Below are 51,681 nucleotides of genomic sequence, written 5' to 3' on the forward strand. Positions count from 1 at the left end.
GGCCCACTTCGTTGCCGATATACAGCTCCCCCGCGACGCCGACCGGCACCCGGTTAAGATCCTGATCCAGCACATACAATTTCCTCGGCCCCACAGCGGTACCGATGGGCGCATAGGCGCTGGTCAGGGAGTCCCCTTCATAGGCGGCCCACAGCATCGGGGTGACCACGGTTTCGGTAGGACCGTAACCGTTGAGAATGCGCTGGGGTTTCAGCACCTGCTGCATGCGCTCGAAGGTTTCCCGGGTGAAAGCCTCGCCGCCCAAAGTCCAGGAACGCACCTTCAGTGCCGGTTGCGTTTGTTCGATCCAGTCCAGCAACGGCCCCATGTAGCTGGGCGGAATGCAGGCGATGGTCACCCCTTCTTTTTGCAAGGCATCGCAGGTTTGTTGCGCGCTCCATAATTTTTGGTCACGAATCACCACCCGCGAACCAAAGGCCAACGGCACCGTCCAGCGCTCTACCGCTCCATCGAAACTGATGGAGGCGAACTGCAGCTCCACATCATCCGGGGTCATGCCATAGCGTTCACCGATGGTCTGCACATGCATGGAGAGACCGGCATGGGTCAGCGACACGCCTTTGGGTCTGCCGGTGGAACCGGAGGTATAGATCACATAGGCGAGCTGGTCCGGGTGCGGTTCGTTGCCGAGAGACTGCGCAGAGAAAATATCCAGCGACAATCCATTAACCGCAATCGGTTTAACGGCATCAACACGGGGCAAGGTTTCAATCAAATCTGAAGACGTGAGCAGCAACTTGGCACCGCTGTCTTCCAGCATGTAGTGCAAGCGGTCGGTGGGATAACCCGGATCCAGTGGCAGAAAAGCGCCGCCGGCTTTCATCACGGCAAGGAAGGCTTCGATCATGGTGACACCACGCTCGAAGGACACACCGACCACATCATCCGGTTGCACGCCCTGTTCGATCAGGTAACGGGCCAATTGGTTGGCGCGGGATTCCAGCTGGACAAACGATACGCGGGTGTCACCGTGCACCAGCGCAATGGCCTCGCCCTGCTCGGCTGCCTGTTGTGAAAACAGCGAGAGGAAACTGGTCGCGTGCCACTCGCCTTCGCCCTGGCTCCATTGCTGCAAGCGGGGCTCGTCGTCACCCAACGCATCCAGCGTGGCCAGTGGCACATCATCCACATGAGACAGCGCCAGCAAGGTACGCTTGAATGCACTGGCCATGCGGTCCACCAACGCCACCGGCAAGGCAGCGCTATCGTGGGCAAACAACATTTGCAGATGGTCACCGGGCAGCACCGCCACGGTGAGCGGGTAATGGGTGAACTCGTGGCTGGTGGGCGTGCCCAGCTGCAATTCGCTGTGCTCACTGCCCAGCAGGGATTCATCCAGCGGATAGTTTTCAAAGACCAGCAAGGTATCGAACAAGCCTTCTCCGCCCCAGCCGGTATCCTGCTGCACTTCGAACAGCGGCGCATGACCCTGTTCGCGCAGCGACGCATTATCCGCCTGCAGCTGTCTCAGCCAATCGGCGATGGGTTGCTCACCATTAAGGGGCACCGTCATGGGCAAGGTGTTGATGAACAGGCCCAGCATACTATCGCTACCGGCCAGTTCCGCCGGACGACCGGCCACGGTGTTGCCGAACACCACCCGTTGCTGGCCGGTGAACCGGCCCAGTACTCGCGCCCAGGCCGCTTGCACCAAGGTATTGATGGTCAACCCTTTGTCACGGGCTGCCTGGCACAGAGCCTCGCTGGTCGCAGCATCAAATTCGATCGGGTGACGACGGAATACGCCTGTATCCGGCGTACCGACGGACTCCACAAGACGGGTTGGCATCTGCACCGGCGATAGGTATTGCTGCCAGAATTCCCGGGTCGCGCCGCTATCCTGTTGCTGCAACCAGCCAAGATAATCCGCATAACCCTTTGGCGCCGCCGGCAGTGTCTTGCCGTGGTATAGCGCCATCAATTCGCTGAGCAAGACCCCGGTGCTCCAGCCATCCATGAGGATGTGATGCAGGGTCAACACACACAGGAACGAGTGCTCGCTGGTGCGTAACAGGTCGACCTGCCACAAAGGCGCCGCCTGCAGATCAAACCCTTTTTCCAGCCGATGCTGGCACCAATCATCCAGTGCCGATTCGCCGACTTCACGGAGATCCTTCTCCAGCCAGGGCAAGGCTACCTGCTGCGCAGACCAGACCGCCTGATGGCGAGTATCTGACAGGGTCGCGGGCAACAGACTGGTGCGCAGCACACCATGGCGCACCAACAACGCCTGCCACGCCTGACGCATTCGCGCCGGATCCACCCCGGTGAGCGGCAACACCAATTGGTTCACATAGGTGCTGTTGCTATCACTGAGCTGCGAATGAAACAGCAACCCCGCCTGCAAGGGCGACAGGGGCAGAATCTGTTCCGGACGCTGCGCAAGGGAATCCAGTTGCGCCTGATCCAGTGATGCCAAAGGCACATCGGCCGGCGTCAGTACCGGCGCCCGGGAATCGCAATGCCGGGCCAACCGTTCGCACTGCTGCAGCCATTGATCCACCAGCACCGCACCCTGTTCGCCAGACAGGCTCACCCCATCCACATCCACACGAATCCGCAACTTGCCGTTCTGTTGATCCGCATTGATCACCAGCGGCGCATCCGCCGGCGCATCCGCTTCCTGCCACAGGCCCGCGTCCATCAGCGAGACACCGGGCAAATTATCGTGACGGAACTGGCCAAGATAATTGAACAACACATCCAGGCGATGATCGCCGCCGGTCAGCTTGCCCTGCTGGACCAGCAGCCCATAGCCCAGACCGCCCTGCGCCGATTCGCGCAACTGTTCCTTCTGCTGTTTGATCGTGGTCGTCAGATCATCAGCACAGTCCAGTCGCTGCGGATACAGGCTGGTAAACCAGCCCACGGTCCGGCTTAAATCCAGCGATTCATCGTTGCCACTACGGCCATGGCTTTCACGGTGAATGCGCACCACCCGGCGATCACAATACTCCGCCAGGGCTTGCGACAGGGCGATCAGCAGAAATTCTTCCAGATTCAGGGAGGCGTAACGGTTTGCACTGTGCTGCCAGCGACGCAGGGTCTGCGCATCGGTTTCACGGACGAAGTGGCTCGCCGGATCGGGCTGGGATCCGTTGAACTTTAATCCATTGAACTTTAATCCATTGAATAACGGCGGCATGGCTTCACAAACCGTCTGCCAGTAAGGCAACGCCAGCTCTGCCTGTGGCAGCCACTGCTGATCCAGCGCTTCGCGCCAGTCACGCATGTTATGGGTCTTGCGTGGCAGCGATGCCTTGCCACTCTGCTCGATCTGTTCGCAGGCGGAAAAAAAATCTTCCAGCAGGATTCGCCAGGACACGCCGTCCACCGCCAGATGATGGATGGTGAGCAACAGCTGCGGATTATCTCGTTCGGAAGTGTCACCGGTAACATACAGCGCTCCCAGCAACTTGCCCTGTGCCGGATTCAAACTGCGCTGCACAGCGATCATCTGTGCTTCAATCGCAGCACTGTCGTTGCTGTCCATGGTTTGCAGCAGCGGCGTACCCACGGCGGGCACACACTGCGCCGTCGTGGAATCACTCACGTCGAACTGTAAACGCAGGGCATCGTGCTGAGCGACAAGCCGCTGCAGAGCCTGTTCCAGCACTGCCGCATCAAACGGTTTCTGTATGGAAAAACGCAGATACTGGTTACAGGCAGACAGGCCCCGTTGCTCAATAAAGCGCTGCTGAATCGGCAATAAGGATAACGAACCGGCCAGTGGCTCCTGGCTGGCGGTATTCACCGTCACCGGTTGCGCCACAGCGGCTTGCTGACTCAACACCGGCTGTTCGAATAAATCCCTGGGCGTTAACGCCAGACCCTGCTGGCGGGCGCGGCTGACCACCTGCAAGGCAAGAATGGAGTCGCCGCCCAGGGCAAAGAAATTATCATCGCGGCTGACGGTTTCACGGCCCAGCAGTTGCTGCCAGATCGCCGCCAGCGTCTGTTCATTGTCCGTCTGTGGTGCGTCACCTTCGCTGACGGTTTGCCACTGCGGCGCCGGCAACGCCTTGCGATCGACTTTGCCTGCCGGGGTCAGCGGCAACGCTTCCAACACGACCAACTGGCTGGGCACCATATAGTCGGGTAAGGATTGGGACAAGTCATCGAGGATAGCGGTAACGTCCAGCGATGGGGCCTCGCTGCGCTCGTCTCGCGGCTCAAGCGCCGCTCCTACAGAGGGGCGTGCGACGATGTAGGCTACCAAGCGATCCCCCGTCGGCGATGGCTGCGCCACCACAGCAGCCTCACGGATCTGTTCATTGGCCAGCAGCCGGCTTTCAATTTCGCCCAGCTCAATACGGAAACCGCGGATCTTCACCTGCTGATCCACCCGGCCCAGGTATTCCATCACGCCATCGTCCCGGTACTTCACCAGGTCACCGGTGCGATACATGCGCTCGCCGGGTTCGCCGAACGGGTCTGGCAGGAAACGCTCCGCCGTCAGGTCCGGGCGCTGATGGTAGCCACGGGCCAGGCCCACTTCGTTGCCGATATACAGCTCCCCCGCGACGCCGACCGGCACCCGGTTAAGATCCTGATCCAGCACATACAATTTCCTCGGCCCCACGGCGGTACCGATGGGCGCATAGGCGCTGGTCAGGGTGTCGCCTTCGTAGGCGGCCCACAGCATCGGGGTGACCACGGTTTCCGTGGGGCCGTAACCATTAAGGATACGTTCAGGCTTTAGCACGCTCTGCATGCGCTCGAAGGTTTCCCGGGTAAAGGCTTCGCCACCCAGGGTCCAGGAACGCACTTTCAGTTCGGGTTTTTCCTGTTCGATCCAGTCCAGCAACGGCCCCATGTAGCTGGGCGGGAAACAGGCCACGGTGACGCCTTCGTTTTTCAGCACCTCACAGCATTGTTCCGCGCTCCACAGTTGCTGGTCACGAATCACCACCCGCGAACCAAAGGCCAGCGGCACCGTCCAGCGCTCCACCGCTCCATCGAAACTGATGGAGGCAAACTGCAGCTCCACATCGTCCGGGGTCATGCCATAGCGCTCGCCGATGGTTTGCACATGCATGGTGAGACCGGCATGGGTCAGCGACACGCCTTTGGGTTTGCCGGTGGAACCGGAGGTATAGATCACATAGGCGAGCTGATCCGGGTGCGGTTCGTTGTCGATAGCTTGGGCAGAAAACGCATCCAGTGACAACGTATCCACCGCAATCGCTGTCACCGTTTCCACGCTTGGCAGCGAAGGAACCAGGCCCGATTCAGTGAGCAAAATTTCTGTGCCGCTGTCTTCCAGCATGTAGCGCAAACGGTCGGAGGGATAACCCGGATCCAGCGGCAAAAAGGCGCCGCCCGCTTTCATCACGGCGATAAAGGCTTCCACCATGGTGACGCCACGCTCAAAAGACACACCAACCACGTCGTCTGGCTGCACGCCTTTCTCAATCAGATAACGGGCCAATTGATTGGAACGTGCTTCCAATTCAGCAAACGACACGCGGGTATCCCCGTGCACCAGCGCAATGGCATCGCCCTGTCTCGCAGCCTGCTGTGAAAACAAAGAGACAAAACTATGCGCTTGCCACTGGCCGCCCCCCCGCTCCCAACGCTGCAGCATGGTCTGGTCATCCGGCGCCAGCGCCGTACTCTCGGTGAGTGGCAACGCTGGCGACTGCAACCACTGGTCCAGCACCTGCTCAAACGCCACCACCATTTTCCCGGCAAAGGCACTATCAAGAATGCCGTCCCCGTGGACCAGCCTTAACGTCAGGCCATCGTGCTCATCCGGCCAGGCATCCAGCACCAGATCAAACGGGGTTTCCGTTACGGGCAGGTCTTCCACCCTCGTCATCAGGTTGCCCAGGTTCAGGCTCAGCCCTTTTCCCTGTTGGCGATAATTGAACGCCACCTGAAACAAGGGGTGACTGCCCGAACTGCGGGAATCGCTCAAGGCATCGACAATTTTTTCAAAGGGAAGATCGCGATTTTTTTTGGCATCGTTCAAGGCACTGTGGATCTGTGCAATCCAGTCGCTGACGGACAGCTCAGGGGAAACATGACCCTGCACCACCAGGTTGTTGACAAAAAAACCCACCAGAAACTGATTACTGCCTTTACGGTTGGCACTGGGTACGCCAACGCGAATCTGTGGCTGCCCCGATACCCGAAACAACAGGTACTGCAACACGGCAAGCAATACAGTGAAACGGCTGACGCCCTGCGCCCTGGCAAAATCTTTCAGGGTTTGCGTCTGCTTTGCAGACAGGGAGAAATCCTGAAAACAGGCACGACTGGAGGCACCGGACGGTTGTGACAGACGAGGCAAAGCCAGGGGCTCGCCCTCATGCTGCAGGGTGTCGATCCAGTGATCCCGCTGCGCCTGTGCATCGTCACTGGCAAGCCATTCAGCTTCCGTTTCGACCAGATCCAGATAGCTATTCTGCAGCGGCGGCAGGTTCGGTGGCAGCCCGTCACGCAGGGCACTATAGGCAAACAGAAACTCCTGCATGAACACGCCCAATGACCAGGCGTCGCCGACAATATGATGCAACGAGATCAGCAGCGCATGCCGTTGCTCGCTCAGCCTGACCAGCCGGTAACGCAACAGCGATTCGGTTTCCAGATCAAACGGTTTCGCGTTGTGCTCGCGCCCCAACCGGTAGGCTGCCGCTTCCGGGTCTGCCTCGTTGCTGACATCCTCGACCTGCAAGGCCCTGTCCACGTGCGGCGTAATCCGTTGCCAACCCTGACCATCCCGTTCGACAAATTGCACGCGCACAATATCCTGCCTTGCCACCACGTAATTCATGGTCTGCTCAAGGGCTTCAGGATTCAGCTCACCGTCCAGCCACAGCATGCCACCCAGGTTATAGGCGGTGCTGTGCGGTGAAAGCCGCGTAAATAGCCACAGGCGTTGCTGGGAAGAGGAAAGCGGGGTCCAGCCGGACCCCGTGCGCGCGTTCTCGATGACAGACCCGGTCATGTCAGCTCCTTGCCGTTAATGCAGACGCAAGAGAAAGAATCAGGACGCTTGCGCATCCCGCAGGCGGCGTGGACGCTGGTCTGTCCAGGTCTGATTGATATGCTCAAGGCATTCGCTCTTGTTGCCGGTCACACCGACGGCTTGCCAGCCCGCCGGAACAGGGCGGTAGGTCGGCCAGATGCTGTACTGCTCCTGATCATTGATGACGACAGTGAATTCCGTTTCGGGATTATCAATACTCATGGTTTCCTCGCCGTTGGCAGGATTGAGAGAAAAAATTGAGAGAAAAGCGCGCCGGAGCCCATCGCCCGGGCGCACAAGGCGCGATTAACAGACGCCCTAAACTCCCGCCTCGCGCAATACCTGAACACTCTCTCGAGCGGCCAGATCATCCATTTCTTGCAGCTGGCCACTTTCCATTTTCAACAGGCGATCCGCGCGGTCGAAATAATGATCGTCGTGGGTAATGGCGATGATGGTCTTGCCCGCGGCTTGCAGGCGCGGTAACAGCTCGAGATAAAAGAATTGCCGGAATTGCGGATCCTGGTCTGCCGCCCACTCATCCAGCAACAAGCAGTCCCGGTTTTCCATCACCGCCATCAGCAGGGCCAGACGTTTGCGCTGCCCCTGGGAAAAACGAATATCGCTGAGGCGGCCATCCTGCTGGCGCACCTTGTGTTGCATGCCCAGCGTGGCCAACCAGACATCCACGTCTGCACTCGCCACTTCCGCGCCATCGCCTTTCAGTAATCGGCTGAATAGATGAAAGTCCGTAAACACCGACGAAAAAAGCTGCCGAAATGCCACCCGGTTTGCCTCGGTAACAAGCTCGCCATCCACCCGGATTTCGCCCTGCTGAGGCCGGTAAAGCCCGGTAAGCAAACGGGCAAAGGTGCTTTTGCCACTGCCATTTCCGCCTTGCACGAAAATCAGCTCGCCACGACGAATAGTGAGATCCAGCGGCCCCACTGAAAAACCCGGCGCACCATCCTGATCCGGATAGTGATAACGCACCCCTTGCAGGCTAAGCGTATTGAAACCGGCCAACGTGTCGCCGCCCGCCTGCAGGTCCGCCGTGTCGTCGGCAAGCTCAAGGCCGGTCAGTTTGCGCAGGGACACCCGGGCAGCCAGCAAGGTGGGCAATGCCGCCACCGCGCCAATCAAAGGCGTGCGCAACAGCAAGATGGTCAGTGCAAAAATGGAAGCGGTATTGGCATCTGCCCAGCCACGCCCGGTGGCCAGATAGAACAGCACCCCGATCAGTGCCAGCACCAGGACGTTGGCCAGGTTGCCGGCCAATCCGTTACAAATGTCTGCGCGGGTCACATGGTCACGGTAACCGCGGGCATGGCCATCAAATTCTTCATCGAAAAAACGCGCTGCACGGGGCCGGTTCAGGGCCAGCTCCTTGCGACCATCAATCATGGATTGATAGTCCTGATAAAGATGGTCATCCCCCTCACGGACCTTGCCAACATGGAAGTTGATACGCCCCACCAGCCAGATGCCCATGACCGCCGTCCCCAGCAGCCAGGCCACCGTGACAGCGAACAACCCCGGCGCCAGCCAGGCCAGCCACCCCAGGGCCGCCACGCTGAGCGCGGCGCCGTAGACCAGCTCCGGCAAATGCACAAAGGCGATTGTCAGGTTACGCAGGTCGGTGCTCAGCGCCGCCAGCAGGTGCGGCCCGCCCACCTTTTCCAGTTGCTCGATGTCCGTGGCCAGCACCCGGCGCACCAGATCCCGGCGCAGGCCGTAGACCATCCGGTGCCCCAGCACATGCAGGGTGACCTGGGCGGCCGTGGCAGTGACCAGCAGCGCCACCAGCAACAAGGCAAACTGCAATAGCACCACCGGCAGGTCCGCACCACCGGCCAGCAACCGCTGACTGATAAATGCCAATACCGCCACACTCAATACCGCGCTCAACACACTGAGCACGGCCACCGCCACGAAAGCTTTCTTTCTACGGGAAAATAACAGGCCCATGAGGGTCATGAGAGATGTCCGCCTCCTTGGACAGGGAAAGCAACAAAAGAGAATCGCAATGATATTGATTCTTATTTATTAATCAACCTTGTTTTCGTGCGGTTAGTCCCGTTTTGCCTACGCCCTTACCACTTTGCCTTGTTTATTGATGCCCACCGTCATTGCCGGAAAGTGTCCTGCTCAATACCATTGAGTGACAGCACAGGACTTTCTTCATGACCCAACAGCTCAGCGAGCGCGGCCAGCGTCGCCGACAGGCACTGCTTGATGCCGCCACCCACACCTTCCTGCAGCATGGCTATGAACGCACCACGCTGGACATGATCATTGCGCAAGCAGGTGGTTCGCGCCGCAGCCTGTATGAGTATTTTGGCGACAAACGCGGCCTGTTCAGCGCGGTCATTGCCCACCATGCCCACAAGATGGTGCACGATATCCGCAGCCTGGAACTGGACGGATTAACGGCCCGGGAAGGCCTGGAACTGCTGGGGCACGCTTTTTTCAACGCGCTGACGGATACGGTCAACCTGGAGTTGTATCGGCTGCTGATAGCGGAAGGGTCGGCCTTTGCCCAACTCGGGCAAACCGTTTACGAAGCCGGGCCACACATGTTGCAGGAGCAGTTGCAGCTTTACCTGCAGTGCCTGCACGACCGCGGACTCCTATCAGGAGCCCAGCCCCCATGCCGCCCGGCAGTTTTTCGGGATGATCAAGGCCGATTTCCAGCTCTGCGCCCTGCTGGCTCCCAGCCAGCTTCCCGACGAAACCGCGATCACTGCACATATCCAGAGCTGCGTAACGCTTTTGTTAGACAACCACTAGTCCCACCGTTGGCACCACCTGTCTGCTCGGTATACATTGTAGATATCCGTCACCCTGGCCTTGGGGGCTAAGATGGCAATATTGGAAATGTGACAGGATTCACAATATGCACAAAATTGCACTGGCTTTACTGGCAAGTTTTTTGCCGGTTGCGGCCAGCTACGCCGATGGCATGGACGCACTGTTCCTCAAGCAGGTTTACGCCAACGGAGGCAACACCCTTTATTGTCAGGAGCCCTTCAAGCCCGGTGATCGCATTTCGGTAGAGCAGATTTACGATGAACGCCGACTGGCTCAGCATTTTGGTTGTCGCAGCAGTCGCCTTTGCGAAAACAATCCGCAATTTGCAGACATTTATAAAGACCGTCACGCCCTCTTCCCTGTCACCCGCCGCGCCGAACTGGATCGCCGTCGCACCCTGTTTGGCGACCTGCCTGACACTACGGCAAAAGACAGTAACTGCGGTTACAAACAATCTTTCCAGGTATTCGAGCCACCGGTCAGCGCCAAGGGAGACGTAGCCCGGGCCATGCTCTATCTCCACGAACGTTACGAGCTTCCCCTGCTGGGTACCCTGGATATGTACCAACGCTGGAACCAGGAAGACCCGGTCACCGACGAAGAGCGCCGCCGCAATAACGTGATCGAGCAACTGCAAGGCAACCGTAATCCCTTCATTGACGAGCCCGACCGCGCGCAGAGCCTGCAAGGCAGCTCACCGTTAATTCCGTAGAAGAGTCGCAGCACGCTTCATGCAGCAGGCAACAACACATCGCCTGATAGGCTGCCGTGATGAACCATAAAAAAACCGCACCCTTGAGGGGGTGCGGTTTTTTAATGCGTGCGGCGTGTTGCGTGCCACATGCAGCGGTCTTTAAAACAGATCCGCATCCAGATCCATCATGGTAGCCGCGCCACTGTTCAGCTGGGCCGCCAGGGACTGGGCTTTCGGCAAGACACGCTGGAAGTAATACTGGCCGGTAATGCGCTTCGCTTTGACGAAGTCATCATCACGACCATCCGTGGCCGCCAGCATCTGGGCCCACAGCCATGCGTAGATCACATAGCCAAAGATATCCAGATACTCCACCGCGCCGGCGCTGATGGCATCCGGGTTGTCACCGGCCTGGGCCAGCAACGTATCGGTGGAGGACTTCAGCAATGCCAAAGCCGCTTGCAGGTCGTCTTTTACTGCAGCCAGCTGCGCGTTGTCGCCATTGGCATCAACCCAGGCCTGGGCATCCGCCAGGAAGGCATCCACGGACTTGCCGCCGTTGCGAGCCACTTTGCGGCCAGCCAGGTCCAGCGCCTGAATGCCGTTGGTGCCTTCGTAGATCTGGGAAATACGGCAATCACGAACGAACTGTTCCATGCCCCACTCACGGATATAACCGTGACCACCGAACACCTGCTGACCGGTGATAGTGGTATCCAGACCACGGTCAGTAAAGAAGGCCTTGGCAATCGGGGTCAACAGCGCCACGCGATCTTCCGCTTTTTTCTTGGCGTCTGCGTCTTCGCTGAACTTGGAGGTATCCAGCTGCATGCCCACGTAGGCGGCCAGGGCGCGGCCCCCTTCGTTGATGGCACGCATGTTCATCAGCATGCGGCGCACATCACCGTGCACGATGATCGGATCCGCCGGCCCGTCAGGGTTTTTCGCGCCGGTGGCGCTGCGGCCCTGCAGGCGTTCGCGGGCGTATTCCACCGCGCTCTGGTAGCTGGCTTCACCCAGGCCCAGGCCTTGCAGACCAATGGACAGACGCTCGTAGTTCATCATGGTGAACATGCACGCCAGGCCCTGGTTCGGCTCACCGATAATCCAGCCTTTGGCATCGTCGAAGTTCATCACGCAGGTGGCGGACCCCTTGATGCCCATTTTGTGTTCGATAGAACCACAGGTGGCGCCATTGGCGTCGCCCGGGTTGTTGTCCGCATCGGGCAGGAATTTGGGCACCAGGAACAGGGAAATGCCCTTGGAGCCCGCCGGCGCGTCCGGCAGCTTGGCCAGCACCAGGTGGATATGGTTGCCGGTCAGGTCATGCTCGCCGCCGGTGATGAAAATCTTGGTGCCGGTGATGTTGAAGGAACCATCGTCGTTGGGCACGGCCTTGGTGCGCAGAATGCCCAGGTCAGTACCGGAATGCGGTTCGGTCAGGCACATGGTGCCGCTCCACTCACCACTGTACAGCTTGGGCAGGTACTGGGACTTGAGCTCTTCGGAGGCGTGGGCGTCTACCGCCAGGCAGGCACCGCTGGTCAGCGCCGGGTACAGGGCAAATGAAGAGCAGGCACTGTGCATCATTTCTTCGAACAGTACCGCCAGGGATTTGGGCATGCCCTGGCCACCGAATTCCGGGTTACCGGAAAAAGCGCTCCAGCCATTTTCGGCGAAAGTCTTGAACGCGTCCTTGAAGCCGTCCGGGGTGGTCACTTCCCCGTCGTTCCAGGTACAGCCCTGCTCATCGCTGTTGCGATTCAGCGGAAACAGCAGCCCTTCGGTCATTTTGCCCGCTTCTTCCAGAATGGCATCGGACAAATCCTGAGTCACCTCTGCGGTGGCCGGCATGGAGGCCCAGAGCTGATCCGCTTTGAACACATCGTTGAGAACAAAACGCATGTCCTCGAGGGGGGCTTTATAGGTCGCCATTTGCACATCTCCCGAAAGTTGGCAGGGTGCGAATTTTAGGCAGCCCGGCGGCCGGGTTACAGACTTATTTGTGACCCGGCGTTCATGTCGCACATCCCGCCGTGTCACTGCGCTTCCAGCCGTCCTGCTACCCAGCAGGAGCGAGGCGCGATTCCGGCAGTCAATATCGCAGAGTTTCAAACAGAAACAAGACTCCCGTAACGCATTAATTTGGTGCACTATAGTGCACCAAATTAATGCGACCAATTCTCCTAACGCTCAGGAGCCCCTTATGCCATCAGGGTTACAGAACTTTCTCCAGCACATAAAACAACGAGATCCAGAACAAACCGTTTTCCATCAGGCCAGCGAAGAAGTCTTGCGCTCTCTCTGGCCGTTTCTGGAACAAAACCCCAAATATCGCTCCATGGGGCTGCTGGAAAGGCTCGTGGAGCCTGAACGGGTCATCCAATTCAGGGTGGCATGGCAGGATGATGATGGGCAGGTTCATGTCAATCGCGGCTATCGGGTGCAGATGAACAGCGCTATCGGCCCCTACAAAGGCGGGCTGCGTTTCCACCCGTCGGTCAACCTGGGCATTCTCAAATTTCTCGCCTTCGAGCAGACTTTCAAAAATTCGCTAACTTCCCTGCCCATGGGCTCCGGCAAGGGCGGCGCCGATTTTGACCCCAAAGGCAAATCTGACGCCGAAATCATGCGCTTTTGCCAAGCGTTTATCGCCGAGCTGTTCCGCCACATTGGTCCGAACCTGGATATCCCTGCCGGGGATATCGGCGTCGGCGCCCGGGAAGTGGGCTACATGTTTGGCATGTATAAAAAACTCACCAATGAATTCACCGGCACCTTTACCGGGAAGGGCTTCGCCTTCGGCGGTTCACGAATCCGCCCGGAAGCCACCGGTTATGGCTGCGTGTATTTCGTTGAGGAGATGATGAAAACCCGCCATAGCGGGCTGGAAGGAAAACAGACATTGATTTCCGGCTCCGGCAATGTAGCCCAGTTTGCCGCCAGAAAGGTACTGGATCTGGGAGGCAAGGTGCTCACTCTTTCCGACTCCAGCGGCACCCTGTTTTTCCCACAGGGAATGACAGAAGAAGACCTGCTTTATATTGCCGAGCTGAAGAATGAGCGCCGGGCACGGCTCAGCGAAGCCAGCAAGGATCTGGATGTTGAATATCTGGAAGGCCAGCGCCCATGGCACATCCCCTGCGATATCGCCCTGCCATGCGCGACCCAGAATGAACTGGACGGCGATAACGCCCGCACCCTGATCAAGAATAATTGCCAGGTGGTTGCCGAAGGCGCCAACATGCCTTGCACCCTCGAAGCCATGGATATTTTCCGCGACGCCGACACCCTGTTTGCTCCGGGCAAGGCGGCCAATGCCGGAGGGGTTACGGTATCCGGGCTGGAAATGAGTCAGAACAGCTTGCGCTTGAACTGGACGTCCGGCGAAGTGGACGAGAAACTGCATTCAATCATGCAGCGCATCCACCACTCCTGCCTCGAGTACGGAAAAGTCGACGGCACTACCGACTATGTTCGGGGTGCGAATATCGCCGGTTTTGTCAAAGTGGCTGATGCCATGCTGGCACAAGGTGTGGTGTAGCAGACCCCCAGCAGACACAACCAGGCTCGCCGGCGTTACCGGCCAGCCTGGTTGTCTTTGTGCTCGAGATTCGCGGCTAGCGGCTCCGGCCGCGCCCACAGCCAACTGGCAGTCAGCGCCAATATCGCCGGCACCCCCAACTTCACGGCCAGATGGGCACCGGAAAAAGCAATAATCACCACGCTGAGCAACATCATCGCCGAAGCTGCGCACTTGGCACGGCGCGATACCGCGCCCTGCTCACGCCAATCGCGGATGCTCGGACCGTATTTCGGATGCTCCAGCAGCCAGGCTTCCAGCCGGGGCCAGCCGCGGGTTCCCGCCCAGGCGGCCACCAGCAGAAACGGCACCGTGGGCAGACCGGGAATCACCACACCGACCATGCCCAGGGCCACACACAATACCGCCAGCAATCGCCAGGCAATGATTTTGATCATTGCTCACACTCCTGAATCATTGCTACAGCATGCACCAGCAAGGCCTGCATTGAAAAAGGCGCCAGACGCCAAATGCCTGACGCCTGACGTCAACGAGCGACGACGAAATCTAGTGAGCCTCGGAACCACTGGCTGCGGGCAATTCTCCGTCCTGAGGGGCGGTATGGGCATCCCCGGTAGCGCCAGCCAGTCCACTGGCCGCTTCAAGACGCTGCTTGAGCATCGCAACCGGAATAGTCTCGCCATTGAGCACCACCTCATCACCACTGGCGTTGAGTACACTGCTCCAACGATCACCCTGCTGAACCACCAGCCCCTGGGCAGCCAAACCGGGCAGCCGCATGGCTAACGGCGGCGGAATCACGGCTTGATTCATATCCACCTGCACAGAGACATCCAGCATCTGGTTCATTTGCTGCTCGTTGAGCGCCTGCAGCTCCTGTAACGGCAAATTACGGCCCTCAAGCCCAAGATAACGGGTACGGGCATCCAGACTGAGCTGGCGCTCATCCGCATTGTCCACCAGCAATTGCATGGCCAGGCGGCTGTCACCGGGGTGCAGCAACTGTTCCCCGATCACCGTCATCATTTCGTCAATCAGCGTCTTGATTCTGGCAACCGTTTCCTGCGGATCCGCTGGCTCACTGTTGGCCATGGCTCCCAGCAGCATGTTGGTTTGCAGCTGGTCCAGCTCGTTGTTGAGGGCGTTGACCTTGATTAACGCCTGCTTGTCCAGACCGGCGTAATTCATGCCCAGGTAAGCACTATCCATCGGCAAGGGCACCATGGCACCGATAACGTTATCCACCCACAGGCCACTTTTACCGGCCAGCGTGTCACCGTCATCCTGGCTGCTGCCCTGCAGGGTAAAATCGAACCCCAGCAGCGGCAGGTCATTCTGCGCATATACCAGCCCCTTGCCGTGCAGGTTCATGTCGGTCAGCGGCAGAGCGTCGCCTAGCATATCCACCACATCCACCGAGCCGGTCAGCGATTCAATCGCCATTTGCCCCTGTGGTGCATTGATATTCAGCCCCTTGAGCGTCACAAAGCTGTTCACCGGGTAGCCCTCAATATTCGGGCGATGCACGTCCACCTGCAGCTGCTCCAGCACGACCTTGCCCATGGGCGAATCCAGATCGACCGGGGCAAGCGCGACCCGAATACGGACGCTGCCATCAAAGCCAAAGAAACTGTTTCCGACGAGAGGCTCCTGGCCCTGAAACAGTTGCTCGACCAGCGCCATGCCCTCCGGCGGCAAGGCCGACAGGTCCAGTACTTCCCGGGTGCTGGCCAGGCCCAGCTTTAACCCTTCATCGGTGAAAGCCAGCGGGCCATGATGGATGGTGCTCAACGAACAAACCTGACCGGACAGCGCCGCCGCTTGCGGCATGGTCGCCAGCTCTCCCTGAATGATCAGGCAGGTATGCGCGCTGGAGGAGAACAGACCCCGCTCGTAACGCACCACATCCAGCAAGATATCCTTCTGCCCCGGCAGTATTTCCATCTTCGCGACTTCATCGCGGACCACCTGCTCAACCCGCAAGCCCACATAAAAGGTAGCCGCCAGCCATGCCACTACCGGCAGTACAACCAGCACCACAACCAGTGCGAGTCCTTTTTTCATGGGTCTTCCCCCTTCGTCCTTGTTACCCCGTTTTTTGAAGTGCATCACTATAGCGGAAAAACACAGGGAGTAACGATCAACCCGCCAACCACCTCAAGCGCGTTCCGCGTTGCCCTGAACCCAAAAAAGAAACAAAAAAAAGCCCGCCATGAGAGGCGGGCTTTTTTCTCTACAGGAAAGATCAGAATGCAAAGTGCTCAGCATCCAGATCCATCATGCAATCCAGACCACCTTCGATGGCGCCTTTATGGCCAGCCACGCGCGGCAGGATACGCTTGAAGTAGAAGCGTGCAGTGCTGATCTTGGCCTTGTAGAAGTCCTCGTCACCGGCACCGGATTCCAGTGCGGCGTGGGCCACAGAAGCCATACGGGCCCACAGGTAAGCCAGGGTCACGTAGCCGGAGTACATCAGGTAATCCACAGAGGCGGCACCCACGTATTCCGGGTTCTGCATGGCCTGCATGCCGATGGCCTGAGTCAGCTCGCCCCATTCCTTGTTGTAGCCGGCCAGCGGCTCCAGGAATTCTTTCAGGTCCGCATTGTCGCCATTGGCTTCACAGAACTGGTGCACGATCTTGGTGAAGTTACGCAGGGCCTGACCCTGAGTCATCATCACCTTGCGGCCCAGCAGATCCAGTGCCTGGATGCCGGTGGTGCCTTCGTACAGGGTGGAGATACGGGCATCACGTACGTTCTGCTCCATGCCCCACTCACGGATAAAGCCGTGGCCACCGTAGATCTGTACACCGTGGTTGGCCGCTTCCAGACCGGCTTCGGTAATGAAAGCCTTGGCGATCGGCGTCAGCAGCGCCATCAGATCGTCGGCTTCTTTACGGGCGGCTTCGTCTTTCTCCAGCTTCACCTTGTCACCCAGCTGGGCACACAGGTAAACCAGTGCACGACCGCCTTCAGCGAAAGACTTGGAGGTCAGCAGCATGCGACGTACGTCCGGGTGAACGATGATCGGATCCGCCGGGCCTTCCGGGTTTTTCGGGCCGGACAGGCTACGCATGGCCAGACGGTCCTTGGCGTAGGTCAGACCACCCTGGAAACCGATTTCAGCGTGGGCAACACCCTGAATGGCCGTGCCCAGACGGGCAAAGTTCATGAAGGTGAACATGCAGTTCAGGCCCTTGTTCTCCGGCCCGATCAGGTAGCCCTTGGCACCGTCGAAGTTCATTACGCAGGTAGCGGACGCCTTGATACCCATCTTGTGTTCGATGGAACCACAGGTCACCGCATTCCGCTCGCCCACACTGCCGTTACCGTCGGTGAGGAACTTGGGCACGATGAACAGGGAAATGCCCTTGGTACCTTTCGGCGCACCCGGCAGACGAGCCAGAACGATATGGACGATGTTCTCTGCCATATCGTGCTCACCTGCAGAGATGAAGATCTTGGTGCCAGTGATGCTGAAGGAGCCGTCGCCGTTGGGCTCAGCCTTGGACTTGAGGATACCCAGGTCGGAACCACAGCTTGGCTCGGTCAGGCACATGGTGCCAGTCCATTCACCGCTGGTCAGCTTGGGCAGGTAAGCCTGCTTCTGCTCGTCGGTACCGTGCTCTTCGATGGTCGCCACCGCACCGTGGGACAGGCCCGGGTACATGCTCCAGGACCAGTTGGCAGAACCGGTCATTTCAGAAATCGCGATGCCAGCAGAACCGGGCAGGCCCTGGCCGCCGAATTCCGGGTCGCCGCCCATGGCCGGCCAGCCGCCTTCCACGTATTTGCTATAGGCTTCTTTAAAGCCTTTGGGCGTGGTTACCACACCGTTATCGAAACCACAGCCTTCCTCATCACCGGAACGGTTCAGGGGAGCCAGCTCGTTTTCGGAGAACTTGGCGCCTTCTTCCAGGAAAGCATTCAGCAGTTCGCTGTTGATGTCTTCCAGACCCAGGCTGGCGTAGTGGCCATCCAGGTCCAGCACTTCATTCAGTACAAAGCGCATATCGCGCAGGGGAGCCTTGTAATCCGGCATCTCAAATCTCCCTTAAATTACCGGTGACAATGAGGCGGGCCGCGGCTCGCCAGTGTTGGGGGAGTCTCTGTAGTACTCCTTGGGACGCTAATCTTAGGTCAGGGCTCCAGCACGTCTCCAGCCCTATTTGTGACCCGCAAGTCAAACAAGCGTTTGAAACTACCGTTTGCCCGCTAACTGCTTTTTTTTAAAGGTCTTTTCCCGGCAACCGTAAAAGAGTACCGATATGCCTATGATGCCCTCTCAACCCCCTCGGGTTTCGGTATACTCGCGGAATTACGGTTTAACGGCCTGTTAAGGAATAGTGAAATGATCGATCCGAATTTGCTGGATATTCTGGTTTGCCCGGTGAGCAAAGCGCCGCTGATCTACGATGAGACGTCGGCTGAACTGAAGTGCAAGGCCAGTGGCCTGGCCTACCCGGTACGCGATGGCATTCCTGTCATGCTGGAAGAGCAAGCTCGCACCATGGGTGATGAGGAAGCTCAATCACTGTAGCGTCCCACTCATAACTCTTCGCCACAGGAAGGCCTTTTATGCATAAGCGGCTTTGTTTCGCCCTGGCGCTGGCCAGCTCCCCGCTGTTCGCACAGGAGTCCGTCGATAGCGACACGCCGGTCCCCGATACCGCCCCCACCAGCATGACCGAAGAGCAAAAGCTCAACGACTGTCTGTTGCGCAGCGCCCAAACCGCCAACGGCAAGGTGACACTGCAGGAAATGCGCGGCTGGTGTACCAATGGCGAAGAGCAGGACAAGATCAGCGCCCACGAAGATGCGCTGCGAGCCAGGCTGGCACTGGAAAATACCACCCAGGGCAATCCTTTCGTCATTACTCCCCATCGCCGTAATTACCTGTTGCCCTACAGCTACTGGTCCAACCGGCAGTGGAACGACCCCACCAAGAACGACAGCGATCTACAGCCCACCGAGGTAAAATTCCAGCTATCGCTGAAAGCCCCGATCAAGGAAAAGATCGTGGATGACATTACCTTGTGGATGGCATTCACCGGCACTTTCTACTGGCAGGCCTACAACAGCGAGCTCTCTGCCCCGTTCCGCGAAGCCAATTACGAACCCGAGCTGTTCATTACCAAGCCCATCGACTGGCAGATCGGCCCGCTGGATTCCGAGCTGCTGGCGATAGGGTTCAACCACGAATCCAACGGACAGGACGTGCCTGTTTCACGCAGCTGGAACCGCGTCTTCATGAACTATGTGTTCAAGACAGGAGATTATTACTGGTCTTTCAAGCCCTGGTATCGCATACCCGAAGATAAAAAAGATGATCCCACGGATACTCGCGGCGACGATAACCCGGATATCGAGAAATACATGGGGAATTTCGAGCTGGAAGTGGCACACCCGTTTGGCAATCACGTCATCGAGCTGATGCTGCGCAATAACCTGCGTTCAGATAACAAAGGGGCGGGTCGTATCAATTACTCATTCCCCCTGAGCAAACGTTTCAAGGGGCTTGTACAGGTTTTCTCGGGCTACGGGGATTCGCTGATCAATTACGACGATTACGAAAACCGTTACAGCTTCGGGATCCTGTTGACGGATTCACTGTAAGAGACGCTGCGCGCTGCACGCATCATGCAACACGGCCAACCCGCATGGTGCGGAGTGCGTGTTGCATGACAGCACCTAATACCAGAGCGTAAACAGCAGCCGGGTTACGGTGGCATCAAAGCTGTATAAAGGCTCAGTACCGGGGGTGGTCTGTACCCGGATATCGCGGAAGTTATCGTAATCGAAGCTGAAGCGGTCCACCCATAGATGCAGGCCGGCTTTATCGATGGTGCCCCAGTTCGGTTTGCTGAACTGAAAACCCACCCCCATTCCGATCACCGTGGACGAAAACTCACTCAGCTCCTTGTCACGGGCCAAAAAGTTCTGGGCATTCTGAAACGGGAACAAATCCGCATAGAAATCCGCGTCACCCTGCTGATAGCTTCGGTAGCGGGTTTCCACGGTCCAGCGCTGGCCGATGGGTTGAATGAGCTGAAGCTGCCAGCTATTGGCATCCACGCCCCAGGAATCGCTATAAAGTCGATATTCCCCGTGCAACCCGGCACGCCATGGCAGGTAATACGACAACCGGATCGCCGTGGCTTCACTGGTACGGGTATTGGGGTAGCGCTCCGGTTCAAAGCTGTAGCTGTTGGGGGAAGTCAGGTAACGCACAGAGCGGTAAGGGTTATTCAGGTAGCCTTCATCGGTAATCAACTCATGGCCGATGCTACCGATCAGGTTTTTCGTCAGCACCTGACTCAAGCCGATCCGAAAGTGTTGCCGGTCCGCCTCCTCGGCAAAGCTGTTGTCACCGGTACGGAAGACTTCATCCCACCCTTTTGAGTAACCCAGGCTCAACGTGGTCAGGTCACCAAAAAAATCCTGACTCATATCGAAATGCACCGAGTTGGCCTCAAAATCATTTTCTTCACTGTTGCCGTAGCTCAGTGAATAAATGGCTTTGCCCGCCAGGTAATCAATGCCGACACTTTTTTCGGTGCGTTCTTCTGAATAAGGGCTGGCGCTGGTCACCACATCAATGGAAGCCGCCGACACCTTGTCCACATAGTAATTGGCACGCACCGACACTTTATCCGCAAAGGACTTGCGCACCAGCACTGACGGCCCCTTGATCTCCATGCCGCCGCCATCGTATTGATGATGCAATATGTCCAGTCGATCCTCCGGCAATACCGCTGCCAGCGCACTGGCCGTCAGCAGCCAAAGCCCCCCGACTCGCAGCCCCCACATCAGTTGCATCCACAGCCTCCACCGGCACTGCCTTCTGCACCGCGCATGGCTTCACGGGCCTGATGCACATGGTGCATGTAGTTATCTGCCGCCGGGTTGGCCGCCGGGTTCATCACCGGATCGGCCAACCGGGCACGCTCGTAAGGCTTGAGCCAGGGCTGCACGGATGAACAGCCGCTGCTCAGGGCGGCTGCAATCAACAGGGAAATCAGCGCTGTCTGTGGCAGGATTCGCTGTCGCATTATTCGAGCACCAGTTCCTTCACCTCGGTCCGGTAGTGATCCATATAGCCGTCCTTGTAGCCACGGTGGTGATAGCGCACCTTGCCATTGCGATCGATCAGCACCGTGGTCGGCATGGCATCCACCTGGTAGGTCTCACTGGTATCGTTGGCCGGGTCGAACAGCACCGGGAAGCTCACGGGAATTTTATCCAGCAGCAGGTTGGCCTGATCCCGGTTTTCATCCAGGTTCACACCAAGAATGGTAAAGCCATAGTCCCGGTATTCCTGATAGAGCTCATCCAGCAAGGGCATTTCCGTACGGCACGGGCCGCACCAGGACGCCCAGAAGTTCAGCAACACCACCGTGCCTCGCAACTCACTGAGCTTGATGTTCTCGCCGCTGCTGGATTTCAGGGTAAAGTCCGGCGCCTGGCCGGTTACATCAGCGCTCGCCCCCAGGCTCCACACGCACAGCGCGCCACACAGCACCCCCGACAGCCATTTTTTCATTGTGCTTCCCCTCACTGTATTTACCTGCTTTTGTTATTCCGCTTCCGCTTTCTCTGGCGGCACCGTAGAGCGATCAACGATGATCAGAAAAACACACCAATACCTGCCGTTAATTCCAGGTTATGAGTGGTTTTGTCTTCACCCAGCACGTCCAGATTGAAGATGTGATCTTTCATGTCCACGCGCAACGCCATCCAGTCATTAATCAGCAAACGGTAGCCCACACCCAGACTCAGCGTGAACTGGTCATCGCCGGCAAAGTCCGTCATGCCAGCTCCGCCCATTAAATACAATGCATTGTTGTAGGCACGGTTTTCCGACAGGAACGCCTCGCCCGGCAGCAGGTTGTAGCCCACGCCCACCTGGTAGTAGGTGTATTCACGCTCATCATCAGTGAGCAGCTGAACCCCCGCATTCAGGGTTTCAAAACTGGTTTCCCCGGCCTTGGAGCGGCCCAGGCTGCCTTCCAGAAATACATCCTCAGAGAGGTGGTAATCCAGCCGCACGCCCAGCACCGGGTCACTGCCGAAATCCTCAATGGAGAGGATGCCGGTATAGAGGCCGATCTCGAAATTTTCCGCATCGATGTCCGCCTCTTTGATATGGCGGCGCTCGATACGCGGATCGAGCACGGATTCCGCATCCGCATCCCGAACGGTGGCCTTGTTGTCACCCTCTTGTTCCGCCGCCAGGCTTTGCAGTGGCAGCAGCAGGGATGCCGTTAAAACAATACTGAGAAACCGAGTTTCCATTCTTCCAAATTCCGGTTGTCGTCTTCCTGGGTAAACAGCACATAGCTACGGTATTCGCCGCGCAAAATAAAGCCCCGCGACAGATAGGCTTTCAGGCCAGCGCCGGCGAAGGCAAAGTTTTCGTCACGGTTTTCCGGCGTTACCACCGTGGCCCGGGGCTCGATTTTGGCGCGCCCGGTACCCAGCATGACATAGGGAGAGACCCGCCAGCGCGGGAACATCTCGTGCTGCAAGTTAATGTCGATCAATTTGTTGTTGGCAAAGGGACCGCTGGCCTGGGTAAACATGGCTTCCGCAGACAGGTTTTCCGTCATCCGGTAGCCCAGTGCAAACGCCAGTGAGGTGACTTCATCCAGCTCGCCCATCAGCACCGACGCCTGCCAGTGCCCGCCCTGGAATGCTTCCTGCCCCAGGTTTTTCATCTCCGGGGTTTGCTCGCTGCCATCCAGGGTGGCCAGCAACGCGTCGCGGGGCACCCAGCCCACCCGACCACGCACGGTGCTGACCTTGATCCAGCCGGCGCGGCGATATTCCAGGGTCAGCGGCGCATCACGCTCCACCACATGAAACACGGGATAACCGCGGCCCGGGCCGCTGTGGATTTCCACAAAAGGCTCCGCCACCTTGACGCGCAGCGGAGCGATATCTGATTTGGCATCAGGCTCAGCTTCGGGCTCAGCCCAGGCCGGCAGCACCGCCATCAGTGATAACAGAATTACAACAAGGCGCACCGGGTGCGTCTCCTTTCCAATACATGTCAGGGCGCGGGAAAGCCCGCTCAGTTTTCCGGCACCCGGAAGGGGTCGTTATACAGCTGCGCCCCCAGATCGATCCATTCGGCAAGCAAACGTTGCTCCGCCGCACTCAGCCAGCCTTCGTGCACACCGCCGGCAGCGAAGCGATCAAAGAAACCGCCGGAGTTACGTGCCTGCCCGACCCGCAGGGTGGCGGACACGTTCACGGTCTGCGTGACGGGAATCGGGTTGTCATTGTTATCCAGAATCAACTCGCCGTCTTCATCGGTTTGGTAAACCACATTGCCTTCACCATCGGTGACGATGACCAGGTTATCCACCAGCGCGCCGTCTTCCAGCACCAGCTCGTTATCATTGAACAACAATTCCCGGTAGCTGGTGGGCTGTTCCTGCTGATCCGGTGACGCCTCACCGGTGAGTTCCAGCTGGGCAGGCGGCACTTGCAGGGCATTCATGTCATCGCGACGGTTGTGGCACGACGAACAGGTGCCATCTTCCATACTGCCCCCCACATCAACCATCCGGGGCAGATCCCAGATCGGCTGAATATGGTCTTCATAGTGAATCACCGTCCGGCACTCCGGTTGCCACTGAGTCTGGCAGGCCGCTGTGGCGGGTGCCGGGGTCTCCAGATCATCATAGCTGAGTAATAACTCATCGGCCGGATCCGGGGCCGGATCGCTCCAGGCGTCAAAGGCCTGCATGTTGATGGCCGGCCATTCACTGTCCGGCAGGAAACGGGCCAGGGCCTGGGCCATGGTTTCCCCGGCATCGGCAAACGGCACCACATCGGCACGGCTGTTGGAGAACGGTTGGCCAGTGACCGGGGCGCCGTCATTGATCGATGGCGCCATGCCATCGGTGCGCCCATGGGGCTGTGGATTGTTGGTTCGGTGGCAACCCTGACATTGCAGTGTTTCCCCGGGGCGCAGGTTCAACCAGGCGCCATGGCGGCTGAACACGGCCTTGCCGTCGGCATCTACCAGCTGCAGGCCCAGCGGCGCATCTGCCGGCACCCGGGCTCGCACGGAACCATCCGGCTCCACCGGCACATAACCGACGATTTCACGCATGCCGAAGTTGGCTGACCGACCAAACTGGGCGCCGCTGATATCGCGTACGTCTTCGTTGGGGATCAGCACGCCTTTGGTGATGCGCAGGAAGCGCACCCGTCGCTGGTCCGGCGTGACCTGAGCCGGATCACTGAAATCGGCAATCGAGTTGATGCCCGGCAGCCCCGGGTTCATGAAATCGGAAAAACCGCCATCCAGGTCGTACACGCTGCGGATATCGATACGTGCCATATTGGCATCGGCCAACGCGTCGTCCCGATCCGACTCCGGCACCACAGTGGCCATGCGACTGGCCGTGGCCACAGCAAGCTCAGTCACCCATAGCCCCTGCTGAGGCTGCACCACCGGCAACTGCGTTCCTTCTGATGGATTCAGAATCCACAGCCCGAAAGCCGGCTCGGCTTCCGGCAATCCCTGCTGCAAGTATTCGTCGGTGCAGGGGCGCAATACCGCCCCGTCCTGCAGCCGACACGGCGACCAGGCCATCAGGTAACGCCCGCTGCCATCATTCAGGCTGACCAGGTCCGCCATGCGTCCGGTCACAGAAATGGCGCCGGTGAGAGTGCTCGCCGGGCCGGGCAGCGACTGTTCCGCCTGCCCCGCCACCCTGCCAAACAAGGGGCCTTCACGGTTAACGAAGTTGTCGATATCGATAGCCACCGGCTCCATTTGCCCGGCGGCGGTTTCACGTAAGCGGATGGCCGTCAGCAAACGGCCATCGCCCATAAACGAGAGCGGCATAAACTCGCGACGGGTATCGTCCGTAAGCGCATGGCTCTCGGCGCCGTAGAGGGGAGTCAACGCTGTCCCGTCCGGGTTCACCCGATACAGATCAAAACGGTTTTCATTGTCCTTGTTGTCCCAGCGCAGAAACACCACTCGACCATCCGCCTTCACCAGCGGCGCCACGTCGTGGCTCATATTGAAGGTGATCTGCTGGATATCCGAGCCATCCGGCTCCATCACATGCAGCGCAAAGGCGCTCACGTCGCGGCCTTCCTCAAGAGGGTAAAACTGGGGCTTGCCTTCATCCAGCAGACGGGCCCGGGCCTGACGCTGCCGGGTAGAGGAAAAGACAATGCGGCCATCGGGCAGGTAGGCGGGGTAACGGTCCTGGCCTTCTTCCGCCAGCAGGTCACTACTGATCAGGCGATGGATTGCGCGCCCCTGAAAATCGTATTCCCAAACATTCCAGGTGGGCTGCTCGTCCTCGTCCGCATCAGGGATCTCCGGCGCCCGGGCAGCAAAAAGCAACCGGGTTCCATCCGGGCTCACGCTGAGATCGCGAATATCGTGACCAGCCCCCAGCCGCGCGGTGGTCACATCCCGGGCCTGAGCCCGGGCCGAGGCACTGTCGCGCACCATCAACCGGGCACCGGCCTGGAAAACCGCCGGCTCTTCCAGGGTCTCCTGCGCCATCGCGTCCATGTCCGTCTGGGGCGGCGGGGTCCGCTGCACATAGGCCACCGGGATCTCGGTCACGGTCGGATCTTTTGCCTGCTCACTGCCATCCAGGCCCCCGCAGCCACCCAGCGCTGCCAGCATCCCCAGCAGGCTGAGCCCCCCAATACGCTTTATTATTTTCACCCGTTCATCCGTATTTCGTAGGTTTACATCAGTATCCCGAATATCTTCTTAAATTTCTGGGCGTCACTTCACAGAGAGTGACGCAGAATGTCATACAGAATACTCACGGGATACGGGAAATCGGTTAAACGGTAATAGCATTATCACTACTGGCTTGCCGGCGGCCACCTTAGGCGGCTGCGGCGCTCATAGAGAACAACAAGGACCAAGCCCATGAAAGGCTACCGGGGGATCATACTGATCGCGCTTGCCATGGTGGTACCCGCCACCGCAACGGCAAACAGCCGGGATCAGGCTCAACGCATCCACAATCGGCTGGCCGGCGTACCGGCCGATGCCGCAACGCTGACCGAAATGGCAAGCCTGATCGACAACAACCAGGCCGCCGCCGCCGCCGAGTTGGCCATGGACCATCCGGCCTTCTACAACGTCACCATCAAGCAGTTCGCCACCCCCTGGACCAACGAAGCCCAGGATGTGTTTGCACCGCTCAACGACTACACCGCCACCATCATCGGTGTGGTTCGTGACGACGTGGACTTCCGCCGCATCCTCTACAGCGACCTGCTCTATGTGGGCAACGCCAGCCCGGCCGCCTCCCCCTCCAGCAATGCGCATTACGAAGCCCTGGAAAACCAGCATGCGGACCTGAGCACGGCACTCACCGAAAGCAGCCAGGCCAGCCAATACGGCACCCCCGCAGAAGCCGTGGCCGGAGTACTCACCACCCGTGCCGCCGCCAACGCCTTTTTTTACGCCGGCACCAACCGGGCCATGCTGCGCTTCACCATGATGAATCACATGTGCCGTGACCTGGAGCAGGTCAAGGACACCACCCGCCCCTCCGACCGCATCCGCCAGGACGTGAGCCGCAGCCCCGGTGGCGACAGCCGTATCTTCCGCAACAGCTGCATCGGCTGTCACAGCGGCATGGACCCGCTGGCCCAGGCCTTTGCCTACTACGACTGGGAAGGCGAACAGGAAGGCAATGGCGGCCGCATGGTCTACAACAGCGGCAACGATGCCGACACCGGCACCCGGGTGCAGGGCAAATACCTGATCAACGGCAACAACTTTCCCTGGGGCTACATCACCCCCGACAACAGCTGGGACAACTACTGGCGCAAGGGCCCCAATGCCAACCTGGGCTGGGATCCGAACCTCCCGGGCAGCGGCGAAGGTGCCGCCAGCATGGGCAAGGAACTGGCCCACAGTGAAGTCTTTGCCACCTGCCAGGCAGAAAAAGTGTTCCAGACCGTGTGCCTGCGCAAACCCGCCGATGGTGCCGACACCGCCGAGCTGGCCAGCATGACCAGCAACTTCAAAAACGATAACTACCGCATGAAAACCCTGTTTTCTGATGCGGCCACCTACTGCATGGGGGAGTAACGGATGACGTATTCTCAGCTTGCTCATCCCCGCGCGGCAGCCCTGCTGGCCAGCCTGCTCATCACCTTGCTCAGTGGCTGTGGCGGCAGTGGCAGCGGTGCCGACACACAACCGAACGTGGATACCGGCAACGGCGATAGTGGCGTGAATTACACCGGCCCCGCCCCGCGCAACGCAGACACCTCCGCCTTCAAGATATACATCTGGAACAACCTGGTCAGTGAACAGCGTTGCGGTGCCTGCCACCGCAACCAGCAACCTGCCTTTGTGCAAACCGGTGATATCAACGCCGCCTATGCGGCGGCAAACCCGTTGATCAACCTGAACCAGCCCGCGACATCGCGCATGGTGCAGAAAGTAGCCGGTGGCCATAACTGCTGGGAAGCGGACCCGCAGGTCTGTGCCGACCAGATCAGCACCTGGATCAGCGCCTGGGCCGGAGAAACCCTGGGCCTGGGTGGCGGCACCACCGAGCTGGACCCACCGCCCCTGTACGATCCCGGTGACAGCAAAAACTTCCCGGTGGACAGCGGGCTGTTCGAAACCACTGTCTACCCGCTACTGGAGCCGCATTGCAGCGAATGCCACCGCAGCGATGCCGCCACCCCGCAGGCGCCCTACCTGGCCGCCGACGATGTGGACGAAGCCTACAGTGCCGCGCAAAGCAAGATTGACCTGAACCAGCCTGAACTCAGCCGCCTGGTAGAGCGCCTGCGCGAGGACAACCACAACTGCTGGAGCGACAGCTGCAGCAACGATGCCGACGCCATGGAAGACGCCATTCGCGCCATGGCCAACAACATTACCGCCACCGCACCGGATGCCGATCTGGTGCTGAGCAAGGCACTCACCGTGGATGACGGCACCCTGGCCGCTGGGGGCGGACGCTACGAAAGCAACGTGGTCGCCCGTTATGAGTTCAAAACCGGCGAAGGCCTGACGGCCTACGATTCCTCCGGCGTGGAGCCCCCCATTCACCTGCAATTCAGCGGCGATGTGGCCTGGGAAGGCGGCTGGGGCATTCGCCTCAACGGCGGCAAAGCCCAGGGCAGCACCCAGACCAGCAAAAAACTCACCGACCTGATTGCCGCCACCGGCGAACTGACCCTGGAAGCCTGGCTGGTTCCCGCCAGTACCGGGCAGGACAATGCCCACATCATCAGCTACTCCGCCGGCACCATGGCCCGGAACCTGACCCTGGCACAAAGCGGCAGCAACTACCTGGCCTACCAGCGCATCGGCGAAGCCACCGACAGCAACGGTGAGCCGGTACTGGCCACCGCCGATGACCCGCTTCAGGCAAGCCTGCAGCATGTCGCCATCACCTTTGACCCGGTTAACGGCCGCCAGCTCTACATCAATGGTGAACGCAATGGCGCCACCGACCCGGTTACCCCGAGCCTGCTCAACACCTGGGATGACACCTTTGCCCTGGTACTCGGCAACGAAGCCTCCAACGACCGCCCCTGGGAAGGGGTGATCCGGTTTGCCGCCCTTCACAGCCGGGCACTCACCGGTGACCAGATCCGCACCAATTTTGCCGCCGGAGTGGGCGAGCGCTACTTCCTGCCTTTCTACATCGGTCACCTGATTGATCAGCCCGGCGCCTACCTGGTGTTCGAAGTGTCCCGCTTCGATAACTACAGCTACCTGTTCGCCGCGCCCTATTTCATCAACCTGGAACAGGATATCGTCGAATCGGAAGTGGCATTGCAAGGCCTGCGTCTGGGCATCAACGGTCGCGTCCCCGACGTGGCCCAGTCCTTTGCCACGGTGGACACCCTGATTGGCGGTGAGGGCTACAGCGAACAGGGCGAAACCCTGTCCCGCCTGGGAACCCTGCTACCCGTGGAGCAAGGCCAGGAAAACGACGAGTTCTTCCTCACCTTCGAACGCCTGGGCAGCCACACCAATGTGCATACCGACCCGCAGCCCCTGCCGCTGACACCCAACCAGTACGGCGAACAGCCGCTGCCCGGCCTGCGCAACTTTGCCGAAATCAACGCCACCATGAGCCAGCTCACCGGGGTGCCGGAAGGCTACGGCGAAGTGCCGGACACCTACCGGCGCCTGCGTGCCCAATTGCCCAGCGAGGAAAATATCGAAGCTTTCCTCACTGCGCATCAAGTGGGGGTGGCCCAGCTGGCCATCGAATACTGCAACGCGCTGGTAGAAGCCGAGCGCAACAATGACGCCAGCATCGAGCCGTTGTTCGTGGGCATGAACTACAACCTCGGCGCCGACACCCTCAGCCAGCAGAACTGGAAAGACTGGGTCATTTCACCGTTGTTTGAACGCATGGTCGGTAATGGCCAGGCCAGCCAGCCAGACCGCAACGGGGTTGAAAGCGAGCTGGAAAACCTGCTGTTCAATACCAACCTGACCCAATGCAGCAGTGACTGCGTGGAGCGCACCGCCACCGCCACCAAGGCGGCCTGCGCGGCCATGCTGGGCAGCGCCACCATGCTGTTTCAATAAGGGGCACGACCATGAAAAGAATGATGAAAAAACCACAGGCCTTGCACCCCGACGCCCCACTGCTGAATCTGGGCCACGGCAAACCCATCAGTCGTCGTGACATGCTTGGGCGCGGCCTGTTGTCCGGCGCAGCCTTCGGCAGCGTGGGCCTGTTCGGCTTGTTCAGTAATCCCCGCGAGGCCATGGCGGCTCTGCAGGGCGACCTGGAAACCATCAAATCCGATTGCGGCATCCTCGGTGCCGGCGCCGGCAAGATTCCGTTCATCTGTTTCGACCTGGCCGGCGGCGCCAATATCGCCGGCTCCAATGTGCTGGTGGGCGGCCAGGGCGGCCAGCTGGATTTTCTCAGCAGTGCCGGCTACTCCAAACTGGGCCTGCCCGGCGATATGGCGCCCAGCACCAATCCCGGCGTGGTCAACACGGATCTGGGGCTGGCCTTTCACAGTGACTCGCCCTTCCTGCGTGGCATTCAGGAAAAAGCCGCTGGCGCCATGGGCAACGTGAATGGCTGCGTGATTCCGGCGCGCTCCGAAAACGACACCGCCAACAACCCGCACAATCCCATGTACGGCATCTTCAATGCCGGCGCCGACGGCGAGCTGCTGTCGCTGATCGGGTCACGCAGCTCATTGTCCGGCGGTAACTCCATGTCCCCGGACGGTTCCATCATCGCCTCCGCCCGCCCCACCAAGGTGGACCGAGGCACCGACGTGACCGGCCTGGTGGACACCGGCAAGCTGGTGGGAATGCTGTCCAAGGACGATGCCGTGTCGGTGATGGAATCCATTGCTCGCATCAGCCACAAGCGCATCGATCGTATCAATAGCGGCCTCAGCGACGCCAACCGCCGCGCTAATTTGCGCGACTTGCTGCGTTGCGGCTATGTGGAAGCCGCCGATATTACCGACCGCTATGGCAATCCCTCTGCCCTGAATATTCGTGAGGACACGGACATCCTCAGCATCTTTTCCGAGTCAGAGTTGAATGATCGGGAGTTCGAAAAAACCGCCTCCATCATGAAGCTGGTGGTCAACGGCTACGCCGGCGCCGGCTGTATTTCCATGGGCGGCTTCGATTACCACACCGGCGAGCGTGGCACCGGGGAAATCCGGGACCTGCGCGCCGGGCGCTGCATGGGCGCCTGCCTGGAATACGCCCGCCGCCGCAACATGCCGCTGATGCTGTACGTATTCAGCGATGGCTCCGTGTCCAGTAACGGGCGCATTGATGATTCCGCCAATGGTCGCGGCAAAGGCGAATGGACCGGTGACAATTCCTCCACCGCCGCCTCGTTCTTTCTGGTCTACAACCCCAACGGCCGCCCGACCCTGAACACCAACGGCGCCAGTGCCGAGAATCATCAGCAACTGGGCTGGATGCGCAGCAACGCCTCGGTGGAAACCGCCGGCACCCCGGCAGCCAACAACGTGAACCTGCTGGCGGAAACCGTGTGGCTGAACTACATGGCCCTGCACGGTGAGCTGGGCGAATTCAGCGCCCGCTTCCCCAATCACAGCCTGGGCAACGCCGCTTCGCTGGACAAACTAGCCGCCTTCAACCCCATCGTCAGCGGTCCGGTTTTCCCACCGCCAGCATGATCCCAGCTGCCGGGGCAGCACAGGGCGGCCCCGGCAGGTACACTGCTGTCACTCTCCCTTGCTGACAACCTGAAGACGACTGCCATGGTTTCGCTGCTCCCCGCTGCCCGCCTGATCACATTGATCACACCTGCCCTGCTCCTGCTGGCCATGCCGGCACAGGCGCGCTGGCAACAACAGGATTGGGATGTAATGGGCACCCGGGCCAGCGTCACACTGTGGTCCGAGCAGGATGCGGCGTCCTTGTTTGACGCTCTGAAAGAGGAAATGGCACGGCTGAATGCCTTGCTGTCCCCCTGGGTGGAGAGCAGCGAACTGGCCCGGGTCAACGCCCATGCCGGCGAGACAACACAAACCATCAGCGTGGAATTTTATCAGCTGCTGGCGCGCTCTCTGGACTACTACCTGCTCACCGATGGCGCCTTCGATATTACCTTTGCCAGTGCCGGGCACCTGTACGATTACCGCGATGGCAAGGCGCCGGACGATACCGAGCTGGCCGCCGCGAGTCAGCATATCGGTGCCGACCGCATTGAACTGACCGCACCGGACAAGGTCCGCTTCCGTGACCCCGGCACCCGTATCGATCTGGGCGGCATCGCCAAGGGGTACGCGATTGATCAGGGCATCGCCCTGCTGAAAGAGGCGGGCATCGAGCATGCCTACCTGTCACTGGGCGGGGACAGCTATGTACTGGGGGATCATCGGGGTCGCCCGTGGGAAGTGGGAATTCAACATCCACGCAGCAAACAGGACATCGCCATGAGGCTACCCATGGCCGACCTGGCCATGTCCACCTCAGGGGATTATCAGCGTTACTTCATCCAGGACGGCCGCCGCATTCACCACATCCTGTCGCCGAAAACCGGAAAAAGCATCGATGGGCTGGCCAGCGTGACCGTGTTGTGTGACAACAGCATTGATGCCGACGCCCTCTCCACCAGCGTCTTTGTGCTGGGGGCGGAAAAGGGCCTGGCGCTGATCAATCGCCTGCCCGGCACTTCGGCCATCATCATCGACCGGAAGGGAAACGTTACCTACTCTGACGACCTGACTGGTGGCTGAGAGCCCAGGACGCCAGACGCCCAATGCCTGGAGCCTGACGCAATAAACAGCAGGTCGGATTAGGGAACCTCTGAATAACTCCTTGCATGCTCAGCGTGACCTTAAGCGCGAAACAGCAGGCCGACCCCGGCCCCCACCATCACGCTACCGGTGCCGAGTTGCAGCGGCCGTCGATAGCGACCCGGCAAGGCCACCGCCGCCAGCCGGCTTGCCAGCAAGGCATAGGCGACTTTTACACCGCCCACGGCCACGACCGTTACCCACAACACCGCAGCGATCGCCGCGCCCTGCAGCGCAGGCACATCCACAAACACCGGCAGCAAACTGGCATAAAACACGATGGCCTTGATATCGCCCAGCGTCACCAGCAGGCCCGCCATAAAGCTCACACCATGATGACCTGCACGCGCATCACCACTGCCCGAATGGCCCGCTATCGCCACCCGTGAACGCATCAACTGCACGCCAAAACCGATCAACCACACCGCGGCCAGTATCCGCACCACCACAAAGGCTGCGCCCAGCCACTGGGCCAGTGCCACCATGCCAAACAGCGCAATACTCACAAACAACAGGTCCGCCAGCACAATACCTGCGGCCACCAGCAAACCATGGGAAACGCCGAACCGGGCTGAACGGACCACCACCAACGCCACACTGGTACTGGGCAGCGCCGCCATGGCCACCAGGGATAGCATCAACAGAAACAGCGACGGGATATCCATAAACCCTCACCGAAACAGAACAATGAACAATGCCAGTTTACAGCGAACCCAGACCATCCTGCGCGTCACAGCACAACCGGCCCTGCTCCAGCTGCAAACGCAGAACCGTACGGTAATCCTCCGCCTGCGGAAAATCCGCCGCGCCGGCCAAGTAGAGACTGTCGTCCCGCAGGGTTTGGCCCACCACCAACGTGCCGGTAAAGCCAAGAGGAAGCTGCAAAGCAGGATAGCGCCAGGGCATCAGCCCCCCTCTCACCCTTTCCGGTGCCACCTCGTTAATTCTCGGCCAGCGCGCCGGAGTGGAAATAATATCCCCCTGCTCGTCCAGGCCGATCACCCCACTGGCCGGCTCACACAATTCCAGTTCATTCAGGAACAGGGTGTCGCCCTCAATCACGTAATGGCACAGGTAACCCCGCCAGCAATCGGAGCTGTCTCCATCCGGGTAAAGACCCCAGTCCGCCGGCGAAAACGCCCCACCACTGATCAGGTCGAACCCCTGCCCGGCGTGGCGCAAGGAATCCAGCTGTTGCGCGGTCACCGGGGCGACCCCATGGGCGGCTGCAACGGGAACTCGGGGGACTGGGGCGCGGCATCTGTCGGTGCCTGCTCACGCTCGCGGCTGCTGCGCAAGGCGCGATGGTAAAGATCAGCCAGCCCTTCATGGGCCGACGCACTGAAACGCTTCAGGCGGTTGCGGGTTTCGGTGACCTGTTCATAGGCCGAGGCCTGCAATCCGTACTGTTGGCGACGCATCAGCAGCGCCCCGCGTTTCTGTAAGCGTTCCAGCTCGCCGGTCAGTGCATTCAATTCTTGCGAGAAATCTTCCAACCGCTCGGAGCGGTATGTGGCAAACAGCACACGGCTGCGCAGCACACGGGTTTCATCCAGTAACCCATCGATTTCATTAAGCTGATGCTGACGTTCCCACTGGCGCGGCACGATGTTTTCCTGCATCTCCCACAGCAACACGCCTTTGTAGAAATCCAGCTTGGCGGTCACGTCAGGGCGCTTTCGCTTGCCCCAGCCATCGGTGCGCTGCTCGGCATTCTGCTGGGCCTCCCACAGCGTGCGCTCCTTGTCGGTGGCGAAGGGCAACGGGTCCTGTTTGGCCACGGCCTCATCGTAACGGCGCTGCAAACGGGTCATGCGTCCCTGGAAATCCTGCTGTGACAGATCGTCCAATAGTGCTCGGGCCGCAGGGCGGGTTTCGTCCTGCTTGCGCCGATGGGCCGCCATCAATGTCTCGAAGGCCGGCAGCTTCTCCTGCCATTGCGTAAGCAGGTTCTTCTGCCGCAACAGCTCGTGGTAATTATTCCAGCCGCGCTGAAATTCGGTGGTGGCGAACCATTCATAAAAGGTTGGGAAACTTTCCACCCGGCGCGGCAGAAACGGCGGCACCGGGTCCATGGCCGTGGACCAGCGGGGCTCTCCCACCATGGCCGTGAACCATTCACCACTGGCTATATCGGCTTCCACTTCCAGCAGGTATTGCTGCAAACCATCAAAGCGCTCCAGCGCAGTCTCGAATCCCTGTCTGGCAGAACGCTGGTCCCCCATTTGTTCGTACAGGTAGGGAATCGCCAGCTGCGCTTCCTGCACTGGCAAGCGCTGGATCGATTTCGTGTCCAGCTGCTGCAGCACCGGCAATGCCTTGCCTGGCTGGTTTTCGATAAGCAGCGCACGGGCATAGAGCAGCAGGGAGATATCAGCAAAAGGCCCTTCCAGGCGGGCATCGCGCAGCAGGGTCAGCGCCCGGTCTTCCTGGTCGCTGCGCATCATGTAGATCGCCAGCGCCAACATGGCTTTTTCCTTGATGGCGTTGGTCTGGGCATCCCCTGGCGGCAAGTTGGCCAGCTGCCAAAGCCACTCCTGGCCCAGCCCCGGGTGCTTGCCGTTAATCCAGCTGATTGCCAGGTTGTAACGCAGGTAGGCATTGAGTGGGTGATCTTCGGAAAACGCATCAAGCAGCTCTGCGGCGTCTTCATAGCGTTGCAGGCGCATCAATATCCGCGCTCGCAAACTGAAATATACCTCTTCCAGTTTTGCCGGCGGCTCACCGACCTGCTGATCCAGCATGGTCAGCGCCTGTTCATATTTCTGCTGGCGGTAATAGAGGCCGGCCAGATGGATCCACGCCCGCTGGGCGACCTCACCGCTGACCTGGGTATCCAGTAGCTGGTTGAAAACCTGCTCGGCGTCTTCGGGCATGCCGTAGGCGCTGTACATGGCCCCCAACAGCACTTCCATATCCGCCTTGTGGATATCCACCTCGCCCCGCTCCAGCGCCATCTGGGCGCGGGTCAGAGCGGCAAAATAATCCCCTTTGAGGTAAAGATAAGCCACCTCGCCGTAGGCCAGCTCCTGTACCTGGTGAGGTTCGTCCAGGCGGGCCTGGCTCAGGGAGCTGAGCAACAACAGCAGCCCCACCGCCAGCCCTTTCAAGCATCCGCGCATTCGCATAGACCGCTCTCAGCGCCAGTCGCGAAAACGGAAACGCGGCTGCTGTTTGGCGGTATCGTCCTCGATATGAAGCTGAACGAAATGGCGGCCATGATTCTTGTCGAAGTGGCCGGTCACCCCGTGGCGCATTTCCCGTCCGGCAGGGCCAATGCCGGTGATAAAGGCCGTGAGTTCATGGTCACCATTCTTCACATTGGCCAGCGCCAGGCGCTGCACCGCACCGTTCATCAGGGCGCGGATTTCCTTTTCCGTATAAAGGTGGCTGGCCAACACTTCGCCATCCAGCTCCAGCGTGATGCTGTCCAGTTGAAAAAAATGCCCCACATCCAGAGACACGTAAATCCCGACCTGGGTATCGGCGGGGAACAGCAACTCTTCTTCCAGCAATAGCAGGCGTTTATTGACTTCCAGCACGTCACGTTTGAAATCGGCCAGATCCTTGTCCAGCTCGGCCCCGTGCAGCTGGGCTGCGACCAGCATCAACAACAAAATGAATGCGCGGCGCATGTGCGCTCCCCCGGTGTTAGCGATTATCTACGTTGTTTTCAGATACGTTCTTTTCAGGAAATCTACCATAGCTTGTCGGCTTTGACTGTTGTGATTGTCACAGCCTGCCGGATACAAATTTACGACATCTGGTACTTGCTTTCGCCCCGGCGATCACGCGACTATCGAGAAAGCCGGATGATTCTGTCATTCGGCCCTCGTGCCGGCGGCCCGGTCAGGATGCCGCACCACAGGCGCCCCGCAAGGGGCGCGGTGGTGTGACTGGCGATCGGGCCGTCCGGCACGCATTAATCACCCTCCTCCCTCTTCTGTTTCTTCTGCTTCACACTGGCAACTTTCCCGTTATGCTGGCCTCTAACCGGCACGTCGTAACCCCCTGTGCCCTATGGATGGAGTGAGTAGATGAAAAAAGCGGTTTCCCTGTGGATGGCCATGGGCCTGCTGATACTGAGCGGCTGCCAGAGCCTGGCTGGCCTGGAGTCCCCGGAAGTCAGCGTATCCGGCATTAACCTGAACAGTTTCAACCTGTTCGAGCAGGAATGGGGGCTGACCCTGCGGGCCCGCAACCCCAACGACCGGGAACTCACCCTCAACAGCCTGGATTACGAGATCTACGTCAATGGGGAGAAATTTGCCCGTGGACTGACCAACGAACGCATCACTCTGCCCGCCATGGGCGATGCCCAGGTCACCACCACCATTACCACCAGCCTGTTGAGCAGCCTGCAGCAGCTGCAGAAAATCCAGCAGAATCAGGACCAGCCACTGCAATACCGGCTGGTCGGCAAGGCACGGGTGGCGGGTGTGCCGATTCCCCTGTCTTTCGACAAGGAAGGCGAAATGGAACTGCCGACGATGCCTTGAAGCCACTGTCTTGCAATCCTTGCTGTAGGAGCTTGCCTGCAAGCGAACATCGACCCTGGTCCGCCAAGCCGGTTCGCCTGCAAGCAGCCTCCTGCAGTCCATGAAACCTCTGTGGTAAAAATCATCCACCCTTACGCTCGCGCCGGAAGCGACCGGGCGTCTGCCCGGTCCAGCGCCGGAAGGCATGGTTGAAATTGGCAAGTTCAGAGAAACCCAGGCGTTCGCTGATTTCAGCAAGGCTGAGAATGCCCAACGACAACCACTGCTCCGCCAGCATCCGCCGGACCTCATCCAGCAGGGCCCGGTAGCTGGTTCCTTCCGCCGCCAGCTGCCTGCGCAACGTCCGGCTGGTGATCGCCAACTCTTCTGCCATAGCCTCCATATCCGGGAACCGCCCCGGTTGCTGCAATAATCGCCGGCGCACGCGTGCCGCCACACTGCCCTTGCGGTAACGCTGCACCAATAGCTGATGACACTGCTCTTCGCACAAACGGGCAGTCACCGGATTAGCCTGGGGCAACGGCATATCCAGCAACCCGGCCACAAAGCGGGCCTGGCTGCGGGGGCGATCAAATTGCGGCACCAAACCGAAAATCGCTTCGAAAGAGGCAGCCGGGCGCGCCGGCAGGCGCATTTCCAGTGAAGAAAGCGGAATGCGCCCGGCAAACAACTCGTCCTGAATCATCATCACCGCACTGGCATCCCGGGCCAGCAGATACTCGCGGACCTCCTCCGGCACACCACTGTCATCCAGAATCAGCATGGCGTCACCGCCCTGCTCCTGCAGGGAAATATCCAGAAACGCGAACGTCAGATCCAGGTAACGCAGCCCCAGCTCAACCGCCTGGCGAAAGGTGGGGCTGCTCAATAGCGCAAACCCCCAGACCCCATAGCTGCTCAGGTGATAACGCTGCCCCATGGCCAGCCCCAGCTCAGCATCATTACCCAGTGCCCGGCACAAGTTGCGCACCACGGTGAGCTCCTGCCCCGCCTCAATGGTGCAATCGGCCCGGCCCAGCATTTCCGGGGGAATGCCGGAATCCTGCAGACAGACCGCTACCGGCACCCCCTGCTCTTCGGCAAAGGCCACCTGCATGCGCACGCTGGTAATGGCTCGCTGTACCGTCATGATGTCCGAACTCCACAATTTTCTGTCCCAGAATGCCATAAACAAGGCGTTTATGTATCGCTAGAGTGGAGCGTAACGTTATTAACTGGATTGTTTCCCATGCAAGCAACGCACAACGTGATCATTATTGGCGCCGGCTTCGGTGGACTGGGCATGGCCATTCGCCTCAAAGCCCAGGGGCAGGACGACGTGCTGCTGATCGAAAAGGGCCACGATGTGGGCGGCTGCTGGCGCGACAACACCTACCCTGGTGCCGCCTGTGATGTGCCCTCTCATCTGTATTCGTTTTCCTTTGAACGCCATTACCCGTGGAGCCGTCGCTTCGCGCCGCAGAAAGAAATTTTTGCTTACCAGCAATACTGCGCACGCAAATACGATCTGTATCGCCACATTCGCTTCAACACTGAAGTGGCCGAAGCCCGCTTTCTGGATGATGCCGGCCTGTGGGAAATCACCCTGACCAATGGCGAGGTGATCACCTGTCGCGCCCTGATCACCGCCACCGGCCAACTCAACCAACCGGCGTACCCGCCGCTTGCCGGCATCGAGGACTTCCAGGGCCCACATTTCCACAGCGCCCGCTGGAATCACGATGAAGACCTGACCGGCAAAACCGTGGCCGTTGTCGGCACCGGCGCCAGCGCCATTCAGTTTGTGCCGGAGGTAGCCAAAGTGGCCGGCAAGGTCAAGCTGTTCCAGCGCTCCGCCGCCCATGTAATTGCCAAACCGGACCGCGCCTACAAGAAAGCGGAACACTGGGTTTTGAAGAAACTGCCGCTGACCCAAACGCTGGATCGCATGCGCATTTATGCGGCCAATGAATCCCGGGTGCTGGGCTTTACCTCTTTCCAGAAGGCCATGGGGGTGTACGAGTGGCTGTTCTCACGGCACCTGAAAAAACAGATTAGTGATCCGGTGCTGCGCGAAAAGCTGACCCCGGATTACCCCATGGGCTGCAAGCGCATCCTGATGTCCAACGACTACTATCCGGCACTGGCCCAGGCCAATACGGAAGTGATCAACTACGGTATCGATGCGGTGGACAAACAGGGCCTCACCGACAGCAGCGGCGCCCACCACGATGTGGACGTGATCATCTACGGCACCGGGTTCAAGGCCACCGATTTCCTGACCCCGATGACCATCACCGGCCGCGATGGAGTGGACCTGAATACCGCCTGGCAGGACGGCGCCGAAGCGTACCTGGGGATCACCGTGCGCGGCTTCCCCAACCTGTTCATGCTCTATGGTCCCAACACCAACCTGGGCCACAATTCCATTATCTACATGCTGGAAAGCCAGATTCATTACGTACAACAATGCCTGGCAGAAATGGACGAGCAAAAACTGCATTCTCTGGAAGTGCGCGAAAGCGTGCAGGCACGCTTCAACGACAACGTGCAACGTAAAATCAGCGACACGGTATGGGACAAGGGCTGCCACAGCTGGTACAAAACCGAAAGCGGCAAGAACACCAACAACTGGCCCGGGTTCACCTTTGACTATCGCCGCCAGACCCAGCACCTGGAACTCAGCGACTACGAGTACAAAGCCCTATGAGCCTGTTTGTTGACCGCATCAGCCGTAGCCAGTCCACCGTTCAGCAGTTGCTGGCTGGCGCCCTGCGCCAGTCCCTGGCCCTGCTGTTCAAACCCGTCGCCAACCCCCGTTTCAGCTTTGCCGCGCAACGGCGCTGGCTGGACATCATGGCCTACAGCACCCTCAAGGCCGGCGGCATCGGCAGCCATGACAAGGCCATTGCCAATGTACCCTGCCGCCACTACCAGCCACTGCATGCGCAAAGCACCGTGCTCTATCTGCACGGCGGCGGCTACGTGGCCGGCAGCCCGGACAGCCACAAGGCGATTACCTCGCACCTGGCCAAGTTTGCCAATGCCCACGTGGTGGTGCCGGATTACCGGCTCGCCCCCGAGCACCCCTGCCCCGCCGCCATCGAAGATGCCGTCGCGGTCTACCAGGCCCTGCTGGACGACGGTGTCAGCCCCGCATCGCTGACCTTGATGGGAGACTCCGCCGGAGGCGGACTGGCGCTGGCCACACTGCAAGCCCTTAAAGCCGCCGGCACGCCGCTACCCAGTGCGGCCATCCTGTTTTCCCCCTGGGTTGACCTGACACTGGGCCAGCTCTTCGACACCGACCGGGACATCATGCTCAGCCATGTCTGGCTGGCCAGCGCGGCCAGCGCCTACGCCGGTGACGACACCCGCAACCCACAATGCTCCCCCCTGTTCGGCGACTTGAGTGATTTGCCCCCCACCCTGATCCAGGCCGGCGGCGACGAAATTCTGCTCAATGACAGCCACCGCCTGTGCACCGCCTTGAACGAAGCCGGCACGCCCACACGGCTACAGATTCACCCCCAGCGCTGGCACGACTTTCAATTGCATGCCGGCGTACTGGCGGATTCGGATCAGGCCCTGATGACCTGCGCCCGCTTTATCCACCAACACGCAATTCATAAAAACGGGAAAGGTGCCAACGCATGAAACGCATTCTGATTACCGGCGCCGCCAGCGGCATCGGACTGGCCACCGCCACACTCTTCCACAACAAAGGCTGGCAGGTGGGCCTGACCGACATCAATGAAACCGCCCTCGCCAGGCTGGCAAAAGAGCTGGATGGCAGTTGGTATCAACGGCTGGACGTCACCGATGCCGACGCCTGCCAGCAGGCCTGCGAGGCCTTTGCCCAGGGCAATGGTTTTGACGTGCTGTTCAACTGCGCCGGCATCCTGCGCATGGGGCACTTCGAAGACATCAGCGCCGCCCAGCACAAGCAGATCATTGATATCAATGTCACCGGGTTGATCAACATGACCCTGGCGGCACAATCGCACCTGCAATTGAGCACCGAGCCCGCCGTCATCAACATGAGCTCAGCGTCTGCGCTCTACGGGGTGCCGCACCTGGCCTCTTATTCCGCCAGCAAGTTTGCCGTGCGCGCGCTCACCGAAGCACTCAATATCGAGTGGGCCCGCCAGGGCATTCGGGTGGTGGATATCATGCCGCCGTTTGTGAAAACGCCGATGCTGGATGACGCCGAATTCCGCGCCCCGGTGGTGGACCGCATGGGGGTGAATCTGACCGCCGACGACATTGCGGCCAAAGCCTGGCAGGCCGCCAATGAAAACGTCGCGGTGCATAACCCGGTCGGCGGGGTGTTCAAATTCATCAAGCTGCTGGACAAGGTGCTGCCCAGCGGCTCCACCAAGATGACCATGACGTTTCTCAGCCGGGAATAGTCCGCGTCAGGGTTTCTCCGGCGGCCGGGGAAAACGGATTTTGACTTTGCGGCGGCCCCATTCACGGGCCGCCTGCACATCCTCCCCCATGTAAATATCAATCTTGCGCTTCCAGCGCCGGTGCATCTTGTCCTTCACCACCCACACACCCGGCAAGCCCTCCACGGTGACTTCAGTATTGTGGGCCAACCCCAGCCGGATCAGGTCGCGGGACACTGCGATGGCCTGCATTCCCGGCACCAGACGGTCGCCCCAGGCGGCGAGCGCATGGTCGCGGCCCGCCCCCTGCCCGTGCAGTGAATTATAAGCCGAAGCCGTTACCGTCAGCTCCATCATCGGCACCACCGGCGCCTTGTCTGCCTCACAGCGAGAGACCAGCCCGGTCGTGACCACCAGAGCCAGAAAAAAAATTGCCGCATTCACTCGCCGTTGCAACGGCACTGCTACGCTCATGGCATGACTCTCCGTACTTTGCGCTTTTCTCTTATTCTTTTTACCGGGGTACTGATGGCCGCATGCAGTCTTTTTTCCGGCAAACAATCAGAGACCACCAGTATACCTGAGCCCCTCACCGATACTGTGCGCGAGTGGACCCCTGCCGGCACGCCACGCGGGGTGATCCTCGGCCTGCACAGCTTCGGGGATTTCGGCGCCGCGTTTGAACAGCTGGGTCCCTGGTTTGCCGAAGCCGGCTATGTGTTTGTGGCCTACGATCAGGCCGGCTTTGGCGACCGGCTGGAGCAAGGCCGCTGGGCTGGTGAGCAGCAACTGGTCGATGATGCGGCGACGCAGATCCGGCGCCTGCATCAGATCCATGCCGCACCCCTGTTTGTGCTCGGCGAAAGCCTGGGTGGCGCCGTGGCCATACTGGCCGCCCAGCAGGAAGCGGACAAGGTCGCCGGATTGATGCTGGCCGGGCCAGCGGTGCGCGAAGGGATTCGTTTTCGTTATGGCTGGAACGCCGCCATCGCCACCGCTGCTACCCTGGCGCCGGGTTACCGCCTCACCGTTGAACGCAACGCCGATGATCCCACCCTCACCCCAACCAGCGCTCAACGCCTGGCCGAGGATCCGCGCGTTATGCGTGAGGTTCGGATGGACGCGTACTGGGGGCTGATCAAGCTGGCGGACAGCGCCAGCGATTCGGCCAACAACCTGAACATCCCTACCCTGCTGCTGTACGGTGGCAAGGACCATTCCGTCCCGGAAGCAGGCATTCGCCACCTGCGGGCGCACTTATCCGCCAACGACCAGGGGGAATACCGTTTCTATCCGAATGCGCCGCACCTGTTGCTGCAAAGCCGGCAGTGGCAGCAGGTTTGCCAGGACATTTCCCAGTGGCTTGCCATGACCCAACTGCCACAGAAAAACGCAGAAAATGGCTCCACCGGCCCCACTCCGACCTGTGAGGCCTGTTAAGCTGACCACACACCAACAGGGAAGCGGGGCAAGGACCATCATGAGCAAACGCGTACTGATCACCGGCGGCAATTCCGGCATTGGTTTCTGCACGGCCGAGCAACTGGCCGGCCGCGGCGCAGAGGTTATCCTCGCCTGCCGCGACCAGACCAAGGGGCAGGCCGCCGTGGCCAAAATCAAGAACGCCCACCCACAGGCAAAAGTGCGCCTGTTTGCCCTGGATCTGGCAGACCTTGAACAGGTACGCGATTGCGCCGCTGAGCTCTATCAGGAACTGGGCCACATTGATGTGCTGATCAACAACGCCGGCGTGGTGCCCACCCAGCAGGAGTTCACCAAAGACGGTTACGAAATGCAGTTCGGGGTGAATTACCTGGCGCCGGTGCTGTTCACGCACCTGATGTTGCCCCTGCTACAGAAAGGCACCCAGCCCCGTATCCTGCACCTGGCCTCGGTGGCTCACTGGCTGGGCCGGATCAACAAGAAGACCTGGAAAGGTCGCAAGCCCTACCTGGTCATGGACGCCTATGGCCAGTCCAAACTCGCCAACATCCTGTTCAGCAACGTACTGGCAGAGCGCCTGCAAGAGGCGGGCATTACCAGCAACGCCCTGCACCCCGGCGGCGTGGACACGCCGATTTTCCGCCATGTCCCCAGCGCCGTCATGGCACTGATTCGCCCCACGCTCACCACCCCAGAAAAAGCCGCATCGCTTCCCGTGAGCCTGGCGCTGGACGAACAGTACGCGGATATCAGCGGTGAGTATTTCGCCAATCACAAGCCGGCCCTGCGCTCGCCCCGGGCCCGCAACCGCAGCCTGGCCGATGAGCTGTATTACGACACCATGGCCGAACTGAATATGCCGGCATTGTGAGCAAAAAAAGTTTTTCACGGGTCAGCGAGAATGTCAGCTTTCCCGTCGTTTTCCCGGCTTATCGCGTATCACTCACACTTTGCAGGACGCTCGACGCCGAATGCCTGACGCAAAACACCCGCGCTGAGAGGCGGTCACTATTCCGGCCCCTCTTTTGAGAAATACTCCAGGGACAATCAGGTAACACCTGTTGACGAAAAGCGCAGAGGAATCAATCAGGGGCTTGACTGAAAGCGTCAGCCGTCGGGCATCCGGCGTCCAGCGGTTGCCAAGGCAGGATCACAGAAAAAATCCCTATATCAGCTCATTCACTCCATTGCGCGATCAAATCCCAAAACGGCAACCGATAACCCGTCACTCCAGTGCCGCCTCCCTGACCGCCGCTTGCAGCTCGGGATAGAACGCCAGGAACCCGGTCTCCAATGCCTGATAGCGCGGCTCAATCTCCTGGATGATACCGGCAAAGTCATTGGCAAAACGGATACGCCCGGCGATCACATCCAGCGCCTGCCCAACCCGCTCCAACTCCCCGTATTGGTTAAGCAGATCATGCTCAATCAGACGCTCCACCCGCTCACGCATGGTCAGGTGCATCAACGGCAGGCCCGCTTGCAGATGTTGGTAATCACGGGCAATGGCGGCGTCCCGGTCATGGCCATAGAAGGTGGCCCAGTGCTGCCACAGAAAATGATCGAACAGCACATCCAGCGCCACTCCGGCAAAGCGTCGGCGGCGGGCCGAAAACCTGCGGCGTTGCGCCATGACCCAGGGGTGGTGGTCGGTAAACCGGTCCACCAGCCGGTGGTTATCCAACCCCCGGCGCAGCGGCTCACTCAGCTCGCTGACCACCGCACCGCGCATAAAATCCCCCAGTACATTACCGACCTTGGAGGGCACCGACGGTTGCGCCAGGGTCAAATGGGCCAGGTAATTCACGGTGATCCACGGTCCAGCCGGTAACGCAGGTTCTGACGTACAGCCTGCCATTCCTGCTCAAGAATGGAGAACACCACGGTATCGCGGTACACCCCGTCCGCTGAACGCGTGTGGTGGCGCAGCACACCATCCTGCTTGGCCCCCAGACGGGCAATGGCCGTGCGCGACGCCTGGTTATGCCAGTGGGTCCGCAACTCCACCGCGATGGCATTCAGGGTTTCGAAGGCATGGCCCAGCAGCAACAGCTTGCACTCGCTGTTCACCGCACTGCGCTGAAAACGGCGGGCGTACCAGGTATGGCCAAGTTCCAGGCGCCGATTATCCTCGTCGACACGAAAGAAACGGGTGCTGCCGATCACCTTGCCGCTGGCACGGTGGCGCACCGCGAAGGGCATGTCACCGTGCTGATCCCGGCCCCGCAGGGCGGTGTCGATATATTCCGCCACCCCTTGCGGGTCCGGCACGGTGGTGTACCAGAGTGTCCACAACGCACCATCAGCGGTGGCCTCGGCCAGGTCATCCGCATGGGCCTGCTGGAGCGGTTCCAGCACCACGTGCTGACCTTCCAGCCGGACTGGCTCTATCCAGCGATGCACGGGCGGTTGGTTCAACGGGCTATCCTCTCTTCAGGGTATGAACCCTCAGGATAGCCGACTAGCCCCACTGGTGTCCTGGCGCTGCAGACGCACCACATGCCCCTCACGGGGCTGACCACCATTCAGGTAAAGGTCTTCCACCACGGCCCGCGCCGCCTCCAGCCCCTTGTGCACACGCAAGGTCATCCAGCCATTACTCGGATCACTGACGGCGCGCAGGAAACGGCGCTGCACCGCTCCGAAACGCCGGCTCAGGGTTGGCGCCCCCCAATCCTGGTTACGCTTGCGGATCTGGATCGGGGCGAAGAACGACTGCGGCACCGGATCCGACCAGCGCGTTTCGTCCAGGTAATCCGTGTTGGTGGCGGAGCCGGCGAAGCAATCATGGACCAGGGAAGCGCCGAAGTGGGCTCGTACCCGCTCACGCAAGGCGTCACTGCCGGAAAAGTCCACATACAGGGTGGGAACGCTGGCATCCAGCTGCTCCAGGCCATCGTAATCTGCCACCTGATCATACAAGCCCAGCCCGGCCACATATTCACAATGGTGTGCCGAGGTCAGCCCAATACATTGCGGCGCTTCACCGCTGGCACCGCAGGGGCCATCGGCCTGAGCGAAAGCGGTGCCATAGGCGGTTTTGCTGGAGGCGCTGGAGAACACCACCTGGCGGGCGCCGAAGTAACCGTTGTCGGCAAGGTAATCCGCCAGCATGTACGAGGTGAAAAACAGCGGCCGCAACAGCATCTGAAAATCCGCCAGTTCCGGGACATAGGCTTCATCAGTCTGGCAACGCGTGTACTGGTTGTAGGGAGAAGGAAGCCCCTGGCGATGCATGGCGATATCGTAGAAACCTCGCTCGGTGACCCGATCGGGTTGGACCCGCAGCAAGCCCGCCATGGGAAAATACCCGTAGAACCGCTCGCCTACGGCAATCCCTTCGACCCGCGATTGCATCACCGTGGCAAATCCCCACACCGGCATATGCCCCCATCCTTCCTCATCGGTGGGGAAGAACGACCAGTAATTCATGGCATCGCCGAAAGCGGCATAGGTAATGTTGTTGGTGGTCAGAGCAAAGGTCTCGAGGGCCAGCAACACTTCGCCCTGAGCCGCATCGGCCATGGCCTCGTCCTGTAACCGGCTGGCTCCCAGGTTGGCCTTGTCGGTGAGTAAACGGGCAGTGGTATTTTGCGTCATAATGATCTCCGTTGACGGGCTCTCAACGAGCCGGTTTCACTGAGATTCATGCTAACAACCCCGCCACCAGTACGGGTTCGGATTCATTTATGGGCAAAGATCGCACCGACAAATCGCTGCCGCAGCCCCACAAGCGGCCATCCCAGGCCCGGGCAAAATTCACGGTGGATTCGCTGTACGAGGAATTTGTTCGGATTTGGCGCCGTGATGGCCCGGAGGCCGCCACCACCCGCGCCATTGCAGAAGAGAGCGGTTACGCCGTCGGCACCCTGTACGAGTATTTCCCGAATCGCACCGCCTTGCTCTCAGGGTATGTGCGCCACTGCATGGAACAGCTCTGCAGCGATCTGGCGGCAGCCAACACCGCCCTGGCAGGAGAGCCATGGGAAACGCGATTGCGCAAACTGGTCCGCCTGACACTGGATGAAGACGGCCAGGCTCCGTATTTTGACCGCGAGATGCTGGAACGGGAAAACCAGATCGCCAGCGACGCCCGCCATCGACAGATTTTTCAACACCTGGCGCGGACCTGGTCACAATGCATCGCCCAGTGGGAGGATTTTCCCGGGGCCGTGGATGACACGGTGATCGATATTCTGCTGCTGACCTTGTGGGGCGGGCGTCGTTACAGCTTTCTGGTGGATACAGGCACACCCGACCAGCGCGGGGAACTGAGTACACGCATGGCCCGGGCCCTGCTACTCCCGGAGGAATAGCCAGGCAAAGCCGGTCCAGATTCAGCTTAGCCCGGCGGCCAGCTGAAGGCGCGACCACCCAGCACATGCACATGCAGGTGGAATACGGTCTGGCTGGCACCCGCACCGTTGTTCACGTTCAGACGGAAATCCTCCAGCCCTTCCTGCCCGGCCACCTGACTGGCCACCAGCAACAGATGCCCCAGCAGTGCCTGGTCGGCCTCTTCAGCATCGGACAGCTTGGCAATCGGCTTCTTGGGAATCACCAGAAAATGGGTGGGCGCCTGGGGATTGATATCCCGAAAGGCCAGGCACTGGTCGTCTTCGAAGATGATATCGGCCGGAATTTCCCGGTCGATGATCTTGGAGAAAAGCGTTTCAGCCATAATTGCTCTCGGTTGGGTCAGCGGAAAAGCCACGTCGGAACCCCGTAGCCATGTCACAGCATGTGCACTTTACTGTGCAACCGGTGTGCCCCGGTTCACAGCTACTACGATAACTGCTCGTAAAATGTCCGCAGCAAGCGCTGTGCACCTTAGCGGCAGCCCAGAATAATGGCATTATAGTGACCTGTCGAAACCCATCATTATCAACCGGAACAGCATGGCCACTCTTTTTGTCGAAAATTTAACCGTCGCCGATTTCTCCTACCTGCACCCCAAGCGCGGCATGGTGGGTGAATCCTGGCTGGTGGACCTGGAACTGAGCGGCGACCTGGATGATCAGGGCATGGTCTTCGACTTTGGTCACATCAAGAAGCGCATCAAGCAGATCATCGACGACAGCGTGGATCACCGCCTGCTGGTTCCCGTGGATAATGACCAGACCACCATCGCCGAACGCGATAACGCCACCAGCCTGGAATGGGTTTACCGGGGTGGCACCATCCGCATGGTGGCGCCCAGCCAGAGCCTGCTGCTGATGCCTGGCCCGGAAGTGTCCAAGGCCAGCCTGACCCTGTACCTGATGGATCTGATCCAGACCGTGGTACCGGCAAATGTGGCGGAAGTACGCGTGGTACTGCGCGAAGAAGATACCGGCACCGCACCGTTCTACCACTATTCCCATGGCCTGAAAAAGCACGACGGCAACTGCCAGCGCATTGCCCATGGGCATCGCTCCAGCATTCACATTTTCGAGAATGGCCGGCGCAGCCGTTACTGGGAAAAGCTCTGGGCAGACCGCTGGGAAGACATCTACCTGGGCACCGAGGAAGATCTGGAAGGCACCTACTACATCGACGAAATTCCCCACCACCGGTTCCGTTACGATGCCGAGCAAGGACATTTCGAACTGGTGATCCCGGAAGACCATTGCTACATGGTCGATACGGACACCACCGTTGAGCAGCTGGCCGCGCACATTGCCGCCCAACTGGCCGATGAAGCCCCCGGCAAACACTTCCGGGTCCGCGCCTTCGAAGGCGTCGGCAAGGGCGCCATTGCCGAAGCCGGCGAGAACCTGCCCGGCAAGACCCACAGCAGCTGGCTCAGCGGCGCCTCGGTGATCTGACAGGACGCTGCAAGCAACAAGCGTCAAGCTGCAACGAGGGTTGGGGGCGCTGCGACACGTTAACCACTCTGCCCGCGAAAGATCAGTTGAAAGTTCAAAGTGAAAAGTTGAAAAGGAAAACTGGACTTTTCCCGTTTCCCCATCCCGGCTTGTAGCTTGTGGCTATTCTTCTGCCAGAATTCGCTCTGCTTCTTCCTGAATCAGCCGCCGCAGCCAGCGATGTGCCACGTTGTGGTGCAACAGCGATGACCAGGCCATTTTCAATTCAAACTCGGGAATATCAAACGGCGGCTGCTTGATCAGCAGACGTTCGTTCTGGGCCTGCATGCGCGCCACCCGGCTTGGCAGTGTGGCCACCAGGTCGTTATTCATGGCCAGCAGGGCCGGCATCTGGTAATGGCGGGTGAAAATACTGATCTTGCGGCTTTTACCCAGTTGCTCCAGGGCATGATCAATCCACCCCAGCCCACCGAGCTTTTCCGGGTTCATGCCGAACCCTACGCCAAAACCGGTTTTCGACACCCAGATATGCTGGGCGGACAGATAACTGTCCAGATCAAAGCCCTTGGCAATGGGATTATCCCGGTTGAGCAAACAGGAAAACGAATCCTTCCACAGGCTCACCTGGTGAAACGACCCCGGAATTTCGTTAAAGCGGTTTACCGCCATATCGACCCGGCCCTGCTCCATGTCCTGGTAGCTCACATCCGACGGGGTCAGGAAATCCAGCACCACATTGGGGGCCTCGGCGCGCAGGCGACGAACAATATGCGGCACCAGGGTGGCTTCCGCATAATCGCTGGTCATGATCCGGAACACCCGGCGACTGTCCGCCGGCTGGAACACATCCTCGGGCGTGAACAACTGCTCCGCCTGGGAAAGAATTTGCCGCACCAGGGGCCGCAGCTCCTGTGCACGTTCCGTGGCGGTCATGCCATCGCTGGTACGAATCAACAACGGATCACCAAACAACTCACGCAACCGCTTCAGGGAATTACTCATCGCCGGCTGGGTAATCCCCAGTTGCTCGGCTGCCCGGGTCACATTCTGCTCACGCAGGAGCACATCAAGATACTTGAGCAGGTTCAGATCTGCCGCACCAATATTCATTAAGTGAATAGCCGCCAATTTTTATATCAGTAGTATCAATTGTAGCACTGCCTGATACTCACTGGCACCGTGCACCAGATCACACAGGCACGACGATTCTCCGTGTAAAAAAACTTTTACTTAGCCTAGTGTTAACCGTGTCTCTATTTCGCCATTACTGGCACGCTGCCAGTATCGCCTGGAGGCAAAAAAATGCGTAAGGTCTAAAGCTTGTGTCCAGATAACAGCACAGCCTGCTCTGTTGTCATAGGCCGGCCAGCCTCACTCGCCAGCCTCATGTAAGCAGGCGTGATTCAGAGGTTACTATGACAAGCAACGCAACCACGCGAACCGAGAAGTTCGTGGTTCGTTTTCCCTGCGGTATGCGAAACGAGGTCGCGCAAGCGGCTAATCTCAGCCATCGCAGCATGAACGCGGAAATTATTGCCCGGCTGGAACATAGCCTGAAGAATTGGCCGCATACCCTGCCCCACGGCGAAACAGCGGTACCGCAAGGCAACGAAGAAGCCTTCCTGCTGGAGCGCTTTCGCCAACTTCCCCAGGGGAAACAGCAGGCACTGTTAGCGCTTTTGGATTAGATTAACTCTGCCAGGCTAACAACAATCGCCCTTTTGTCCTTACAATACACCGCTGGCCACGTGCCCATTATCGATATGACAGCACTTTGCACTATGATGTAGTGCATGCTGATCACAGCACGCCGTCACCGATTCATGGACTGGAAGGAGCCTTTACGGCCGTGACCGCAAACCAGAACCACACCCCGCTACCAACCGGCAACGACATTACGTTACCGTGGCACCTGCGCCTGCCCAAACCGCTGGAAAAGGATTTTCGCCTCTATTTCCGGGCCAGCGTGGCCAAAGTCATGCCCTGGGCTTTGGCACTGGTGGCGTTCCTGATTGTCTCCGCCATGTTTATCGAGTCACGCATTTCTCCTGACGTTCTCAACATGTCCTGGCGCCCGCGGCTTTTCACCTTGATGCTCACCGGCGGCTGTCTGGTATTAATCCGCAAGCCACAATGGCGTAACTGGCTCCACGAAGCCACGCTGGTACTGGCATTCGCCATTGCCCTTACCGGCAATTATCTAGGGGCCATAGTCGAGCACCCCCTGGCCTACACCTTCTTTTTCCACACCCCACTGGCTATCCTGATGATCTGCATCCTGATACGGGTGCCATTCTATGCCGCGCTGATCAGCTCCGTGGTAATGATTGGCTGCATGATTTTCAGCCTGCAACTCAGTTCCGGCCGGCAGCCCTTTGAACCATCCACCTTGGTGCTGGTCTCGCTGGCCTTTACAAGCATGAGCTTGTTTGGCCAATACGTGTATGAACGCCTGTTGCGACAGCATTTCCTTTCCGAACACGTACTGTTCCAGCACAGAAACGAATTACACTCAGCCAATCTGGTACTGGAAAATCAGGCCACCGTCGACGGCATGACCGGCTGCATCAATCGCCGGGGAATGGAAAGCCGCCTGAGCCACCTCTATCACAAGCTGAACCAGAACAACCCGGATGCCCCGGAACGCATCACCCTGATGCTGTTCGATATCGATTTCTTCAAGCAATACAACGATACCTATGGCCACCCGGCGGGCGATGAGTGCCTGAAAAAAGTGGCCGGCGTCCCTCTGGGAATGGTGCAAAGCGATACCGATTTCGTGGCTCGCTACGGTGGCGAGGAATTTGTCATTACCCTGACTGACTCCAGCTTTAACGATGCGCTGGTTTTTGCCGAACGTATGCGTAACCGGGTCGAGCAGCTGGGCCTTCCCCATAGCGGTTCCCGAGTCAGCCAGGTGGTGACCATCAGTGTCGGGGTCGCCTGTTCGGACGGCACCGCAGAAGACGGCGCTCAGCTATTGAAAATGGCCGATGAAGCGCTCTATCAAGCAAAAGGCGCCGGGCGAAACCGGGTGGCAATGATGAGCAATCAGGGTGTGGTGGAAATGCTCAATTAGTCGCTGCCGGCGGAAAGCAAGAGGCCGCGCTCCTGGAGCGCGGCCTCTTTCGTTAACTGACCGGCGGATCGGAAATTCAGGCGGCAAGCCCTTCTGCCGGACCGAAGAACTCGTAATGGATATCCGCATCGTCCACGCCT

At 59.4% G+C, this 51,681-nt stretch carries 43 protein-coding genes and 1 pseudogene; 20 read left to right on the forward strand and 24 right to left on the reverse strand.

Going from position 1 to position 51,681, the window contains the following annotated elements:
- From COA55_RS09420 to COA55_RS09430, 3 genes are all read right to left on the reverse strand, one after another.
- A partial coding sequence (locus COA55_RS09420) for a non-ribosomal peptide synthetase (protein WP_290501777.1) occupies positions 1-6,973 on the reverse strand: 6,973 nt, incomplete at its 3' end.
- 39 nt (positions 6,974-7,012) lie between these two features.
- Entirely contained in the window at positions 7,013-7,216 is a 204-nt protein-coding gene (locus COA55_RS09425) for an MbtH family protein (RefSeq protein WP_063519371.1), read from the reverse strand.
- 96 nt (positions 7,217-7,312) lie between these two features.
- Positions 7,313-8,971 (reverse strand): multidrug ABC transporter permease/ATP-binding protein, encoded by a 1,659-nt coding sequence (locus tag COA55_RS09430; protein ID WP_290501780.1) that lies wholly within the window; start codon positions 8,969-8,971, stop codon positions 7,313-7,315.
- A gap of 311 nt (positions 8,972-9,282) precedes the next feature.
- On the opposite strand from COA55_RS09430, the pseudogene COA55_RS09435 reads away from it, so the two are divergent.
- The 3 genes and pseudogenes from COA55_RS09435 to COA55_RS09445 all read left to right on the forward strand — a co-directional run.
- Positions 9,283-9,573, forward strand: a pseudogene (locus COA55_RS09435) (TetR/AcrR family transcriptional regulator); the annotation flags it as partial.
- A 94-nt stretch (positions 9,574-9,667) separates the two neighbouring features.
- A complete protein-coding gene (locus COA55_RS09440) occupies positions 9,668-9,784 on the forward strand; it encodes a hypothetical protein (RefSeq protein WP_290501837.1) in 117 nt (38 codons plus the stop codon).
- 106 nt (positions 9,785-9,890) lie between these two features.
- Positions 9,891-10,517: an endonuclease gene (locus COA55_RS09445; RefSeq protein ID WP_290501781.1), complete on the forward strand. Its 627-nt coding sequence runs from the start codon at positions 9,891-9,893 to the stop codon at positions 10,515-10,517.
- A 141-nt stretch (positions 10,518-10,658) separates the two neighbouring features.
- On the opposite strand, the gene COA55_RS09450 is transcribed toward COA55_RS09445, so the two are convergent.
- The gene (locus COA55_RS09450) at positions 10,659-12,434 is read right to left on the reverse strand and encodes an acyl-CoA dehydrogenase C-terminal domain-containing protein (RefSeq protein ID WP_290501783.1); all 1,776 of its coding nucleotides are present in this window, start codon (positions 12,432-12,434) and stop codon (positions 10,659-10,661) included.
- Between the two features lie 271 nt (positions 12,435-12,705).
- Here COA55_RS09450 and gdhA point away from each other — a divergent pair, with 271 nt between their 5' ends.
- The gene (gdhA, locus tag COA55_RS09455) at positions 12,706-14,043 is read left to right on the forward strand and encodes an NADP-specific glutamate dehydrogenase (protein ID WP_290501785.1); all 1,338 of its coding nucleotides are present in this window, start codon (positions 12,706-12,708) and stop codon (positions 14,041-14,043) included.
- Between the two features lie 35 nt (positions 14,044-14,078).
- Here the strand turns inward: gdhA and COA55_RS09460 are convergent, their stop codons facing one another.
- The 3 genes from COA55_RS09460 to COA55_RS09470 form a co-directional block, all read right to left on the reverse strand.
- The gene (locus tag COA55_RS09460) at positions 14,079-14,480 is read right to left on the reverse strand and encodes a YbaN family protein (RefSeq protein ID WP_290501786.1); all 402 of its coding nucleotides are present in this window, start codon (positions 14,478-14,480) and stop codon (positions 14,079-14,081) included.
- A gap of 109 nt (positions 14,481-14,589) precedes the next feature.
- Positions 14,590-16,107 (reverse strand): DUF945 family protein, encoded by a 1,518-nt coding sequence (locus COA55_RS09465; RefSeq protein ID WP_290501787.1) that lies wholly within the window; start codon positions 16,105-16,107, stop codon positions 14,590-14,592.
- 181 nt (positions 16,108-16,288) lie between these two features.
- Entirely contained in the window at positions 16,289-18,085 is a 1,797-nt protein-coding gene (locus tag COA55_RS09470; protein WP_290501789.1) for an acyl-CoA dehydrogenase C-terminal domain-containing protein, read from the reverse strand.
- 309 nt (positions 18,086-18,394) lie between these two features.
- Here COA55_RS09470 and COA55_RS09475 point away from each other — a divergent pair, with 309 nt between their 5' ends.
- Together COA55_RS09475 and COA55_RS09480 are read left to right on the forward strand one after the other, a co-directional pair.
- Positions 18,395-18,583, forward strand: a complete 189-nt coding sequence (locus tag COA55_RS09475) for a Trm112 family protein (RefSeq protein ID WP_197468580.1) — start codon at positions 18,395-18,397, stop codon at positions 18,581-18,583.
- A gap of 38 nt (positions 18,584-18,621) precedes the next feature.
- The gene (locus tag COA55_RS09480; RefSeq protein WP_063537363.1) at positions 18,622-19,659 is read left to right on the forward strand and encodes a phospholipase A; all 1,038 of its coding nucleotides are present in this window, start codon (positions 18,622-18,624) and stop codon (positions 19,657-19,659) included.
- Positions 19,660-19,734: 75 nt separating this feature from the next.
- Here the strand turns inward: COA55_RS09480 and COA55_RS09485 are convergent, their stop codons facing one another.
- From COA55_RS09485 to COA55_RS09510, 6 genes are all read right to left on the reverse strand, one after another.
- Positions 19,735-20,862: a DUF3570 domain-containing protein gene (locus COA55_RS09485; RefSeq protein WP_063519365.1), complete on the reverse strand. Its 1,128-nt coding sequence runs from the start codon at positions 20,860-20,862 to the stop codon at positions 19,735-19,737.
- Positions 20,853-21,095 (reverse strand): DUF4266 domain-containing protein, encoded by a 243-nt coding sequence (locus COA55_RS09490; RefSeq protein ID WP_063519366.1) that lies wholly within the window; start codon positions 21,093-21,095, stop codon positions 20,853-20,855. The genes COA55_RS09485 and COA55_RS09490 overlap by 10 nt, the downstream gene beginning before the upstream one ends.
- Entirely contained in the window at positions 21,095-21,586 is a 492-nt protein-coding gene (locus COA55_RS09495; protein WP_063519367.1) for a TlpA disulfide reductase family protein, read from the reverse strand. Before COA55_RS09495 ends, COA55_RS09490 begins: the two co-directional genes overlap by 1 nt.
- Before the next feature lie 83 nt (positions 21,587-21,669).
- Complete coding sequence (locus COA55_RS09500; protein ID WP_063519368.1) at positions 21,670-22,338, reverse strand: outer membrane beta-barrel domain-containing protein; 669 nt, start codon at positions 22,336-22,338, stop codon at positions 21,670-21,672.
- Positions 22,308-23,069, reverse strand: a complete 762-nt coding sequence (locus COA55_RS09505) for an outer membrane beta-barrel protein (protein ID WP_290501793.1) — start codon at positions 23,067-23,069, stop codon at positions 22,308-22,310. The genes COA55_RS09500 and COA55_RS09505 overlap by 31 nt, the downstream gene beginning before the upstream one ends.
- A 47-nt stretch (positions 23,070-23,116) precedes the next feature.
- On the reverse strand, positions 23,117-25,753 hold the full coding sequence (locus COA55_RS09510; protein WP_290501794.1) for a hypothetical protein: 2,637 nt from the start codon (positions 25,751-25,753) through the stop codon (positions 23,117-23,119).
- A 213-nt stretch (positions 25,754-25,966) separates the two neighbouring features.
- Here COA55_RS09510 and COA55_RS09515 point away from each other — a divergent pair, with 213 nt between their 5' ends.
- The 4 genes from COA55_RS09515 to COA55_RS09530 all read left to right on the forward strand — a co-directional run bounded on the left by COA55_RS09515 (position 25,967) and on the right by COA55_RS09530 (position 32,283).
- On the forward strand, positions 25,967-27,142 hold the full coding sequence (locus COA55_RS09515; protein ID WP_290501795.1) for a hypothetical protein: 1,176 nt from the start codon (positions 25,967-25,969) through the stop codon (positions 27,140-27,142).
- Between the two features lie 3 nt (positions 27,143-27,145).
- Positions 27,146-29,620, forward strand: a complete 2,475-nt coding sequence (locus tag COA55_RS09520; RefSeq protein ID WP_290501797.1) for a LamG domain-containing protein — start codon at positions 27,146-27,148, stop codon at positions 29,618-29,620.
- 11 nt (positions 29,621-29,631) lie between these two features.
- A complete protein-coding gene (locus COA55_RS09525; RefSeq protein ID WP_290501799.1) occupies positions 29,632-31,218 on the forward strand; it encodes a general secretion pathway protein GspF in 1,587 nt (528 codons plus the stop codon).
- A gap of 84 nt (positions 31,219-31,302) precedes the next feature.
- Positions 31,303-32,283, forward strand: coding sequence for an FAD:protein FMN transferase (locus tag COA55_RS09530; protein ID WP_290501800.1), 981 nt, complete (start codon positions 31,303-31,305; stop codon positions 32,281-32,283).
- A 101-nt stretch (positions 32,284-32,384) separates the two neighbouring features.
- On the opposite strand, the gene COA55_RS09535 is transcribed toward COA55_RS09530, so the two are convergent.
- From COA55_RS09535 to COA55_RS09550, 4 genes are read right to left on the reverse strand one after another with little or no spacing between them, the layout of a single operon-like run.
- Positions 32,385-33,008, reverse strand: a complete 624-nt coding sequence (locus tag COA55_RS09535) for a LysE family translocator (RefSeq protein WP_290501802.1) — start codon at positions 33,006-33,008, stop codon at positions 32,385-32,387.
- Between the two features lie 37 nt (positions 33,009-33,045).
- On the reverse strand, positions 33,046-33,549 hold the full coding sequence (locus tag COA55_RS09540; RefSeq protein ID WP_290501804.1) for a hypothetical protein: 504 nt from the start codon (positions 33,547-33,549) through the stop codon (positions 33,046-33,048).
- On the reverse strand, positions 33,546-35,471 hold the full coding sequence (locus COA55_RS09545) for a tetratricopeptide repeat protein (RefSeq protein WP_290501806.1): 1,926 nt from the start codon (positions 35,469-35,471) through the stop codon (positions 33,546-33,548). Before COA55_RS09545 ends, COA55_RS09540 begins: the two co-directional genes overlap by 4 nt.
- Positions 35,472-35,480: 9 nt before the next feature.
- Positions 35,481-35,978 carry a hypothetical protein gene (locus COA55_RS09550; RefSeq protein ID WP_063519125.1) on the reverse strand — a complete coding sequence of 166 codons (498 nt, stop codon included), beginning with the start codon at positions 35,976-35,978 and terminating at the stop codon, positions 35,481-35,483.
- A 402-nt stretch (positions 35,979-36,380) separates the two neighbouring features.
- Between COA55_RS09550 and COA55_RS09555 the strand changes: the two genes are divergently transcribed.
- The gene (locus COA55_RS09555; RefSeq protein ID WP_290501809.1) at positions 36,381-36,842 is read left to right on the forward strand and encodes an LEA type 2 family protein; all 462 of its coding nucleotides are present in this window, start codon (positions 36,381-36,383) and stop codon (positions 36,840-36,842) included.
- 121 nt (positions 36,843-36,963) lie between these two features.
- Here COA55_RS09555 and COA55_RS09560 read toward each other — a convergent pair whose 3' ends face one another.
- Entirely contained in the window at positions 36,964-37,971 is a 1,008-nt protein-coding gene (locus COA55_RS09560) for an AraC family transcriptional regulator (protein WP_290501810.1), read from the reverse strand.
- Between the two features lie 99 nt (positions 37,972-38,070).
- On the opposite strand from COA55_RS09560, the gene COA55_RS09565 reads away from it, so the two are divergent.
- From COA55_RS09565 to COA55_RS09575, 3 genes are read left to right on the forward strand one after another with little or no spacing between them, the layout of a single operon-like run.
- The gene (locus COA55_RS09565; RefSeq protein ID WP_290501812.1) at positions 38,071-39,531 is read left to right on the forward strand and encodes an NAD(P)/FAD-dependent oxidoreductase; all 1,461 of its coding nucleotides are present in this window, start codon (positions 38,071-38,073) and stop codon (positions 39,529-39,531) included.
- Positions 39,528-40,478: an alpha/beta hydrolase gene (locus tag COA55_RS09570; protein WP_290501814.1), complete on the forward strand. Its 951-nt coding sequence runs from the start codon at positions 39,528-39,530 to the stop codon at positions 40,476-40,478. Before COA55_RS09565 ends, COA55_RS09570 begins: the two co-directional genes overlap by 4 nt.
- Positions 40,475-41,233, forward strand: coding sequence for an SDR family oxidoreductase (locus COA55_RS09575; RefSeq protein WP_290501816.1), 759 nt, complete (start codon positions 40,475-40,477; stop codon positions 41,231-41,233). The genes COA55_RS09570 and COA55_RS09575 overlap by 4 nt, the downstream gene beginning before the upstream one ends.
- A 6-nt stretch (positions 41,234-41,239) precedes the next feature.
- On the opposite strand, the gene COA55_RS09580 is transcribed toward COA55_RS09575, so the two are convergent.
- A complete protein-coding gene (locus COA55_RS09580; RefSeq protein ID WP_290501818.1) occupies positions 41,240-41,686 on the reverse strand; it encodes a hypothetical protein in 447 nt (148 codons plus the stop codon).
- Between the two features lie 54 nt (positions 41,687-41,740).
- Here COA55_RS09580 and COA55_RS09585 point away from each other — a divergent pair, with 54 nt between their 5' ends.
- Entirely contained in the window at positions 41,741-42,652 is a 912-nt protein-coding gene (locus COA55_RS09585; protein WP_290501820.1) for an alpha/beta fold hydrolase, read from the forward strand.
- Positions 42,653-42,692: 40 nt separating this feature from the next.
- Positions 42,693-43,526: an SDR family oxidoreductase gene (locus COA55_RS09590; protein ID WP_063521013.1), complete on the forward strand. Its 834-nt coding sequence runs from the start codon at positions 42,693-42,695 to the stop codon at positions 43,524-43,526.
- Positions 43,527-43,880: 354 nt separating this feature from the next.
- Here COA55_RS09590 and COA55_RS09595 read toward each other — a convergent pair whose 3' ends face one another.
- From COA55_RS09595 to COA55_RS09605, 3 genes are read right to left on the reverse strand one after another with little or no spacing between them, the layout of a single operon-like run.
- Entirely contained in the window at positions 43,881-44,462 is a 582-nt protein-coding gene (locus COA55_RS09595; protein ID WP_290501823.1) for an acyl carrier protein phosphodiesterase, read from the reverse strand.
- Complete coding sequence (locus COA55_RS09600) at positions 44,459-45,073, reverse strand: GNAT family protein (RefSeq protein ID WP_290501825.1); 615 nt, start codon at positions 45,071-45,073, stop codon at positions 44,459-44,461. Before COA55_RS09600 ends, COA55_RS09595 begins: the two co-directional genes overlap by 4 nt.
- Positions 45,074-45,103: 30 nt before the next feature.
- Positions 45,104-46,255 carry a DUF2855 family protein gene (locus COA55_RS09605; RefSeq protein ID WP_290501827.1) on the reverse strand — a complete coding sequence of 384 codons (1,152 nt, stop codon included), beginning with the start codon at positions 46,253-46,255 and terminating at the stop codon, positions 45,104-45,106.
- 89 nt (positions 46,256-46,344) lie between these two features.
- Between COA55_RS09605 and COA55_RS09610 the strand changes: the two genes are divergently transcribed.
- Entirely contained in the window at positions 46,345-46,971 is a 627-nt protein-coding gene (locus COA55_RS09610; RefSeq protein ID WP_290501829.1) for a TetR/AcrR family transcriptional regulator, read from the forward strand.
- 26 nt (positions 46,972-46,997) lie between these two features.
- On the opposite strand, the gene COA55_RS09615 is transcribed toward COA55_RS09610, so the two are convergent.
- Positions 46,998-47,336 (reverse strand): histidine triad nucleotide-binding protein, encoded by a 339-nt coding sequence (locus tag COA55_RS09615; RefSeq protein ID WP_063520326.1) that lies wholly within the window; start codon positions 47,334-47,336, stop codon positions 46,998-47,000.
- Positions 47,337-47,553: 217 nt separating this feature from the next.
- Here COA55_RS09615 and COA55_RS09620 point away from each other — a divergent pair, with 217 nt between their 5' ends.
- Positions 47,554-48,462 carry a 6-carboxytetrahydropterin synthase gene (locus COA55_RS09620; protein WP_290501832.1) on the forward strand — a complete coding sequence of 303 codons (909 nt, stop codon included), beginning with the start codon at positions 47,554-47,556 and terminating at the stop codon, positions 48,460-48,462.
- A gap of 162 nt (positions 48,463-48,624) precedes the next feature.
- Here COA55_RS09620 and COA55_RS09625 read toward each other — a convergent pair whose 3' ends face one another.
- On the reverse strand, positions 48,625-49,572 hold the full coding sequence (locus COA55_RS09625; RefSeq protein ID WP_063520328.1) for a LysR family transcriptional regulator: 948 nt from the start codon (positions 49,570-49,572) through the stop codon (positions 48,625-48,627).
- A 305-nt stretch (positions 49,573-49,877) separates the two neighbouring features.
- On the opposite strand from COA55_RS09625, the gene COA55_RS09630 reads away from it, so the two are divergent.
- Complete coding sequence (locus tag COA55_RS09630) at positions 49,878-50,150, forward strand: Arc family DNA-binding protein (RefSeq protein WP_290501834.1); 273 nt, start codon at positions 49,878-49,880, stop codon at positions 50,148-50,150.
- A 161-nt stretch (positions 50,151-50,311) separates the two neighbouring features.
- Positions 50,312-51,541 carry a diguanylate cyclase gene (locus COA55_RS09635; protein WP_290501836.1) on the forward strand — a complete coding sequence of 410 codons (1,230 nt, stop codon included), beginning with the start codon at positions 50,312-50,314 and terminating at the stop codon, positions 51,539-51,541.
- Positions 51,542-51,681 lie beyond the last annotated feature (140 nt).

It is taken from the genome of Alcanivorax sp., assembly GCF_002733835.1.
Lineage (GTDB): Bacteria > Pseudomonadota > Gammaproteobacteria > Pseudomonadales > Alcanivoracaceae > Alcanivorax.

Excerpts from the sequence above, each read along its gene's own strand:
- COA55_RS09610 (WP_290501829.1), top strand. The coding sequence starts at position 46,345 with ATGGGCAAAGATCGCACCGACAAATCGCTGCCGCAGCCCCACAAGCGG.
- COA55_RS09495 (WP_063519367.1), bottom strand. The coding sequence starts at position 21,586 with ATGAAAAAATGGCTGTCGGGGGTGCTGTGTGGCGCGCTGTGCGTGTGG.
- COA55_RS09630 (WP_290501834.1), top strand. The coding sequence starts at position 49,878 with ATGACAAGCAACGCAACCACGCGAACCGAGAAGTTCGTGGTTCGTTTT.
- COA55_RS09585 (WP_290501820.1), top strand. The coding sequence starts at position 41,741 with ATGGCCGCATGCAGTCTTTTTTCCGGCAAACAATCAGAGACCACCAGT.
- COA55_RS09620 (WP_290501832.1), top strand. The coding sequence starts at position 47,554 with ATGGCCACTCTTTTTGTCGAAAATTTAACCGTCGCCGATTTCTCCTAC.
- COA55_RS09520 (WP_290501797.1), top strand. The coding sequence starts at position 27,146 with ATGACGTATTCTCAGCTTGCTCATCCCCGCGCGGCAGCCCTGCTGGCC.
- COA55_RS09535 (WP_290501802.1), bottom strand. The coding sequence starts at position 33,008 with ATGGATATCCCGTCGCTGTTTCTGTTGATGCTATCCCTGGTGGCCATG.
- COA55_RS09580 (WP_290501818.1), bottom strand. The coding sequence starts at position 41,686 with ATGAGCGTAGCAGTGCCGTTGCAACGGCGAGTGAATGCGGCAATTTTT.
- gdhA (WP_290501785.1), top strand. The coding sequence starts at position 12,706 with ATGCCATCAGGGTTACAGAACTTTCTCCAGCACATAAAACAACGAGAT.
- COA55_RS09560 (WP_290501810.1), bottom strand. The coding sequence starts at position 37,971 with ATGACGGTACAGCGAGCCATTACCAGCGTGCGCATGCAGGTGGCCTTT.
- COA55_RS09605 (WP_290501827.1), bottom strand. The coding sequence starts at position 46,255 with ATGACGCAAAATACCACTGCCCGTTTACTCACCGACAAGGCCAACCTG.
- COA55_RS09490 (WP_063519366.1), bottom strand. The coding sequence starts at position 21,095 with ATGCGACAGCGAATCCTGCCACAGACAGCGCTGATTTCCCTGTTGATT.
- COA55_RS09545 (WP_290501806.1), bottom strand. The coding sequence starts at position 35,471 with ATGCGAATGCGCGGATGCTTGAAAGGGCTGGCGGTGGGGCTGCTGTTG.
- COA55_RS09430 (WP_290501780.1), bottom strand. The coding sequence starts at position 8,971 with ATGACCCTCATGGGCCTGTTATTTTCCCGTAGAAAGAAAGCTTTCGTG.
- COA55_RS09555 (WP_290501809.1), top strand. The coding sequence starts at position 36,381 with ATGAAAAAAGCGGTTTCCCTGTGGATGGCCATGGGCCTGCTGATACTG.
- COA55_RS09530 (WP_290501800.1), top strand. The coding sequence starts at position 31,303 with ATGGTTTCGCTGCTCCCCGCTGCCCGCCTGATCACATTGATCACACCT.
- COA55_RS09475 (WP_197468580.1), top strand. The coding sequence starts at position 18,395 with ATGATCGATCCGAATTTGCTGGATATTCTGGTTTGCCCGGTGAGCAAA.
- COA55_RS09470 (WP_290501789.1), bottom strand. The coding sequence starts at position 18,085 with ATGCCGGATTACAAGGCTCCCCTGCGCGATATGCGCTTTGTACTGAAT.
- COA55_RS09575 (WP_290501816.1), top strand. The coding sequence starts at position 40,475 with ATGAAACGCATTCTGATTACCGGCGCCGCCAGCGGCATCGGACTGGCC.
- COA55_RS09445 (WP_290501781.1), top strand. The coding sequence starts at position 9,891 with ATGCACAAAATTGCACTGGCTTTACTGGCAAGTTTTTTGCCGGTTGCG.
- COA55_RS09625 (WP_063520328.1), bottom strand. The coding sequence starts at position 49,572 with ATGAATATTGGTGCGGCAGATCTGAACCTGCTCAAGTATCTTGATGTG.
- COA55_RS09485 (WP_063519365.1), bottom strand. The coding sequence starts at position 20,862 with ATGCAACTGATGTGGGGGCTGCGAGTCGGGGGGCTTTGGCTGCTGACG.
- COA55_RS09480 (WP_063537363.1), top strand. The coding sequence starts at position 18,622 with ATGCATAAGCGGCTTTGTTTCGCCCTGGCGCTGGCCAGCTCCCCGCTG.
- COA55_RS09425 (WP_063519371.1), bottom strand. The coding sequence starts at position 7,216 with ATGAGTATTGATAATCCCGAAACGGAATTCACTGTCGTCATCAATGAT.
- COA55_RS09615 (WP_063520326.1), bottom strand. The coding sequence starts at position 47,336 with ATGGCTGAAACGCTTTTCTCCAAGATCATCGACCGGGAAATTCCGGCC.
- COA55_RS09570 (WP_290501814.1), top strand. The coding sequence starts at position 39,528 with ATGAGCCTGTTTGTTGACCGCATCAGCCGTAGCCAGTCCACCGTTCAG.
- COA55_RS09590 (WP_063521013.1), top strand. The coding sequence starts at position 42,693 with ATGAGCAAACGCGTACTGATCACCGGCGGCAATTCCGGCATTGGTTTC.
- COA55_RS09525 (WP_290501799.1), top strand. The coding sequence starts at position 29,632 with ATGAAAAGAATGATGAAAAAACCACAGGCCTTGCACCCCGACGCCCCA.
- COA55_RS09440 (WP_290501837.1), top strand. The coding sequence starts at position 9,668 with ATGATCAAGGCCGATTTCCAGCTCTGCGCCCTGCTGGCTCCCAGCCAG.
- COA55_RS09565 (WP_290501812.1), top strand. The coding sequence starts at position 38,071 with ATGCAAGCAACGCACAACGTGATCATTATTGGCGCCGGCTTCGGTGGA.
- COA55_RS09550 (WP_063519125.1), bottom strand. The coding sequence starts at position 35,978 with ATGCGCCGCGCATTCATTTTGTTGTTGATGCTGGTCGCAGCCCAGCTG.
- COA55_RS09460 (WP_290501786.1), bottom strand. The coding sequence starts at position 14,480 with ATGATCAAAATCATTGCCTGGCGATTGCTGGCGGTATTGTGTGTGGCC.
- COA55_RS09450 (WP_290501783.1), bottom strand. The coding sequence starts at position 12,434 with ATGGCGACCTATAAAGCCCCCCTCGAGGACATGCGTTTTGTTCTCAAC.
- COA55_RS09515 (WP_290501795.1), top strand. The coding sequence starts at position 25,967 with ATGAAAGGCTACCGGGGGATCATACTGATCGCGCTTGCCATGGTGGTA.
- COA55_RS09500 (WP_063519368.1), bottom strand. The coding sequence starts at position 22,338 with ATGGAAACTCGGTTTCTCAGTATTGTTTTAACGGCATCCCTGCTGCTG.
- COA55_RS09465 (WP_290501787.1), bottom strand. The coding sequence starts at position 16,107 with ATGAAAAAAGGACTCGCACTGGTTGTGGTGCTGGTTGTACTGCCGGTA.